61 protein-coding genes, 2 pseudogenes and 1 riboswitch (1 of these 64 cut by a window edge) are annotated in these 56,266 nt (G+C 48.5%); of the genes and pseudogenes, 52 read left to right on the top strand and 11 right to left on the bottom strand.

From position 1 onward, the window contains the following. From spoIIIAA to recN, 21 genes are all read left to right on the top strand, one after another. On the top strand, positions 1-332 hold the final stretch of the coding sequence (spoIIIAA, locus tag SHK35_RS07535) for a stage III sporulation protein AA (protein WP_318709292.1). Its footprint begins 733 nt before the window's first position; the window shows 332 of its 1,065 coding nt (coding positions 734-1,065); its start codon lies beyond the left edge, outside the window; it ends in the stop codon at positions 330-332. Further along, positions 223-717, top strand: coding sequence for a stage III sporulation protein AB (locus SHK35_RS07530; protein WP_318704504.1), 495 nt, complete (start codon positions 223-225; stop codon positions 715-717). Before spoIIIAA ends, SHK35_RS07530 begins: the two co-directional genes overlap by 110 nt. A gap of 33 nt (positions 718-750) precedes the next feature. Beyond that, positions 751-945, top strand: a complete 195-nt coding sequence (gene spoIIIAC, locus SHK35_RS07525) for a stage III sporulation protein AC (RefSeq protein ID WP_318704505.1) — start codon at positions 751-753, stop codon at positions 943-945. Positions 946-962: 17 nt separating this feature from the next. Then, positions 963-1,352, top strand: a complete 390-nt coding sequence (locus SHK35_RS07520) for a SpoIIIAC/SpoIIIAD family protein (protein WP_318704442.1) — start codon at positions 963-965, stop codon at positions 1,350-1,352. Positions 1,353-1,433: 81 nt separating this feature from the next. Continuing rightward, positions 1,434-2,495 (top strand): stage III sporulation protein AE, encoded by a 1,062-nt coding sequence (locus SHK35_RS07515; RefSeq protein WP_318709290.1) that lies wholly within the window; start codon positions 1,434-1,436, stop codon positions 2,493-2,495. A 1-nt stretch (position 2,496) separates the two neighbouring features. Next, positions 2,497-2,979, top strand: coding sequence for a stage III sporulation protein AF (locus tag SHK35_RS07510; protein ID WP_318709289.1), 483 nt, complete (start codon positions 2,497-2,499; stop codon positions 2,977-2,979). A 3-nt stretch (positions 2,980-2,982) separates the two neighbouring features. Then, positions 2,983-3,654 carry a stage III sporulation protein AG gene (locus SHK35_RS07505; protein ID WP_318709287.1) on the top strand — a complete coding sequence of 224 codons (672 nt, stop codon included), beginning with the start codon at positions 2,983-2,985 and terminating at the stop codon, positions 3,652-3,654. 60 nt (positions 3,655-3,714) lie between these two features. After that, the gene (locus tag SHK35_RS07500; protein WP_318704446.1) at positions 3,715-4,467 is read left to right on the top strand and encodes a SpoIIIAH-like family protein; all 753 of its coding nucleotides are present in this window, start codon (positions 3,715-3,717) and stop codon (positions 4,465-4,467) included. Positions 4,468-4,557: 90 nt separating this feature from the next. Next, entirely contained in the window at positions 4,558-5,745 is a 1,188-nt protein-coding gene (locus SHK35_RS07495; protein WP_318709286.1) for a phosphopentomutase, read from the top strand. Then, positions 5,738-7,333: a peptide chain release factor 3 gene (locus tag SHK35_RS07490; protein ID WP_318709284.1), complete on the top strand. Its 1,596-nt coding sequence runs from the start codon at positions 5,738-5,740 to the stop codon at positions 7,331-7,333. The genes SHK35_RS07495 and SHK35_RS07490 overlap by 8 nt, the downstream gene beginning before the upstream one ends. Before the next feature lie 20 nt (positions 7,334-7,353). Continuing rightward, on the top strand, positions 7,354-8,646 hold the full coding sequence (locus SHK35_RS07485) for a transglutaminase domain-containing protein (protein WP_318709282.1): 1,293 nt from the start codon (positions 7,354-7,356) through the stop codon (positions 8,644-8,646). Positions 8,647-8,692: 46 nt separating this feature from the next. Then, a complete protein-coding gene (locus SHK35_RS07480; protein ID WP_318709281.1) occupies positions 8,693-9,070 on the top strand; it encodes an Asp23/Gls24 family envelope stress response protein in 378 nt (125 codons plus the stop codon). A gap of 26 nt (positions 9,071-9,096) precedes the next feature. Further along, positions 9,097-9,516, top strand: coding sequence for a transcription antitermination factor NusB (gene nusB / locus SHK35_RS07475; protein ID WP_318709280.1), 420 nt, complete (start codon positions 9,097-9,099; stop codon positions 9,514-9,516). Beyond that, complete coding sequence (gene xseA, locus SHK35_RS07470; RefSeq protein WP_318709295.1) at positions 9,509-10,711, top strand: exodeoxyribonuclease VII large subunit; 1,203 nt, start codon at positions 9,509-9,511, stop codon at positions 10,709-10,711. Before nusB ends, xseA begins: the two co-directional genes overlap by 8 nt. Beyond that, on the top strand, positions 10,708-10,935 hold the full coding sequence (gene xseB / locus SHK35_RS07465) for an exodeoxyribonuclease VII small subunit (RefSeq protein WP_318709278.1): 228 nt from the start codon (positions 10,708-10,710) through the stop codon (positions 10,933-10,935). The genes xseA and xseB overlap by 4 nt, the downstream gene beginning before the upstream one ends. 4 nt (positions 10,936-10,939) lie before the next feature. Next, positions 10,940-11,878, top strand: a complete 939-nt coding sequence (locus SHK35_RS07460; protein WP_318709276.1) for a polyprenyl synthetase family protein — start codon at positions 10,940-10,942, stop codon at positions 11,876-11,878. A gap of 29 nt (positions 11,879-11,907) precedes the next feature. Continuing rightward, positions 11,908-13,776 carry a 1-deoxy-D-xylulose-5-phosphate synthase gene (gene dxs, locus SHK35_RS07455; protein ID WP_318704454.1) on the top strand — a complete coding sequence of 623 codons (1,869 nt, stop codon included), beginning with the start codon at positions 11,908-11,910 and terminating at the stop codon, positions 13,774-13,776. Beyond that, positions 13,773-14,654, top strand: coding sequence for a TlyA family RNA methyltransferase (locus SHK35_RS07450; protein ID WP_318709274.1), 882 nt, complete (start codon positions 13,773-13,775; stop codon positions 14,652-14,654). Before dxs ends, SHK35_RS07450 begins: the two co-directional genes overlap by 4 nt. A gap of 9 nt (positions 14,655-14,663) precedes the next feature. Continuing rightward, a complete protein-coding gene (locus SHK35_RS07445; RefSeq protein WP_318709273.1) occupies positions 14,664-15,530 on the top strand; it encodes an NAD(+)/NADH kinase in 867 nt (288 codons plus the stop codon). A 19-nt stretch (positions 15,531-15,549) separates the two neighbouring features. Further along, complete coding sequence (argR, locus tag SHK35_RS07440) at positions 15,550-16,002, top strand: arginine repressor (RefSeq protein WP_318709271.1); 453 nt, start codon at positions 15,550-15,552, stop codon at positions 16,000-16,002. A 299-nt stretch (positions 16,003-16,301) separates the two neighbouring features. Then, a complete protein-coding gene (gene recN / locus SHK35_RS07435; RefSeq protein ID WP_318704458.1) occupies positions 16,302-17,981 on the top strand; it encodes a DNA repair protein RecN in 1,680 nt (559 codons plus the stop codon). Here the strand turns inward: recN and SHK35_RS07430 are convergent. Continuing rightward, positions 17,978-19,330, bottom strand: coding sequence for an esterase/lipase family protein (locus SHK35_RS07430; protein WP_318704459.1), 1,353 nt, complete (start codon positions 19,328-19,330; stop codon positions 17,978-17,980). The two genes, recN and SHK35_RS07430, sit on opposite strands and share 4 nt — an antisense overlap. 194 nt (positions 19,331-19,524) lie before the next feature. On the opposite strand from SHK35_RS07430, the gene spoIVB reads away from it, so the two are divergent. Then, a complete protein-coding gene (gene spoIVB, locus SHK35_RS07425) occupies positions 19,525-20,883 on the top strand; it encodes a SpoIVB peptidase (protein WP_318704460.1) in 1,359 nt (452 codons plus the stop codon). Positions 20,884-20,963: 80 nt separating this feature from the next. Here the strand turns inward: spoIVB and SHK35_RS07420 are convergent, their stop codons facing one another. Both SHK35_RS07420 and SHK35_RS07415 read right to left on the bottom strand, forming a co-directional pair. Beyond that, positions 20,964-21,242, bottom strand: a complete 279-nt coding sequence (locus SHK35_RS07420; protein ID WP_318704461.1) for a type II toxin-antitoxin system YafQ family toxin — start codon at positions 21,240-21,242, stop codon at positions 20,964-20,966. Continuing rightward, positions 21,243-21,515 (bottom strand): type II toxin-antitoxin system RelB/DinJ family antitoxin, encoded by a 273-nt coding sequence (locus SHK35_RS07415; protein ID WP_318704462.1) that lies wholly within the window; start codon positions 21,513-21,515, stop codon positions 21,243-21,245. 338 nt (positions 21,516-21,853) lie between these two features. Here SHK35_RS07415 and SHK35_RS07410 point away from each other — a divergent pair, with 338 nt between their 5' ends. Continuing rightward, positions 21,854-22,063 carry an aspartate dehydrogenase gene (locus tag SHK35_RS07410; protein ID WP_318704463.1) on the top strand — a complete coding sequence of 70 codons (210 nt, stop codon included), beginning with the start codon at positions 21,854-21,856 and terminating at the stop codon, positions 22,061-22,063. Positions 22,064-22,179: 116 nt separating this feature from the next. On the opposite strand, the gene SHK35_RS07405 is transcribed toward SHK35_RS07410, so the two are convergent. Both SHK35_RS07405 and typA read right to left on the bottom strand, forming a co-directional pair. Next, entirely contained in the window at positions 22,180-23,457 is a 1,278-nt protein-coding gene (locus SHK35_RS07405; RefSeq protein WP_442867432.1) for a Y-family DNA polymerase, read from the bottom strand. An 88-nt stretch (positions 23,458-23,545) separates the two neighbouring features. Further along, positions 23,546-25,381: a translational GTPase TypA gene (gene typA / locus SHK35_RS07400; RefSeq protein ID WP_318704465.1), complete on the bottom strand. Its 1,836-nt coding sequence runs from the start codon at positions 25,379-25,381 to the stop codon at positions 23,546-23,548. Positions 25,382-25,732: 351 nt separating this feature from the next. On the opposite strand from typA, the gene SHK35_RS07395 reads away from it, so the two are divergent. The 5 genes from SHK35_RS07395 (at position 25,733) to SHK35_RS07375 (ending at position 31,107) form a co-directional block, all read left to right on the top strand. Further along, on the top strand, positions 25,733-26,368 hold the full coding sequence (locus SHK35_RS07395; protein WP_318704466.1) for a single-stranded DNA-binding protein: 636 nt from the start codon (positions 25,733-25,735) through the stop codon (positions 26,366-26,368). A 96-nt stretch (positions 26,369-26,464) separates the two neighbouring features. After that, positions 26,465-26,962, top strand: a complete 498-nt coding sequence (locus SHK35_RS07390; RefSeq protein ID WP_318709267.1) for a cob(I)yrinic acid a,c-diamide adenosyltransferase — start codon at positions 26,465-26,467, stop codon at positions 26,960-26,962. A gap of 75 nt (positions 26,963-27,037) precedes the next feature. Continuing rightward, a riboswitch (Lysine riboswitch) is annotated at positions 27,038-27,221 on the top strand. A 117-nt stretch (positions 27,222-27,338) separates the two neighbouring features. Beyond that, on the top strand, positions 27,339-28,223 hold the full coding sequence (dapA, locus tag SHK35_RS07385) for a 4-hydroxy-tetrahydrodipicolinate synthase (RefSeq protein ID WP_318709265.1): 885 nt from the start codon (positions 27,339-27,341) through the stop codon (positions 28,221-28,223). A gap of 132 nt (positions 28,224-28,355) precedes the next feature. Further along, positions 28,356-29,123, top strand: coding sequence for a 4-hydroxy-tetrahydrodipicolinate reductase (gene dapB, locus SHK35_RS07380; RefSeq protein ID WP_318704469.1), 768 nt, complete (start codon positions 28,356-28,358; stop codon positions 29,121-29,123). Between the two features lie 31 nt (positions 29,124-29,154). Then, entirely contained in the window at positions 29,155-31,107 is a 1,953-nt protein-coding gene (locus SHK35_RS07375) for a fructose-1,6-bisphosphatase (protein WP_318704470.1), read from the top strand. 30 nt (positions 31,108-31,137) lie between these two features. Here the strand turns inward: SHK35_RS07375 and SHK35_RS07370 are convergent, their stop codons facing one another. Next, positions 31,138-31,611 carry a GNAT family N-acetyltransferase gene (locus SHK35_RS07370; RefSeq protein ID WP_318709264.1) on the bottom strand — a complete coding sequence of 158 codons (474 nt, stop codon included), beginning with the start codon at positions 31,609-31,611 and terminating at the stop codon, positions 31,138-31,140. A 155-nt stretch (positions 31,612-31,766) separates the two neighbouring features. After that, positions 31,767-32,174, bottom strand: a complete 408-nt coding sequence (locus SHK35_RS07365; RefSeq protein WP_318709263.1) for a hypothetical protein — start codon at positions 32,172-32,174, stop codon at positions 31,767-31,769. 160 nt (positions 32,175-32,334) lie between these two features. On the opposite strand from SHK35_RS07365, the gene hisA reads away from it, so the two are divergent. The 4 genes from hisA to SHK35_RS07345 all read left to right on the top strand — a co-directional run bounded on the left by hisA (position 32,335) and on the right by SHK35_RS07345 (position 35,789). Further along, a complete protein-coding gene (hisA, locus tag SHK35_RS07360) occupies positions 32,335-33,111 on the top strand; it encodes a phosphoribosylformimino-5-aminoimidazole carboxamide ribotide isomerase (protein WP_318709262.1) in 777 nt (258 codons plus the stop codon). Between the two features lie 160 nt (positions 33,112-33,271). Continuing rightward, positions 33,272-34,321, top strand: coding sequence for a PTS transporter subunit IIC (locus SHK35_RS07355; protein WP_318704507.1), 1,050 nt, complete (start codon positions 33,272-33,274; stop codon positions 34,319-34,321). A gap of 168 nt (positions 34,322-34,489) precedes the next feature. Continuing rightward, positions 34,490-35,215, top strand: coding sequence for a peptidoglycan DD-metalloendopeptidase family protein (locus SHK35_RS07350; protein ID WP_318709261.1), 726 nt, complete (start codon positions 34,490-34,492; stop codon positions 35,213-35,215). A gap of 43 nt (positions 35,216-35,258) precedes the next feature. Next, a complete protein-coding gene (locus tag SHK35_RS07345) occupies positions 35,259-35,789 on the top strand; it encodes a bactofilin family protein (protein ID WP_318704475.1) in 531 nt (176 codons plus the stop codon). A gap of 37 nt (positions 35,790-35,826) precedes the next feature. Here SHK35_RS07345 and SHK35_RS07340 read toward each other — a convergent pair whose 3' ends face one another. Further along, on the bottom strand, positions 35,827-36,114 hold the full coding sequence (locus SHK35_RS07340; RefSeq protein ID WP_318709260.1) for a YerC/YecD family TrpR-related protein: 288 nt from the start codon (positions 36,112-36,114) through the stop codon (positions 35,827-35,829). Between the two features lie 206 nt (positions 36,115-36,320). On the opposite strand from SHK35_RS07340, the gene SHK35_RS07335 reads away from it, so the two are divergent. From SHK35_RS07335 to SHK35_RS07320, 4 genes are all read left to right on the top strand, one after another. Then, entirely contained in the window at positions 36,321-36,956 is a 636-nt protein-coding gene (locus tag SHK35_RS07335) for a DUF1836 domain-containing protein (protein ID WP_318704477.1), read from the top strand. Between the two features lie 20 nt (positions 36,957-36,976). Next, entirely contained in the window at positions 36,977-37,696 is a 720-nt protein-coding gene (locus SHK35_RS07330) for a phosphatase (RefSeq protein ID WP_318704478.1), read from the top strand. Then, positions 37,693-38,112: an HIT family protein gene (locus SHK35_RS07325; RefSeq protein WP_318704479.1), complete on the top strand. Its 420-nt coding sequence runs from the start codon at positions 37,693-37,695 to the stop codon at positions 38,110-38,112. Before SHK35_RS07330 ends, SHK35_RS07325 begins: the two co-directional genes overlap by 4 nt. A 71-nt stretch (positions 38,113-38,183) precedes the next feature. Next, positions 38,184-39,206, top strand: coding sequence for an ABC transporter substrate-binding protein (locus SHK35_RS07320; protein ID WP_318709259.1), 1,023 nt, complete (start codon positions 38,184-38,186; stop codon positions 39,204-39,206). 33 nt (positions 39,207-39,239) lie between these two features. Here the strand turns inward: SHK35_RS07320 and SHK35_RS07315 are convergent, their stop codons facing one another. After that, positions 39,240-39,731: a helix-turn-helix domain-containing protein gene (locus SHK35_RS07315; protein ID WP_318704481.1), complete on the bottom strand. Its 492-nt coding sequence runs from the start codon at positions 39,729-39,731 to the stop codon at positions 39,240-39,242. A gap of 183 nt (positions 39,732-39,914) precedes the next feature. Here SHK35_RS07315 and SHK35_RS07310 point away from each other — a divergent pair, with 183 nt between their 5' ends. The 11 genes and pseudogenes from SHK35_RS07310 to SHK35_RS07260 all read left to right on the top strand — a co-directional run bounded on the left by SHK35_RS07310 (position 39,915) and on the right by SHK35_RS07260 (position 49,463). Further along, positions 39,915-41,321 carry an SPFH domain-containing protein gene (locus SHK35_RS07310; RefSeq protein ID WP_318709258.1) on the top strand — a complete coding sequence of 469 codons (1,407 nt, stop codon included), beginning with the start codon at positions 39,915-39,917 and terminating at the stop codon, positions 41,319-41,321. 77 nt (positions 41,322-41,398) lie between these two features. Continuing rightward, positions 41,399-42,160 carry a hypothetical protein gene (locus tag SHK35_RS07305; RefSeq protein ID WP_318709257.1) on the top strand — a complete coding sequence of 254 codons (762 nt, stop codon included), beginning with the start codon at positions 41,399-41,401 and terminating at the stop codon, positions 42,158-42,160. 13 nt (positions 42,161-42,173) lie between these two features. Beyond that, entirely contained in the window at positions 42,174-44,441 is a 2,268-nt protein-coding gene (gene pcrA, locus SHK35_RS07300) for a DNA helicase PcrA (protein ID WP_318709256.1), read from the top strand. Positions 44,442-44,499: 58 nt separating this feature from the next. Next, positions 44,500-44,757, top strand: a complete 258-nt coding sequence (locus SHK35_RS07295; protein ID WP_318709255.1) for a DUF4366 domain-containing protein — start codon at positions 44,500-44,502, stop codon at positions 44,755-44,757. Between the two features lie 18 nt (positions 44,758-44,775). Further along, positions 44,776-46,263 (top strand): class I SAM-dependent RNA methyltransferase, encoded by a 1,488-nt coding sequence (locus SHK35_RS07290; RefSeq protein WP_318709254.1) that lies wholly within the window; start codon positions 44,776-44,778, stop codon positions 46,261-46,263. A gap of 288 nt (positions 46,264-46,551) precedes the next feature. Continuing rightward, a pseudogene (locus SHK35_RS14200) lies at positions 46,552-47,548 on the top strand (DUF6017 domain-containing protein). A gap of 95 nt (positions 47,549-47,643) precedes the next feature. After that, positions 47,644-47,847, top strand: coding sequence for a helix-turn-helix domain-containing protein (locus SHK35_RS07280; RefSeq protein WP_318709253.1), 204 nt, complete (start codon positions 47,644-47,646; stop codon positions 47,845-47,847). Beyond that, positions 47,819-47,989, top strand: coding sequence for an antitoxin VbhA family protein (locus tag SHK35_RS07275; protein ID WP_318709252.1), 171 nt, complete (start codon positions 47,819-47,821; stop codon positions 47,987-47,989). The genes SHK35_RS07280 and SHK35_RS07275 overlap by 29 nt, the downstream gene beginning before the upstream one ends. A 3-nt stretch (positions 47,990-47,992) precedes the next feature. Next, complete coding sequence (locus SHK35_RS07270; protein ID WP_318709250.1) at positions 47,993-48,877, top strand: Fic/DOC family protein; 885 nt, start codon at positions 47,993-47,995, stop codon at positions 48,875-48,877. Positions 48,878-48,889: 12 nt separating this feature from the next. Then, entirely contained in the window at positions 48,890-49,165 is a 276-nt protein-coding gene (locus SHK35_RS07265; protein WP_318709249.1) for a hypothetical protein, read from the top strand. After that, positions 49,158-49,463 carry a zeta toxin family protein gene (locus SHK35_RS07260; RefSeq protein WP_318709248.1) on the top strand — a complete coding sequence of 102 codons (306 nt, stop codon included), beginning with the start codon at positions 49,158-49,160 and terminating at the stop codon, positions 49,461-49,463. The genes SHK35_RS07265 and SHK35_RS07260 overlap by 8 nt, the downstream gene beginning before the upstream one ends. Positions 49,464-49,525: 62 nt before the next feature. On the opposite strand, the gene SHK35_RS07255 is transcribed toward SHK35_RS07260, so the two are convergent. Then, positions 49,526-49,834, bottom strand: a complete 309-nt coding sequence (locus SHK35_RS07255) for a type II toxin-antitoxin system HicB family antitoxin (protein WP_318709247.1) — start codon at positions 49,832-49,834, stop codon at positions 49,526-49,528. Positions 49,835-50,527: 693 nt separating this feature from the next. Between SHK35_RS07255 and SHK35_RS07250 the strand changes: the two genes are divergently transcribed. From SHK35_RS07250 to SHK35_RS07235, 4 genes and pseudogenes are all read left to right on the top strand, one after another. Next, positions 50,528-50,842 (top strand): multidrug transporter, encoded by a 315-nt coding sequence (locus SHK35_RS07250; RefSeq protein ID WP_318709246.1) that lies wholly within the window; start codon positions 50,528-50,530, stop codon positions 50,840-50,842. 37 nt (positions 50,843-50,879) lie between these two features. Beyond that, positions 50,880-53,849 (top strand): TOTE conflict system archaeo-eukaryotic primase domain-containing protein, encoded by a 2,970-nt coding sequence (locus SHK35_RS07245; protein WP_318709245.1) that lies wholly within the window; start codon positions 50,880-50,882, stop codon positions 53,847-53,849. Between the two features lie 7 nt (positions 53,850-53,856). Continuing rightward, positions 53,857-54,055: pseudogene (locus SHK35_RS14195) on the top strand (recombinase family protein); the annotation flags it as partial. A 204-nt stretch (positions 54,056-54,259) separates the two neighbouring features. Beyond that, entirely contained in the window at positions 54,260-55,084 is an 825-nt protein-coding gene (locus SHK35_RS07235; protein WP_318709244.1) for a Fic family protein, read from the top strand. Here the strand turns inward: SHK35_RS07235 and SHK35_RS07230 are convergent. Then, entirely contained in the window at positions 55,061-55,777 is a 717-nt protein-coding gene (locus SHK35_RS07230; protein ID WP_318709243.1) for a tyrosine-type recombinase/integrase, read from the bottom strand. The genes SHK35_RS07235 and SHK35_RS07230 overlap by 24 nt on opposite strands. A gap of 103 nt (positions 55,778-55,880) precedes the next feature. On the opposite strand from SHK35_RS07230, the gene SHK35_RS07225 reads away from it, so the two are divergent. Further along, positions 55,881-56,266 (top strand): N-acetylmuramoyl-L-alanine amidase (locus SHK35_RS07225; RefSeq protein WP_318709242.1); only part of this gene is annotated, 386 nt, incomplete at its 3' end.

The raw sequence follows: 56,266 nt of genomic DNA, 5'->3' as shown, positions 1-56,266 counted from the left end.
ATATGGAGGCATTGCACCTGGCAGCCTCCTGCGGCAGCAGGATACTGGCCACAGTACACGGGGAGGACCTGTGGGATATTCAAAAAAAACAAGGCTTGCAAAGAATATTTGAGGATCGGCTTTTCGACTGCTTTCCCGTTTTGGGAAAGGAAAAGGGGCGTTGTGTGATTAAACGAGTTTACGGAAGGGAGGAAGCCTATGCTTCGGATTTTTGGGGCGGTTATGATTATTTCCGGCAGCCTGGGCTTGGGACTTTGGTACCGCCAGCAGTTTATCAGCCGTCTGCAGACACTGCGGGAACTGGAAGGAATTCTGGAGCTTTTTATGAGTGAAATCCGATATGGAAAGTCAACCCTTCCGGAGTGCTGTCTGCATTTGGCCGCCCGGCTTGGGGAGCCCTATGCCCAGGCTTTCCGGGATGTTTTTGAGGAAATGCAGGAAAACACTGGAGCGGGATTTTCGGAGGTGTTTTGTAGACATATGGAAGAATGTCTTGCGGCTTTGCCCGTAAAAAAGGAGGATGGGGAGAATTTTCTGCGATTTATCTCTAAAAGCAGCTATGCCGACGAAGGCATGCAGCTTAGGACTATGGAAATGAGCAGAGAGCTGCTTGCGGGGGCCATAGAGCGGGTGGAGAGGGAAAATGAGGAGAAATGCAGGCTGGCGGTGGGACTTGGGGCCATGAGCGGCCTGCTTTTGGTAATCGTCTTGTTATAGAAAAAGCTGTGCATGGGCGGAATGCGAGGAATTATGGGAGTAAGTCTGATTTTTAAAATTGCGGCGGTAGGCATACTGGTCACTATATTGAGTCAGGTATTAAAGCACAGCGGGAGGGAGGAGCATGCCTTTTTGGTCAGCCTGGCCGGTTTGATTCTGGTGCTGACATGGATTGTGCCATATATCTATGATCTGTTTCAGACGATACAGTCGCTGTTTTCCCTATAGGCAGAAAGGGGAATGGGATGGAGGAAATTATCAAGGTTGGATTTTTGGGAGTGGCAGGAGTCCTTTTGGCAGTGCAGTTTAAAGGGCAGAAGCCGGAATACGGCATTTACATCGGATTTGCCATAGGGATTTTAATCTTTTCTTATGTGCTGCGCCAGGTGGAGGCTGTGGTGAACCAGCTTGGGCTGATTCAGAAATATCTGGGCGGGGCCCAGAGCTATCTGGCTATCCTGCTTAAGGTGGTGGGCATTACCTATATCTGTGAATTCAGCTCCGGCATCTGCAAGGACGCAGGCTATGGGGCCATTGCAGATCAAATAGAGATTTTGGGGAAGCTGTCCGTTATGTTCGCAGGACTTCCCATTCTTTTTGCAGTGATTGAACAGATTCAGAGCTTTGCAGGATAGCTGACCTGCGGGCAGGTTTGTGGCTGCGCTGACGCCACAAAATCAGGATGGGCAGAAGGCAGCGCAGAAATGAGGAGAAGCATGATTGAGCTGGAAAGCATATGGGAGGATTACGGCCTGGACAAACTGCAGGAGGGAATGCGTACGCTTTTTCCCGAAAGCTCCATTTCCCTCTCGGATTTGATGAGTGAGATTATGACGGGGGATATTCTGGGAGCACTTTCTAAGCTGCTGCAAGGAAGCATTGCCGGTATCGCAGGACAGCTTACAGGCATGAAGAATATTTTTGTCTGGCTTTTGGTGCTGGGGATTGTGTCGGCCCTGATGGCTCATTTTGTGGAGGTGTTTGACAGGCATCAGATTGCGGATATGGCTTTCTATTTTATGTATCTGCTTTTTTCTGCCATTCTTTTGAAATGCTTTTCCCAGGCAGCACAGACTGCGGTGGAAACCATTGAAAATATCGTATTGTTTATCAAGCTTTTGGTGCCCACCTATCTGATCGCCGTGGGAGTGTCTACGGGAAGTACCACAGTGGGGGCGTATTATCAGCTGCTTTTGCTGATCATATACGGAGTGGAAAATATTCTGACGGGGGCTGTAATCCCCTTTGTGTACAGTCATGCCATGCTGTCTGTGATCAATGGAATCTGGATGGAGGAAAAGCTGAACCTTCTCATTGAGCTTTTGGAAAAGGGAATCGGCTGGGTGCTAAAGGCAGCCCTGGGAGTGGTGACAGGCGTCAGTGTCTTTCAGGCGGTGATCACGCCAGTGATTGATTCGGTGAAGGCCTCCACACTGCAAAAGGTGATCTCTGCCATTCCCGGTATAGGAAACGCGGCGGATGGAGTAGTGGAGCTTGTGGCGGGCTCGGCGGTGGTCATCAAAAACACCATTGGTATTGCGCTGCTTATTCTGCTGCTTCTTTTGTGCGCGGCTCCCCTTTTAAAAATCTTCTGCATAGCCTGTCTGCTGAAAGGTGCGGCGGCCTTTATGGGGCTTGTGAGCGATAAACGGATCACGGCCTGCGCCAATAGAACGGGGGATGCAGGTATGCTGCTGTTCCGGACTACGGGCACAGCCCTTTTGCTGTTTCTGGTTACCTTATCCATTGTGGCAACGGCCACCAACAGGGGATTTTAATATGCAGTCGGAGTTTTTTAAGGCAATCTGCCAGATGGGCATTTTTATGATTTGCGCCCAGAGTATTGTACATTTCAGGCCCAATGCCTCTTATGAAAAGTATTTGAAGCTTTTGGTGGGCGTGCTGCTTTTGATCCAGATTTTCCTGCCGGTGAGCAGACTTTTGTTTGGGGACGGTTCGGAGGCGTTTCTGATGAGTGTGCAGGAGTTTGAAACAGATCTGCAAAAGAGCATGGATGAGGCTTTAGACCAGGCTGATCAGTCCCAAAGGCTTTTGGAGCAGATGACCCTGGAGGAGGTGAGAAAAAGCATAGAGGAGCAGCAGGCAAATGATCAGGCGGGAGAGATGCAAAAAGAACCGGAAGGGGGACAGGAGCATTCGAGGGAATCCGCAGAATCCACAGAGGCTGTGGAACCCCCGGCCTCCATTTATGTGGAGCCGGTGGAGGAGATACGCATACAGTCGGGCGGGGAGGATGAATGAAGGATGCGCAAGGACAGGAAAGAGACATGGAAACAATGGATGGAGAAAAAGGGAATCCATAAGTGGTTTCAGAGAGATAATCTTATCATATTGATTCTTTCGGGGGTTTTGCTGTTTATCATTGCCCTGCCCACCAAAGACGGGGAGGAGAGCGGGCTTTCTAACAGTCAGACCCAAAGTGGTGGAGAGAATCCCCTGACCCAGGAGGAAAGGGCAGAGAATGAGGCTTCATTGGGGCAGGAATCTCTGGAGGAAGCCCAAAACACCAGAGAGGACTATTGCGCATATCTGGAAAAAAGGCTTGAAGAGACTCTTTCCGGCGTTTCCGGTGTGGGAAAGGTGAAGGTGATGATCACATTAAAATCCTCCGAGGAGCTGGTAGTGGAAAAGGATACTCCTGTGAGCCGCTCCAGCACCAATGAGGAGGACTCCCAGGGGGGGAGCCGTATTTTAAACCAGATGGAAAGCTCAGAGAGCACTGTGTACAAAACCCAGGACGGTGACAGCGAGCCTTATGTGGTGAAAACCCTTCTGCCCGAGGTGGAAGGAGTGGTTGTGGTGGCCCAGGGGGCCGGGACCGGAACCATAGACAAAAGCGTTACGGAGATCGTACAGGCATTATTTGACATTGAGGCCCATAAGGTGAAGGTGGTGAAAATGGAAAGCGACAGGTAGCATATATCCTTATGACAGGTCATACAATAAAGTAGTAAAGTTGAGAAAAGGGAGAGTACCGTGAAAAACTTAATTAAGAAGAATCAGCTTATGATCACCGCACTTGCCATCATGATAGCGATTGCAGGGTATTTACAGTTTGCGGGAACCAATCTTGAAGAGGAATATCTGACCGTGGAGGATCAGGCTGCGGATGCCGGCGACGCAAGCGCCGTAGATTCCACGGGAGTGATCACCGAAAACTACACGGCGGAGGGAGTGGAGGAGGCAGCCTTGACAGATGGACTGCTTGACTTGTCAGAGGAGGATATTCTGTCCTCAGAGGTAACGGAAATAGAAAGTCTGGATTCCGAGTCGGATGTGATCGCCGAGGACTACCTGGATACGGATATGGAGGTGGCCGAGGCTGCTCCTGAGGAGGGGGAGGTACCGGGGGAGGCAGTGTTTACCTCAGGAGCCGGAGTTACCGTCCTTTCGGAGGCGAAGCTTTTAAAGGAACAGACCAGAGCAAAAAACAAGGAGACGTTATTGGAGATTATCAACAGCACTGCCTTAAGCGATGAGCAGAAGCAGGATGCTGTAAATAGTATGGTGGAGATGACAGAGGTGGCCGAGAAAGAGGCGGCGGCAGAGATTCTGCTGGAGGCCAAGGGCTTTACCGACGTGGTGGTGAGTATCAATGGCGACGCCGTAGATGTGGTGGTAAACGCCGCAGAGCTCACTGACGCCCAGAGAGCGCAGATTGAGGATATCGTAAAGAGAAAAACAGATATTGCCGCGGAAAATATTGTGATCAGCACGGTTGTCCAGTAAAAAGCGTGTAAAATACATAAAGTTGTGTTATACTGAGCGAAAAGGGCCCTGTCAGGGCCCGGGGGAAGAGAGACGAAAGGACAAAATTACATGAAGAGAGTTTTTTTGATTGTATTGGACAGCTTTGGGATCGGGGCCATGGAGGATGCGCCTTCTTATGGGGACGTGGATGTGAATACCCTAAGAAGCGTATCCAAAAGCCCGTATTTTCATATGCCTAACATGGGAGAACTGGGACTTTTTCATATTGACGGTGTGACAGTGGGAGAAAGAGGCGGCGTTTCTAAGGGGGCCTATGCGCGGATGACGGAGGCCTCCAAGGGAAAGGATACCACCATAGGACACTGGGAGATTGCGGGAATCTATTCTCCTAAGCCGCTGCCTGTGTATCCGAAGGGCTTTCCTGAGGAGGTGCTTGCCCCCTTTAAAAAGGAAACGGGCAGAGGGGTGCTGTGTAACCTGCCCTATTCCGGCACGGAGGTCATACAGAGGTACGGGGACGAGCATATGAGGACGGGAGATTTGATCGTTTATACCTCTGCGGACAGTGTGTTCCAGATTGCGGCCCACGAGCAGGTTGTCCCTGTAGAACAGCTGTATGAGTACTGCCGCATTGCAAGAAGGATTCTTACGGGAGAGCATGGCGTGGGAAGAGTGATTGCCCGTCCCTTTACAGGGCCGGAGGGCGGTCCTTTTACGAGAACAGGGGGGCGGCATGATTTTTCTATCCTGCCGCCCTCGGTTACCATGCTGGATCAGCTCAAGGACAGCAATAAAGAGGTGATTGCTGTGGGAAAGATACAGGATATTTTTGCGGGAAAGGGCATTACCAGATCCATCTTCACAGGGGGAAATGAGGAGGGAATTACCCGTACGCTGGAATGCCTGGAGGAGGATTTTGAGGGCTTATGCTTTGTGAATCTGGTGGATTATGATATGCTGTACGGACACAGAAGAGATGTGGACGGCTATGCAAAAGCTCTTTCCTATTTTGACCAAAGGCTGCCTGAAATTTTGGGAAAAATGAGGGAAGAGGATATTCTGATGCTGACGGCAGATCATGGCTGCGATCCTGCTTATACAAAGACTACAGACCATACCAGGGAGTACACGCCTTTTCTGATGTATGGAAAGGGAGTGAAGCCGGGGAATCTGGGGACACGGAAAACCTTTGCAGATATAGGGGCAACTGTGTTACAATATTTTTCGATTGCGCCGCAGTTTGCCGGAACGGGCATGCTGCAGAATGAGTTACATGGAGGACACGAAAGTGAGTGATTATACAGAAGAAATTAACCGCCGCCGCACCTTTGCCATTATTTCCCATCCGGATGCGGGCAAAACTACTCTTACGGAGAAATTTCTCCTTTACGGCGGAGCCATCAACCTGGCTGGAAGCGTGAAGGGAAAGGCCACTGCAAGACATGCGGTGTCGGACTGGATGCAGATTGAAAAGGAGAGGGGAATTTCTGTCACCTCTTCGGTGCTGCAGTTTGAATACGACGGCTACTGCATTAATATTCTGGATACGCCGGGACACCAGGATTTCTCGGAGGATACCTACCGGACTTTGATGGCGGCGGACTCTGCGGTTATGGTGATCGATGCCTCCAAGGGCGTGGAGGCTCAGACAAGAAAGCTGTTTAAGGTCTGTGTCATGAGAAAGATACCCATTTTTACCTTTATCAATAAGATGGACAGAGATGCAAATGATACCTTCGAGCTCTTGGACGACATTGAAAAGGAGCTGGGCATTGCCACCTGCCCGGTAAACTGGCCTATCGGTTCCGGGAAGGCATTCAAGGGCGTGTACGACAGGGAGAAAAAGTGTGTGATTTCCTATTCGGATACGGAAAAGGGGACGAAGGAAGGCACGGCCACGGAGATTCCCGTGGAAAATGAGGAAAAGCTGCGACAGATGATCGGAGATGAGGCGGCGGACAAGCTTTTGGAGGAGATTGAGCTTTTGGACGGCGCCAGCGCTCCCTTTGATTTGGAGCAGGTCAGAAGCGGGGACCTGACCCCGGTGTGCTTTGGCTCGGCCTTAACCAATTTTGGTGTGGAAATCTTTTTGCAGCATTTTCTGAAAATGACCACTACTCCCTTGCCCAGAAAGGCGGATATTGGGCTGATCGACCCGGCGGAGCATGATTTCAGCGCCTTTGTATTTAAGATTCAGGCCAATATGAACAAGGCCCACCGGGACAGGATCGCCTTTTTGCGCATCTGCTCCGGCAAATTTGACGCCCAGATGGAGGTGCGCCATGTGCAGGGCGGGAAAATTATGCGGCTTTCCCAGCCCCAGCAGATCATGGCTGACGAACGAAAAATTCTGTCCGAGGCTTACGCCGGAGATATCATCGGCGTGTTTGATCCGGGAGTATTCTCCATAGGGGATACCATATGTATGCCCAAGGAGAATTTCCGGTATGAGGGAATCCCTACCTTTGCGCCGGAGCATTTCGCCAGAGTGCGGCAGCTGGATACCATGAAGCGCAAGCAGTTTGTAAAGGGAATAGAGCAGATTGCCCAGGAGGGCGCCATCCAGATTTTCCAGGAGTTTAATACGGGATTTGAGGAGATCATTGTGGGAGTGGTAGGCGTTTTGCAGTTTGACGTGCTGCAGTATCGGCTGAAAAACGAATACAATGTGGAGATTCGTCTGGAAAACCTGCCCTATGAGCATATCCGCTGGATTGAAAACAAGGACGAGATAGATATCTCCAAGCTGACGGGAACCTCCGACATGAAGAAGGTGAAGGATATGAAGGGAAATCCGCTTCTTTTGTTTGTCAATTCCTGGAGTGTGGGCATGACCCTGGACCGCAATAAGGGATTAATTCTGTCGGAATTCAGCCGAAACTAAGATTGACATGGAGTTTTTGCATGAAAAAGGGAGCATTGACGGGCCGATTTGTACTTTTGCTTTTCCTGCTTGTCCTTTTGTGGACAGGCTGCGCAGCGAGTGAGCTTTTTTGGGAAGGGGGAGCCGGGGAAACGGCATCCCTGGAAGCTGCTTTGGAAAATCCACAGACAGCCGTTCCAAAGCAGGAGGAGACGGATGCACAGCCGCCAGGAGAGACACAGGCGTCTGGCGAGAGCGGGGAGGAGACTGTCTCCTTTTTGTGGGAGGGAGCTTCTTTCGTGTCTCATTTTGCCTTTGACAGTCTGACGGATGCTCAGAAACAGTGGTATCGGGACATAGAAAAAAGTCTGGGAGCCATGGAAGAAACCGCGCGTCTGTCCCAGGAGGGGATTGAGGCCGGACTGGACGAGACCTGCATCGACCAGATTTTTCAGTGTGTGCTTATAGATCATCCGGAGCTTTTTTATGTGGAAGGCTATACCTATACGAAGTATGAAAGGGGCGGCAGTCTGTTAGCTATTGATTTTTCCGGCACTTATAGCATGGACAGCCAGTCTGCCCTGACAAGGAAGGAAGCAATCGAGGCGGGGGCGGCGGTTTACCTTTCGGGAATCGCGGCGGAGTCCTCTGAATATGAAAAGGTGAAATATGTTTATGAGACCTTGATCAGGAATACGGACTATGACCTGAATTCCGTGGACAATCAGAATATTTATTCGGTATTTGTAAACCATTTGTCTGTGTGCCAGGGCTACGCAAAGGCCGCGCAGTATCTGCTCAACAGGCTGGGCGTGGAGTGCACGCTGGTGATGGGAACGGTGGATACGGGCGAAGGACATGCCTGGAATCTGGTGAAGGTGGATGGGAGCTATTATTATGTGGACGCTACCTGGGGAGACGCTTCCTACCGGCTGGAGAGCCCGGAGGGCGTGGAGGATGCGCATATGCCGGATATCAATTACGACTATCTGTGTGTTACCACCAGGGAGCTTCTGCGTACCCACACCCTGGGAGGTGTGGTGCCCATGCCGGAGTGCACAGCTGTGGAGGCCAACTATTATGTCAGGGAGGGGGCGCTGTTTACCTCCTATGACAGAGAGCAGATGAAAGCCTTGTTTGACCGGGCGGCCAGCCAGGGAAAGAGTGATGTGACGGTGAAGTGCTCGGACAGTGCATGCTTTCAGGAGATTTTGTCTGCGCTGATAGAAGGGCAGGAGATATTTGATTATCTGTCCAGCGAAAGCGGCACCATTGCCTATGCCCACAATGAGAAGCAGCTGTCCCTGACATTTTGGGTGACAAATGAGCAGTGAGTGTGGTATACTTATACATTATAGAATGATACAGGAGGAAGCTTGTATGGAAAGAGAAATAGATAAAAATGCCGTTTTGCTGAAGTCTGATGAAAATATAGGACAGGTTCAGATTGCCGATGACGTGGTAGCTATGATTGCCTCCCTGGCAGCCACTGAGGTGGAGGGCGTGAACGCCATGGCCGGCAATATCACCAACGAGCTTATGAGCAAGGTGGGGGTAAAGAACCTTACAAAGGGTGTAAAGGTGGACGTGTTAGAGGGGAATGTGACGGTGGATCTGGCAGTCACCATGGAATATGGCTACAACATTCCCGCCACCTGCCAGCAGGTGCAGCAGAAGGTGAAGGCTGCTATTGAAAACATGACGGGGCTTACCTGCAGTGATGTGAATATCCGCATTGTCGGTGTGAAAGTAAAATAGAAGCAGGATGGGGACAGGATAAGCAGATGGGACGACACGAACAGAGGGAACAGGTTTTTCTGCTGTTATTCCGCGAAGAGTTTCATGCGCGGGAGGAAATGCCGGAGCAGGTGAAGCTGTTTCTGGAGGATAACGAGGCGATAGTCCTTGATAAGGACGCTTCTTATGTTACTGAAAAGTATGAAAGGATTCAGGAAAAGCTGCCTGAGCTGGACCGGATCATAGGAGAAAAGACAGAGGGCTGGGATACGAAGCGTATAGGTAAGGTGGAGCTTACGGTGCTGCGTATTGCAGCCTATGAGATTCTTTTTGACGAGGATATTCCAAATGGCGTGGCCATCAATGAGGCGGTGGAAATTGCCAAGAAATATGGTCAGGAAACATCCGGAAGATTTGTAAACGCCATACTGGCGAAGCTGGTAAAGACAGGTGAGGAAAATTCGTAGCGTTTATACCGTCGGACAACTGAATGCCTACATCAAAAATATGTTCACGCAGGATTATCTTCTGCAGTCACTCTTTGTGAAGGGAGAGGTCAGCAACTGCAAGTATCATTCCTCTGGACATATTTATTTTACATTAAAGGACCCTAAGGGTACCATAAACTGTGTTATGTTTGCCGGGAACCGTTCGGGCCTTTCTTTTCGTCTGGAACAGGGACAGCAGGTGGTTGTGGGGGGGACAGTTGACGTCTATGAGCGGGATGGTAAATACCAGCTTTACGCAAAGGAGATCATACTGGATGGCTCCGGCCTTTTGTATGAGAAGTTTGAGCGCCTGAAGCGGGAGCTTATGGAGCTTGGGATGTTTGCCCCGGAGTATAAAAGACCCATTCCCAAATACATTAAAACTCTGGGCGTGGTCACTGCAGATACGGGAGCTGCAGTGCGGGATATCATCCAGATTGCCTCCAGACGAAACCCTTATGTGCAGATCATTCTCTACCCGGCCATTGTCCAGGGAGAGGCTGCGCCGGAGAGTATTGTCCGGGGGATCCAGGCCCTGGAGCGTCAGGGAGTGGATGTGATGATTGTGGGCAGAGGAGGAGGCTCCATAGAGGATCTGTGGGCCTTCAACGAGCGCCAGGTGGCCCAGGCTGTCTTTGACTGCTCCATCCCCATTATTTCCGCAGTGGGGCATGAGACGGACACCACCATCATTGATTACGTGGCGGACTTAAGAGCGCCCACCCCCTCCGCCGCCGCAGAGCTTGCGGTTGCGGATATCCGGGAGATTCTTCAGACCATTTCTGGTTTTGCGGACAGGCTCAATGGATTGATGGACCAGAGACTGCGGGCACAAAGACAGCGGGTGCAGCATTTGGAAAAGCTTTTGAAAATGGGAAGTCCCTTTGGCCGCATTCGGGAAAAAAGAACCCTTTGCATGAATCTTGAGGAGCGTCTGCAGGAGAGAATCCAGGGGATACTTAAGAATAAAAGGAATGAGCTGGCTTTATATACTGAGAGAATGAAGGGGCTGTCTCCTCTGGAAAAGCTAAACAGCGGATTTTCTTTTGTGGCGGATTTAAGGGGAAACAATATCCGTTCTGTCTCACAGGTGGAGCCGGGGGAGGCTTTGCGGATTCATGTAAGGGACGGCGTAATCTGCGCCCAGGTCACCGGAAAGGAAGAAAACAGATGAACAGGGAAGAGGAAAAGCAGCAGGAAAGACCGGGACTGGAGGAAAACTTTGAAATGCTTCAGGAAACCATTGCACAGCTGGAGCGGGAGGATATTTCTTTGGAGGAAGCCTTCGAGGCTTACAGCAGGGGAATGGCCCTCTTAAAGGAATGCAATGATCAGATTGACGGAGTGGAAAAAAAGGTTTTGAAGCTGAGCGGACAGGGACAGCTGGAGGAGCTATAGGGACATGGAAGAACAAAAATTTGAAGCGCTTTTACAGGAAAAGACAGCGGAAATTGAGAAAATCCTTACAAGGTATCTTCCCAGAGAGGAAGGGTATGCAAAAACGGCAGCCCAGGCCATGAATTACAGCCTGATGGCAGGGGGAAAGCGTTTGAGACCCCTTTTGATGCAGGAGACTTATGGGCTTTTTGGGGGGAAAGAGGACAGCCTGATTGAGCCCTTTATGGCTGCCATTGAGATGATACATACCTATTCCCTGGTGCATGACGATCTTCCTGCCATGGACAATGACAAGTACCGCAGAGGGCGCAAAACCACATGGGCTGTCTACGGGGAAGGCATGGGAATTTTAGCGGGAGACGGGCTGCTCAATTATGCCTTTGAGACGGCGCTTAAGTCCATTGGGGATGACTGGGAGACAGAGAAGAAAGAAGCGCTGGATACTGACAGGCTGCTGGCAGTGCTGAGAGCCCTTAAGGTGATAGGGAAAAAGGCGGGCATATATGGCATGATCGGCGGCCAGACGGCGGATATTGATGCGGAAGAGATAAAGGAACCTTTAAGCAGGGAACATCTTATGTTTATACATGAGAACAAGACGGCGGCGCTGATTCAGGCGTCTATGATGACAGGAGCCATTCTGGCGGGAGCATCAAGAAAGCAGGTGCAGGCTGTGGAGCAATGTGCCTGGAACATTGGTATTGCCTTTCAGATACAGGATGATATTCTGGACGTCACCGGGGACAGCAGAGAGCTTGGCAAGATGGCTGGAAGCGATGCACAAAACAACAAGCAGACCTATGTGACGGTATGGGGGCTTGAGAGAGCCGGCGCGGACGTGGAAAAGCTTTCCGGGGAGGCGGCAGACATTCTGGAAAAGCTGCCGGGAGATCATGAATTCCTGGAACAGCTGATCCGGTATTTGATCCACCGCCGCAAATAAAGGTACGGTAACGACAGAGGTTGAACGCTATGCTGCTTGAAAAGATAGAGAATGTAAACGATATCAAAAAGATAAACAAGGAGGACTACAGCGCCCTGGCCCAGGAGATCAGAAACTTTTTGATCGAAAAAATCAGTGTCACAGGCGGACATCTGGGCTCCAATCTCGGGGCGGTGGAGCTTACCATGGCCCTGCACCTGGCGCTGAATCTTCCCGAGGATAAAATTATCTGGGATGTGGGGCATCAGTCCTACACCCACAAAATTCTCACCGGACGTAAGGACGGCTTTGACGGCTTGCGCCAGTTTCATGGCATAAGCGGTTTTCCCAAAAGAAAAGAAAGCATATGCGATGCCTTTGATACGGGGCACAGCTCCACCTCCATCTCGGCTGGTCTGGGCCTTGTGAAGGCCAGGGACATCAAGGGAGAAAAAAGCACCATTGTGTCTGTGATCGGCGACGGCTCCCTGACGGGAGGAATGGCCTATGAGGCCTTGAACAATGCGGCCAAGCTGGAGACGAATTTTATCATTATTTTGAATGACAATAATATGTCTATTTCTGAAAATGTGGGCGGTGTGTCAAAATACTTGAACAACATCCGCACGGCGTCCAGCTATCTGGACTTAAAGGAGGGAATCTACAACGCCTTAAAGGGCACCCGTACGGGGGACAACATGGTGAACAGGCTGCGACGGGCTAAGAGCAGCTTTAAGCAGCTGGTAATTCCCGGTATGCTTTTTGAGGATATGGGTGTCACTTATCTGGGCCCGGTGGACGGGCACGACATCGACGGACTGGTGCGGGTGATACAGGAGGCAAAAAGGGTGAAGGGGGCCGTAATGATTCACGCTATCACCCAGAAGGGGAAGGGATACGCGCCGGCGGAGAGGCATCCCGCCAGATTTCACGGGGCGGAGCCCTTTGACATCGAGACAGGCATTCCCTCCCACCCCAGAAACGAAGCCAATTACACGGATGTGTTTTCCACTGTTATGTGTAAGCTGGGACAGCGGGATCAGAGAATTGTGGCCATCACCGCGGCCATGCCCGACGGGACGGGACTGAAGCGGTTCCGGAATATGTATCCACAGCGTTTTTTTGACGTGGGAATTGCCGAGGAGCATGCGGTGACCTTTGCAGCGGGACTTGCGGCGGGAGGCTTAAGGCCCATTGTGGCGGTTTATTCATCCTTTCTGCAAAGGGCTTATGACCAGATTCTTCATGACGTTTGTATTCAGAATCTGCCGGTGATTTTTGCCATTGACAGAGCGGGGCTGGTAGGCAGCGATGGGGAGACCCATCAGGGTATTTTTGATTATACCTATCTGTCTGGAATCCCCAATATGCACATCTGCGCGCCAAAAAATAAGTGGGAGCTGTCCGACATGCTGAAATTTGCCCTGCAGCTTGAGCTTCCCATAGCCATACGCTATCCCAGGGGCACAGCTTATGCGGGTCTGAAAGAATTCCGCGCGCCCATAGAATACGGAAGGGCGGAATGGATTTACAAAGAGAGCGGGATTGCGCTGTTTGCAGTGGGCAGTATGGTAAAGACGGGAGAGCGGGTGAGAGAGCTGTTAAAGGCAAAGGGCTATCAGGCCAGCCTGATCAACGGCCGTTTTATAAAGCCCATAGATGAGCCTGCAGTGATGGAGGCCTGCAGGGATCATAAACTCATTGTTTCCCTGGAGGAGAATGTGGCCTGTGGAGGATATGGAGAGAAGATACTGGATTGCATGAACCGAAATGGGAAAAACAATTTGTATCTGAATATCAGTATCCCGGACGCTTATGTGGAGCATGGGAATGTGGAGGTGCTTAAGCAGGCAGTAGGCATAGATCCACAGACCATTGTAGAGCGAATTGAGAGAAAGCTTGCAGGAGAAAACCCATGAAGGAACGTTTGGATGTGATTCTGGTCAATCAGGGATATGCACCTTCAAGAGAAAAGGCGAAGGCTGTCATTATGTCCGGAAATGTGTATGTGGACGGACAGAGGGAGGACAAGGCGGGAAGCGCCTTCGACGAGAGTAAAATACGGCTGGAGGTGCGGGGAAAGGCCCAGAAATATGTGAGCAGGGGAGGCCTTAAGCTGGAAAAGGCCATGGAAAAATGGCAGCTTTCCCTGACAGGAATGGTGTGTATGGATATCGGCGCCTCCACGGGAGGATTCACAGACTGTATGCTGCAGAACGAAGCGGCAAAGGTGTATGCAGTGGATGTGGGACATGGACAGCTTGACTGGAAGCTGCGCAATGACGAAAGGGTGGTCTGCATGGAGCAGACCAATTTCCGTTATGTTCTGCCAAAGGATATCATGGATGAGCTGGACTTTGCCAGTGTGGATGTGTCCTTTATTTCCCTGACCAAAATTTTGATTCCTGCCAGAAATCTGCTGAAGGCGGGAGGGCAGATGGTGTGTCTGATCAAGCCTCAGTTTGAGGCAGGCAGGGAGAAGGTAGGCAAAAACGGCGTGGTCAGGGAGCCGAAGGTCCACAGGGAGGTTATTGAGAAAATCGTGGATTTTGCGGACAGTATTGGCTTTGCTGTAAGGGGGCTTGATTATTCCCCTATCAAGGGACCGGAGGGAAACATCGAATATCTGCTGCTTTTGTGCAAGGAAAAGGAGCCCCCGGAGGAGATAAGAGAGCTTGGCGAGAAAGAGGCGCAGATGTGCCTGGAGCAGATTCAGGCATCAAAGACCGGATTGTCCCAGAGGGAGGAATGGCAGAAAATCATTCAGGAAACGGTTAAAAATTCACATCAGCTGTAGGGGGTCCATATGAAGCATTTTCTGATTTACACCAATAGACACAAGGACAAAAATCTGGCGGCCACGGAGCGCATCCGGTCCTATCTTCAGCAGAAGGGCCAGAGGGTTACTGCGCTGATACGGGAGCCGGAATATAAAAACCGTTATGAAAAGGATTGTGAGGAAGCGCCGGACATTCCGCCGGGAGTGGACTGCATGATCGTGCTGGGAGGAGACGGCACCGTGCTGCAGGCGGCCCGAGAGACCAAAAAGCTGCTCATCCCTATTATCGGCGTAAATCTGGGGACTCTGGGCTACATGACGGAAATTGAGCCTGGAAATCTGGAGGAGGCCTTAGAGAGGCTTATCCGGGGGGATTATGAGCAGGAAAGCCGTATGATGTTAAACGGCAAGGTCTGCTTTCAGGACAAAAGAGAGGACGAGGGCTGGGCGTTAAATGACATTGTCATATCCAGAAGCGGCTCCCTGCAGATCATAAAATTCAACATTTATGTAAACGGCCAGTTTTTGAACAATTATAACGCGGACGGCATGATTGTGACCACGCCCACAGGCTCCACGGGCTATAATCTCTCTGCCGGGGGGCCCTTAGTAGAGCCCAGGGCAAAGCTGATTATGCTGACGCCTATCTGTCCCCATACTTTGAACCAGAGAAGTATTATCCTGTCCCCGGATGATGTGATTGAGATTGAGATACCAAAGGGAAGAGACGGGCGTATGCAGACAGTGGAGGCAAACTTTGACGGAAGCCATGTGATACCGCTGTGCACGGGGGATCATATCCGCATTGTAAAATCCGAGAAGATAACAGAGTTTATTCAGTTAAATCAGGTGAGCTTTCTTGAGGTGTTACATAAAAAAATGAGCGAAAACTAGGATAGGAGGGGCCGGACAAATGAAGAAAATTCGTCACCGAAAAATTATAGAGCTGATTGAAAAACACGATATTGAGACTCAGGAGGAGCTTGCGGGCTATTTAAAGGAGGCGGGCTTTTCCGTGACACAGGCCACTGTTTCCAGGGATATCAGAGAATTGAAGCTGTCTAAGGTTCCCTCCGGGAACGGGAAGCAGAAATATGTGGTTTTAAAGCAGGAGGACAGTCATCTTGGAGATAAGTATATCAGAGTGCTCAAGGACGGCTTTGTGTCCATGGACATGGCCCAGAATATTCTTGTGGTAAAGACCGTATCAGGCATGGCAATGGCGGTGGCTGCAGCGGTTGACGCCATGAAATTCCCTGAGATTGTGGGGTGCATCGCGGGGGACGACACCATAATGGTGGCTGTGCGCACGGTGGAGGAGACCAGAGCACTGATGGACAAAATACATGCTATGATAGATAGGTAAAATGATGCTGGGGGGTAAAAGGGGGTTCGACCATAAGTGGTTGGAAGCGTTTGCTCTTTGCAGGAGTCTTAGCTGTTCTTGGTGTTGGCAAATTTGCGTTGTGAGAAAAAAATCCGCATGTTTGAGCGAAGCGAGTTCGGATTTTTTTGAACGAAATTAGCAAATTTGCCAATTCCTAGTGCAGCTTGACTCCAAAGTCGCAAACGATTCCAGCTATTTATGGTCGAAATCCTCTTTGCCCCAGCATCATAAACAGGGTGTTATGTATCATCGGAGAAGGTACATAAGGAGAGATTAGTATGCTGCAGAGTTTACACGTGAAAAATCTTGCGCTGATGGAGGAAACGGAAGTGGAATTCGGCCGGGGCCTGAATATCCTGACGGGAGAGACCGGCGCGGGAAAATCCCTTTTGATGGGTTCTGTAAATTTGGCCCTGGGAGGCAAGTTTGAGAAGGAAATGCTCAGGAAGGGTGCCCAGAGCGCTCTGGTGGAGCTTATTTTTTCCGGGGATGAAAGGGTGCAGGAGAAACTGCGGGAAATGGATTTGGAGCCTTCGGAGGATGGGAGCGTGGTGATCAGCCGCAGGATGCAGGTGGGAAAAAGCGTCTGCAGGATCAACGGGGAAACGGTGACGGCCAGGCAGGTCAAGGAGCTTGCAGAGCTTTTGATCGACATTCACGGACAGCATGAGCATCAGTCACTGCTGAACAAAAAAAAGCATATGGAAATTCTGGATGCCTTCTGCGGAGCGGAATTTGATGCTCTGGCAAAAGAGACGAAAGAAGCCTACAGCCTGTGTCATACGCTGCAAAAAAGGCTGGATGAGGAATCCATGGACGAGGAGACCAGAAGGAGGGAGCAGACCCTTGCGGAATTTGAGCTTAAGGAGATAGAGGAGGCAAGGCTGGTTCCCGGCGAGGACGAAGCTTTGGAGCAGGAGTACCGCCGCATGATAAACAGTAAAAAGATTGCGGAAAATCTTGCGGAAAGCTATCAGTATACCTGCAATGAGTCCGAGAGCGGGGCGGGCAGCAGCTTAAGCCGGGCTCTCCGGGCTTTAAGGAGCGTATCCTCCTATGATCCCAGGCTGGAGGAGCTGGAGCGGCAGCTGGAGGAGATTGACAGTCTTTTGGCGGATTATAACCGGGATGTATCGGAGTATATAGATGACAGTGAATTTGATCAGGAGGATTTCCAGAGGACGGAGGAGAGGTTAAATACTTTAAACCGTTTAAAGGGAAAATATGGCGCTTCCATAGAGGAGGTGCTTTCCTATGGGGACTCCAGAAAAGAGCTTTTGGAAAAGCTCTCTGATTATGACGCATATAAGGCGCAGCTTGAAAAAGAGCTTGCACAGGCCCGGGAAGTTTTGCAAAAGGCCTGCGGGCGGCTGACAAAGCTTCGCAAAAAAAATGCCCTTCTTCTGCAGGAGCAGTTAAGGGAGGCTTTGGTAAACCTGAATTTTTTGACGGTTCAGTTTGAGATATTGGTGGAGTCTGCAAAGCAGCTTACTCCACAGGGAGGGGACGAGGTGTCCTTTTTGATCTCCACAAACCCGGGAGAGAGCCTGAAGCCCTTAAATCAGGTGGCAAGCGGGGGTGAGCTGTCCCGGATTATGCTGGCCATAAAAACGGTGCTGGCGGGAAAGGATGACATTGATACCCTGATCTTTGACGAGATTGACGCGGGCATCAGCGGAAAGACCGCATGGAGGGTTTCGGAGCAGTTAGACACTGTAGCCCACGGACATCAGGTGATCTGCATCACCCACCTTCCCCAGATTGCGGCCATGGCGGATACTCATTTTGTGATTGAGAAAAGCAGCGTGGAGGACAATACCATTACGGACATCCGCAAATTGGACGAGGAGGAAGGGCTTTCAGAGCTTGCCAGGCTTTTAGGGGGAGATACGCTGACCGAAGCGGCGCTCTCCAATGCAAGGGAAATGCGGGCCCAGGCCCTTGCCCACAAAAATTAAAAGCCTTTCTGCTTTAGTGCGCTTACAAGCTGCACATAAAATTCCCGTACGTCGAATTCCGGGAGATTTTCCCGGTTGAGGTCAATCATGTCTCCGTGGGAAATGCCGCGGGTTCCCTTTACGGTCAGACATTGGTAGGACTGGCCCCATACGAAGGATTTTTCGCTGACAAGTCCATCGTTGCTTCCCTCGAAATAGCGGCAGAGGTGATAGGTGAAGTTTAGAGGGAACCGCCCGCCTCGGGCCACATTCAGCTTAGAGCCCACACTTTGGTAGAAAACGCCTGGAGCATCAGGCGTTTTTTGATTGAAATCGGCACAAAAGGCGCTGGTGAGATTATTTACAGCGGCCAGAAAATCCGGTCTGGGATCACCCAGCTTTTTTAAAGCTGCATTGTAGGCTGCCGCCACCATGTTTTTTTGCTTTTCCGGAATCTTTCCAAGGAGATAATCTGCGAATTCACAGCCTCTGTGAGGGGTGTTTATGGTGGTCAGAGAGGCCACCAGGGAGGCGATGCCGGGCAGCGTAAGGGCCTGCCTGCAGTCTAAGCCGCCCTTGGAATGGGCGATGAGATTCACCTTTTCACAGCCAGTCTGCGATACGATCTCCAAAATCCTGTCCGCAATTTCTCTGCCGCTGTCTGCTACGGAGGCTGCAGACTGATGCTGTCCATAGAAAATCACTGCGCCGTTTTCCTGAAGTTCCTTCGGAATACGTCCCCAATAGTTTAAGTAGCGGAAATCCCGGAAAAACACTCCATGCACCATCAAAATAGGATATTTGGTGGCACAGACGGCCTTTTCTTTCCGCCCTCTGTTGCACAGTATTTTTTTGTTTTCAAAATCAGCCTCTCTGGAGGCTGCGTCGATGATAAAGCCCAGTACGACAAGATTGACAATGGGAATCAGTCCGCAGATAAGGCCGATGACCCGGAGGCGGATGCCGAGCTGTGTGGAGGACAGATATACCTCGATCATGCCAACCCAGAAAATCAGCGCCTCGGCCAAAACAGCCACAAGAGAGTTGATAAGCCACGACCTTGGAGCCTCCCAGATGGGGGGAAGGGGGAGCCTTCCCAGTGCGCCTGTCACAAAAAACACAATAGAAAGCACTGTGGAGGTGAGAAAGAGAATCAAAAGCTCGCTTCCCTTTGCGCAGAACCGCAGCCTGCGGGTCTTTGGCAGATTCTGATAAAAAACAGGGAATACAAGGATAAAAACAAATAAAAAGGGCACAGCCTTCATAAAGGGAGAAGAAATAAGCTCTGAAAGAAGATACAGATTGGCTCCGGCAAAGAGAACCAATGTGTACAAAAAGCGGATGCTGTTTGTATATAAAAATTTTTTCATAGGTACCTCATTTCTGCGCTTTTTTTCAATCAATGCACCTTTACTTTGCCTTCACAGACTGATTTATTATAACATGTCTTTTTGCCACATCCAATATTTTCAAAAAAATACCCCTTTCTTTTGTAAGTAAAATTTTAAAACAATCACATAATATGTTTGAATACGTGCAAACAGCAGATGGGAGTATACGATAAATGAAATTTTGGGTCAGTGAAAGCGAAAGAGTCAAAAAAGGGGCGGGAGAGGATATGGTTGTGCTGCTGCAGGACTGGAAACGCAAGATAAGGCGTTACCGCATCTACAGGCGATGCCTGTGCGCGGCATTGACACTTAGCTGTATGGCTCTTTTCGGGCTTTGCTATTATTACGTGGACAGCAGTATTCCCTCTGTTCTGCATATCAGGGCCGGACAGGAGGAAACCTTAGACCTTGGCATTCCGGCCAAGGGGGATATCGTAAGCGTCAGCGGCCAGGGGGAGAGCAATATTCCCCAGGGTGCGGTGACCATAGACCTGAATCAATCCGTCACTGTAAAGACGGGAGGCATACAAGAATATTTGATGCAGGTGAAGCTCTTTGGCTTTCTGCCCTTTAAGCAGGTGGGCATACAGGTCATAGAGGCACAGGAGCTGATTCCGGTGGGGGTTCCCATCGGGATTTACGTAAAGACAGACGGGATTTTGGTGGTGGGCGCCGGAGAATTTGTGGGCGAGGACGGTGTAAATTATTCCCCATGCAAATATATTTTGAAATCCGGTGATTATATTCAAAAGGTAAATGGGGAGACGGTGACGGAAAAGGATGATTTTATCAAGCGTATTGAGGACAGTGGGGGAAAAGAGGTGATTCTTGCCGTGGAGAGAGACGGGGAGGTCATGGAGGTAAAGGTAAAGCCGGTGCGCAGCCAGAGCGGAGATTATAAGATTGGGGTCTGGGTGCGGGACAATGCCCAGGGAGTGGGCACCATGACTTACATTGACAGTCAGGGAAATTTCGGCGCGCTGGGACATGGCATCAATGACGTTGACACCAGCACGCTGATGGACATGGACGACGGCACTCTCTACCAGACGGAAATTGTGTCCATACGAAAGGGGACCAATGGAAATCCGGGGGAAATGACCGGAATGATCGTCTATGCCGATGACAGAGTGCTGGGGGACATCACTTCAAACAGCAAGCAGGGAATTTTCGGGAACTGCAATGAACGGGCCCTTGCACTTGCGTCCCAGGAGCCCCTGCCCATTGGATTAAAGCAGGAAATTGAAGAGGGCTATGCCCAGATTCTCTGTACGGTGGACGGCACCACCAGATATTATGACATTGAAATTACGGCGGTTCATTTAGACCACGACAACATCAATCGGGGAATTGAGCTAAAGGTCACTGATCCTGAATTGATCCAGATCACCGGAGGCATTGTACAGGGCATGAGCGGTGCGCCTATTATCCAGAATGGGAAGTTTATCGGAGCAGTGACCCATGTGCTGGTACAGGACAGCACCAGAGGCTATGGTATTTTTATAGAGAATATGTTGGAAGCAGCAGAATAATCAAAGATTCATATACAGCGTGGCGATAGATGGCGTACAAACAAGACGGAACATCCTTAGTTGGATATCCCGCCTTATTGTTAAAGCTTAAAAATATCAGAATGTGTTCCGGTATCCACAAGCGTAAGCGTCAGGATGTCATTTTCAATCAGATAGACCAAAAGCCAATCCGGTTTGATATGACATTCCCGGAAACCTTTAAATTTGCCGCTTAATTCGTGATCTCGGTATTTGGCATCGAGTTGTTTGCCCTGACGAAGCGTGTCAACAACATCATCCAAAAGCGAAAGATCCAGGCCGCGTTTCTTCATGAGCTTGTAGCTCTTTTTATAAGCGGTGGTAAATTTTACTGTATACACTTATTCTTCAAGCGCCTTCCGAAGTTCATCCATACTGGTATATCCCTTGACGTCAGGATCACGGGAAATGCGTCTGGCCTCATCCATCGCATCAAGTGTGCGCTGATTGTAGCGTGGTATTTCAACACTGAAAGGGAGACCGCCTCTTAAGACACACTGATGGAGGAACAGATTCACTGCGCCGGACATGTCAAGGCCAAGTTCATTAAATAAATCTGTAGCCTGTTTTTTGATATCTGCATCAATTCTGATTTGTGTAGGTGCTGTAGCCATATAATCACCGCCTTTCAATTATATTATATATATTTTGATTTACAATGTCAATCAAAACGCAAATCAAAAGCAGAAAAGTATGAATTTATGGTAAATAGTAAAAGGAGAATCCCGTTTGTAATCCAAAAGTCCCGTTTTGTAAGCGAGATTCCCGGATTTTCATTCGCAGATTGCTATGTTATAATACATTCAGCGATAAATTTGCATGCAGAACAAGCCACAGTCTAAGATTGCAGAAGAAATCGGGACTTCTGCTCCGTATGTGACCTGAATTGTAAACAGCGGTGACAAAGTGCTGAATAATTTAGATAAGTATCATAGCAAAGGAGGATAAGTTTATGTTTGGTAAAAAGAAAAGCCTGCCATCCTATGACGCCCAGACACAGAAGCCTGTGATCAAATGCAGTATCTGTACGGGAGAACAGGTTGCAGGCTTTCGGGATATCCGCACCGGAAAATTCCAGGAGGTCATGCTGATCAAAGACCAGAAGGATTTAAAGGAGTTTCAGGAGCGGTACGGTCTAAAGGAGGTCTCCAGGGAATATTGATGTTTTCCTCTTGTGCCTGCCGCTCCTTTTCCGCAAGGGCTTCCGGCAGACCCTTTAGCGCGGCAAAAGGAAGGAATTGCTTGGCTCTTTCTGAAAGAGGCATTTTGCTTTTGGGTTTATTGGCCACTTTTGTGTCCTCCGATCTGCAGATTGCGTTCTCTTGTGGTGGCTGCCTCCATAAGATCCATTCCCCGCAGCAGGGCGTTTGGACCAAAGCGCCGTCTGATGTCCCAAACAGCCTGCTGCAGTCTGCGGTCTCTGTCCTGCTCCCTGGGAGAGGTAAACAGCTCATACTGCCGGAAGGTCTCCCGGGAAACACTGCCGAAGGAGAGGCTGAGCTTTCGGATGGGGGCGTTTTTATCTGTAATCCGCTCATAACAGCGTAGCGCGTGGGGCAGTATGCAGCGGTAGGAATTGGCGGAAACGGGGAGAGGGACGGCAGCTGTGGAGGGCTTTGGTCCCCAGTGCCAGGAATAGTCCACCGTAAGGGACAAAGACCCGGCGCAGAGCCCCTGTGCTGCCAGCTCAAGACACAGGCTGTCCACCATTTCCTTTAAAATCAGCATCCCCTCCTCATAGGTGTAGTTTCGGGGAAGCATTTGGCTGCTGCTTAGAGAGCGGCTTTTGGGAAGATAGTTTTTTATGTGGGTAATGGTCACGGGCTCCCGTCCGAAGGCGTGGTCGATCAAAAGCTCCGCATCCCGTCCGAAGGCGTGGTATAGAGGGGCCTCCTGGGACTTTGCGATATCCTCCATGGTGAAAAGCCCTATTTGGTTCAGCCTTGCCTCCATACCCTTTCCAATCCGCCAGAAGTCTGAAAGGGGCCGGTGGCGCCAGAGGCTTTTTTGGTAGCTCTCCTCATCCAGGCTGGCCAGGTTCTCTGGGGAATGCTTGGCCAGAAGGTCCAGTGCGGTTTTGGCCAGATAGAGGTTTGTGCCGATGCCTGCGGCGGAGGGAATGCCGGTGTGCCTAAGGATATCCTGCATGATTTGGCGTGCCAGGTCCTCGGGAGAGGCTTGATAGAGGGAAAGATAATCTGTAATGTCCAAAAAGGCCTCGTCCACGGAGTATACATGAATGTCCTCTTTGGCGATATATTTTAGATAGAGACCGTAAATTTCTGCGGAATAATCAATGTAGCGCTTCATTCTGGGGACTGCTGTAACATACGGGATGTGGGAGGGAATCTGAAATACCCGGCAGCGGTTTTTGACTCCCAGCCCTTTTAAGGCACAGGACACTGCAAGACAAATGGTTCCCCGGCCACGCTCTGGGTCCGCCACCACAAGAAGCGCGGAGAGAGGGTCCAGCCCCCGTTCCACACATTCTACGGAAGCATAAAAGGATTTGAAATCGATACATAAATAGACGCGTTTTTTTACCAAAAAAATCACCTGCCATTCCAGTCAAACATACGTTCCTTTTATAGTATAGCATTAAAACGTATGTTCTGGACTGGAAATTACAGGGATCTTTAAGTGTTTATTTTTTGCTCATGGCCGCCCGTTTTCTAAGGGTGGGATCCAGGATTTTTTTGCGGATGCGCAGGCTTTCGGGGGTTACCTCCAAAAGCTCATCCGTATCGATAAAATCAAGGGCCTGCTCCAGGGACAAAATTTTAGGGGGCGTCAGGCGCAAGGCTTCGTCTGCACTGGAGGAGCGGGTATTGGTCAGCTGCTTTTTCTTACATACATTCAGCTCGATGTCCTCACTGCGGCCGGTCTGTCCCACTACCATGCCTGCGTAAACCTTTTCGCCCGGTCCGATAAAGAGGGTACCCCGCTCCTGGGCGTTGTAAAGACCGTAGGTGATGGCCTCCCCGGCCTCGAAAGCGATCAGAGACCCTAACTTGCGGTACTGGATATCTCCTTTGTAGGGGCCGTAGCCGTCAAAAACAGTGTTTAAAATACCATTTCCCTTGGTATCGGTCATAAACTCGCCCCGATAGCCGATGAGTCCTCTGGCGGGAATGGAAAACTCCAGGCGGGTATAGGAACTTCCGGAGAGCGTACCCATATTGCGGAGCTCACCCTTTCGCTGTCCCAGCTTTTCAATGACGGCGCCGGAGTATTCATTGGGTACGTCAATGTAGGCAAGCTCCATAGGCTCCAAAAGCTTTCCGTTTTCGTCCTTGTGGTAGAGAACCTCCGCCTTGCTGACGGCAAATTCAAAGCCCTCCCGCCGCATATTTTCGATGAGGACGGAGAGATGAAGCTCGCCCCTGCCGGATACCTTAAAGCAGTCGGGAGAGTCCGTCTCCTCCACACGCAGAGATACGTCCGTATTCAGCTCCCGGAACAGCCTGTCCCGCAGATGGCGGCTGGTAACATACTTTCCTTCCTTGCCGGCCAGTGGAGAATCGTTTACCATAAACTGCATGGCGATGGTGGGCTCGCTGATTTTCTGGAAGGGAATGGGCGCGATATTTTCCGGAGAGCAGAGGGTATCTCCGATGTGGATGTCGGCGATGCCGGAGATTGCCACAATGGAACCGATGGAAGCCTCCTTTACCTCAGCCTTGTTAAGTCCGTCAAATTCATAGAGCTTGCTGACCTTTACCTTGATCTGCTTGTCAGGCTCATGATGGTTGCAGATCACCACATCCTGATTGACCCGTATGGTGCCGTTGTCCACCTTGCCCACGCCGATGCGGCCTACATATTCATTATAGTCGATGGTGCTGATGAGCACCTGGGTGCCGGCGTCGGGATCCCCTTCGGGGGCAGGAATATAGTTTAAAATGGTTTCAAACAGCGGCTCCATGCTGGTGCCGGGCTTTTCCGGCTCCATGGAGGCCACTCCGGCCTTGGCCGAGGCATAGACAAAGGGGCAGTCCAGCTGGGAATCGTCGGCATCGAGCTCCAAAAACAGCTCCAGCACCTCGTCCACCACCTCCTCCGGCCTTGCCTCCGGGCGGTCAATCTTGTTGATGCACACAATCACAGGAAGCTTCAGCTCCAAAGCCTTTCTCAATACAAATTTTGTCTGAGGCATGGCTCCCTCAAAGGCGTCTACTACCAGAATAACGCCGTTTACCATCTTCAGAACCCGTTCCACCTCGCCGCCGAAATCGGCATGGCCGGGAGTGTCAATGATATTGATTTTGGTGCCCTTGTACATAACGGCTGTATTTTTGGAAAGAATAGTGATGCCCCGTTCCCGCTCCAGGTCATTGGAATCCATCACGCGCTCGGCGATCTCCTGACCGGCCCTGAATACGCCGCTTTGCTTTAAAAGCTCGTCCACCAGGGTGGTTTTTCCGTGGTCTACATGGGCTATGATGGCAACGTTTCTAACATCTTCTCTTTTTTGTCTCATCTCAAACTCCGTTCCGGAACGCTTTCTGCGGATTCTTGTCGATATCTGTCGAACCTTACAGAAATGCCACAGTGTTTGTTCCCTATTGTCAACCAATTATTCTGTCGAATTTTCAAACTGTTACAGTATAGCACCAATTTTTGCCGGATGCAAGGAGAATAAGGGTTCATTTCGGGTTTTATTGGTTTTTCATATTTATTTTAATGAAAAATAAATCGGTTTTTCGCGTAGATTGGCGGATTGCGCGATATTTTAGGGTACTATTTTGAAATGAAATAGAGTATAAATAGTATTGCATTACAGGTTTTGTTACCGGAAAAATTCTTAAAGTGTAAGAAGGGAGAACTGAAAATGACAGATAAGGTAATGGAAAACAATCAGGTAACGGTTATGGGGGAAATTATCAGCCAGTTTACCTATAGCCATGAGATTTTCGGAGAAGGATTTTATATGGTGGATGTAAAATGCAAGCGTCTCAGTGAGAGCTATGATATCATACCGGTAATGGTTTCCGAACGGCTGCTGGACGTGACTGCTGACTATATAGGAATGCTGATCTGTGTCAACGGGCAATTTCGTTCCTACAACCGGCACGAGGAGAGAAAGAACAGACTGGTGCTTTCTGTGTTTGCGAGAGAGGTTTCTTTTGTGGATGAGCTGGAGGAGAGCTCTAAGAGCAATCAGATTTATCTGGACGGGTATATCTGTAAGGAGCCTGTTTATCGGAAAACACCTTTGGGACGGGAGATTGCGGATCTTTTGCTGGCAGTGAACCGCCCTTATGGAAAGTCGGACTACATACCCTGTATCTGCTGGGGAAGAAATGCCCGTTATGCCAACCACTTTAAGGTGGGAGAGCGGTGCGCCATCTGGGGCAGGATTCAGAGCCGTGAATATATGAAAAAGCTGGATGAGGAAAATGTGGAGAGAAGAGTTGCCTTTGAAGTGTCTGTGAGCAAGCTGGAGCTTTTGACGGAGGAAGCATAGGGATACTTTGGGAAGGAATGCGGCAGAAGTTGCCAACCCTGGAAAAATATGATATGATAAATATCATGTTTTCTGAAAAATACTGTGAGGTGCAAGATGGGTAAAGGATTGGTTCATATTTATGCCGGAGACGGACGGGGAAAATCACCTGCAGCAATCGGGAGAGCCGTTATGGCGGCGGTGGAGGGCAAAAGTGTTGTCATGATTCAATTCCTGAAGGGAAGGGGACTTGGCGATTCTGACTTTCTGCGCAGAATGGAGCCTGAGATCAAATTATTTCGGTTTGAGAAATCCGACGAAAACTTCGCAGAGCTTTCCGATGAAAAAAAGCGGGAAGAGATTATGAATATCAGAAACGGCATTAACTTTGCCAAGAAGGTATTGTCTACGGGAGAGTGTGAACTTTTGATATTGGACGAGGTATTGGGCCTTGTAGAGAAGGGGATCATCACGGTGGAGGACTTAAAGAACCTGCTGGAATGCAGGGGGGAGACCAGCGTAATCCTTACGGGTATTTCCTTAAACGACCAAATCTGTATGCTGGCCGATCAGGTTTCCAAGATAGAGACATTGAAATTTAAGGTGTGGGAATAGATGACGGCAGACTGCAGTCCTGCCGTCAGAAAACCGTTGACAGCAGATAGGGAAAATGATATGATACAAGAAAATAAGGAAGATAGAGGTTGCGTGTTTCAAGAGTATTTTTTCTGATGTGGCAGGCACAGCTGAAGAAGGAAGAAAGGGAAATGCGCCGAAAGAGGAGATTGCCTGCAAATCAAATCTTGGGCATACGGTTAAGAGCCGTATGACTGTCATCTGCTGTAAGGGCGGCAGATGGGGCGCTATCAAGTGGATATTCCATTGGTATATCATCCGCCAGCGCTTAACACGCTGGCGTTTCTGTTCACAGGGGTATCATTTTTGAATCATGGACCGATGCCGCAGAACGGCATAAGAATGGAGGATGTGTATGGCGGTTTTTAAAGGAGCAGGCGTGGCCATTGCGACGCCTATGAAGGAAAACGGGGAAGTGGATTACGGGCAGTTTGACAGGCTGCTGGAATTTCAGATTGAAAATGGAACGGATGCCATTATCGTGTGCGGCACCACAGGGGAGGCCTCTACGCTGACCCACGAGGAGCATCTGGATGTGATCGGACATTGTGTAAAGACAGTTGCAGGCAGGCTTCCTGTGATTGCAGGCACTGGCTCCAACTGTACGGAGACGGCGGTTTATCTCTCCACCGAGGCACAGAAGCTTGGTGCGGACGGCGTTCTGCTGGTGAGCCCTTATTATAACAAGGCCACACAGAACGGTCTGTATGCGCATTTTAAGACGGTGGCCCAGGCGGTGGATGTGCCGGTGATCCTTTACAATGTGCCCAGCCGTACGGGATGCAACATTCTGCCGGAGACGATTGTCAGGCTCTGCAGGGATGTGGAAAATATCGCAGGAGTCAAGGAAGCCAGCGGAAATATCAGCCAGATAGCACATCTTGCGGCCATTGCAGACGGCTGTGTGGACATTTATTCAGGAAATGACGACCAGATCGTACCCATTCTGGCTCTGGGAGGAATCGGCGTGATTTCTGTTTTGTCCAACATTGCGCCCAGGCAGACCCATGACATCTGCCAGAAATTTTTTGACGGGGACGTGGAGGGAAGCAGGAAAATGCAGCTGGAGGCCATGGAGCTGTGCAGCGCGCTGTTTTGTGAGGTAAATCCCATCCCGGTGAAGAAGGCGTTAAGCCTGATGGGTATGTGCTCCGGTGCCCTCCGGATGCCTTTGACACAGATGGAGGAGCCTAATGCACAGAGGCTTGAAAGGGCCATGAAGGCATACGGCATTTTATAAGTAAATGACAGCTGGGCTTTTGGCCTGGCTGTGTGGTCCCGCCTGTGAAATTTACGGGCGGGATTCTTCATAATAGCGGAAAGTCTGCTGTTTAAGGGCAGAAATAAGAAACAGGAAGGCATGGTAAGAAAAATGATAAGAATTATTATGAATGGATGCAACGGAAAAATGGGACAGGTAATCAGCGCTCTGGTGGAGGAGGATAAGGAGACCTGCATGGCGGCGGGAATCGATATCAGAGACAGCGGACGCAATCCCTATCCCGTGTATTCCGATCTGTGGGACTGCAATGTGGAGGCGGACTGCCTGATCGACTTTTCCACGGCTTCGGCGGTGGACAGTGTTTTAAAATACTGTGTGGAAAAAAAGCTTCCCTGTGTGCTGTGTACCACGGGACTGAGTGAAGAGCAGATTAAGGGGGTGGAGGAAGCATCTGCAAGAACCGCGATTTTGCGCTCCGCCAATATGTCTTTGGGAATCAATCTGCTGTTTAAGCTGTTAAAGACGGCCGCAAGGACACTGGCTGAGGCGGGCTTTGACATGGAGATCGTGGAAAAGCACCACAGGCTGAAGCTGGACGCTCCCAGCGGTACTGCCCTTGCCCTGGCGGACGCCATCAACGAAGAATTTGGCAACGAGTACGAATATGTATATGACAGAAGTCCAAGGCGCCAGAAGCGGCCTGACAAGGAGATCGGCATCAGCGCGGTCAGAGGGGGCACCATTGTGGGAGAGCACGATGTGATTTTTGCGGGAGAGGACGAGGTGATCACCTTTTCCCATCAGGCATTTTCCAAGGCTGTGTTTGGAAAGGGCGCGGTGGAGGCTGCAAAGTTTCTGGCAGGGAAAAGCGCCGGTCTCTATCAGATGAGCGATGTGATCGACGCCAGGGTGAAATAGGAGGATCAGGGAAAGGAATGGATTGGGGCAGATGGACGAAAAGGAATTGAAGGTGCTCAGGCTTTTATCGCACCAGTATAAAAATACGGCGGCGGCCGCCACGGAGATTATCAATCTGCAGTCGATTATGAATCTGCCGAAGGGGACGGAGCATTTCCTGACGGATATTCACGGGGAATATGAGCAGTTTAACCATGTGCTGAAAAACGGCTCCGGTTCCGTGCGCAGAAAAATTGACGAGGAGTTTGGAAACACCATCAGCAGCCGGGACAAAAAAAGCCTTGCCACCCTGATTTATTATCCGGAGGAGAAGCTTGAGATTGTACAGAAGGAGGAGGAAAATTTAGAGGATTGGTATAAAATTTCCCTTCATCGTCTGGTTCAGGTCATTAAGCGGGTTTCCTCCAAATACACCCGCTCCAAGGTCAGAAAGGCGCTGCCGAAGGATTTTGCCTATGTGATCGAGGAATTGATTACAGAAAAGGAGGAGGTTCAGGACAAGGAGGCCTACTACAACGAAATTCTTCACACGATTATACGCATTGGCCGGGCGCCCCAGTTTATCACAGCCTTAAGTCATCTGATCCAGCGTCTTGTCATCGATCATCTTCATATTGTAGGGGACATTTATGACAGGGGGCCCGGCCCCCACATTATCATGGATACCCTCTGTGAGTATCACTCCGTGGATGTGCAGTGGGGGAATCATGACATTGTGTGGATGGGAGCAGCCAGCGGTCATATGGCCTGCATTGCCAATGTGGTGAGGATGGCGGCCCGCTATGGAAATCTGGCAACCTTAGAGGACGGCTACGGCATCAATCTTCTGCCGCTTGCTGCCTTTTCGCTGGAGACCTATGGGGATACGGACTGCAGTATTTTTGCCATAAAATATAATACGGACTACAACACAAAGGATTTGAGCCTGGACACCAAAATGCACAAGGCCATAGCCTTGATACAGTTTAAGCTGGAGGGACAGCTGATCATGCGCCATCCGGAATTTCATATGGAGGAGCGGATGCTTCTGCACCGAATCGACTATGAGAAAAAAACAGTTACGGTAAACGGCAGAGAGTATGCTATGCTGGATACGGATCTGCCAACGGTGGACCCGGCCCATCCCTATGACCTGACCGAAGAGGAGGCAAAGGTCATGGTACGCTTACAGCAGGCCTTCATGAAGTGCGAAAAGCTGCAGAGACATGTGCGCTTTTTGTTTGCCAAGGGGGGCATGTACAAGATTTACAACGGAAATCTTCTCTATCACGGCTGCGTGCCCTTAAACCCGGACGGAAGTTTTATGAAGGTGGAAATCGGCGGAAAGGAGTACAGCGGAAAGGCGCTGTACGACATTTTGGAGTACTACGCAAGAAGGGGATATTACGCAAAGGAAGGAAACGAGAGAATCTCAAGCCAGGATATGTTCTGGTATATCTGGGCGGGGCCGGGCTCTCCTGTATTTGGAAAGGAGAAGATGGCTACCTTTGAACGTTATTTTGTGGCGGACAAGGAAGCCCATGAGGAGAAGAAGAACAGTTACTACAGCCTTTTAGAGCAGGAGGAGGTAATAAACCGCATTCTTGCAGAGTTTGGGCTTAAGACACAGGACGCCCATATCGTAAACGGCCATGTGCCGGTGGAGCAGATACACGGCGAGTCACCCATCAAATGCGGGGGCAAGCTTTTGATCATCGACGGGGGATTTTCCAAGGCATACCAGAAGAAAACAGGCATAGCCGGGTATACGCTGGTATGTAATTCCAGAGGAATGCGGCTTGTGGCCCACGAGCCCTTTGAGTCGGCGGAGGCTGCCATAAAGAAGGAGTCGGATATTTTTTCGGATTCTATTGTGGTGGAAAGCTTTCACACCCGGAAAATGGTGGCGGATACGGATACGGGAAGGGAGATAAAGGAGAGTATCTTTTATCTGGAGGAGCTTCTGGAAGCCTACAGAGAGGGCACGATCATAGAAGAGGCGTAAAGCAGGACTGTCTGGCTGCAGGCATGGAGGTCAGTTTAAAATGACCTCCATGCCTGTTTTTTGGGGCTTCAGCCCGCAGGATTCATAGAATTTCATGGCTCCCTGATTGCAGCTCCAGACGTTTAGGGTCACATTATAGCAGCCGCTTTCTTTGGCGTAATTCAGCACATAATCGTAAAGACTGCGTCCGATGTGGCGCCCGCGGAGGGTTTCATCCACACATAAATCGTCGATGTAGAGCGTTTTGATATCCGTGAGAATGTTGTTGTCCGGATATTGCTGAAAGACGCAGAAGGCGTAGCCAAGTACACGTCCGTTTTCGTCTGTGGCTACGAAAATGGGACGGCCATCGTCCGCAATCAGATCCTTTAACTGCTGATCCGTGTATTTTTTTGCACCGTATTTAAAAAGGTCCGGACGGCCCTTGTGATGTACCAGGCACACCTGCAGCAGCAGACGGTTGATATCTTCCATGTCTTTTTCCTGTGCTCTTCTGATTTCCATGTTGCTGTCCTCCTGTTATGCTCTTTCCTTATCATAGCATAAATTTCTGTTTCATAACACAAATTTTTAATTTCAGGAAAAACAGTCAAAAACAGCAGAAAAACAGGGAGAAGGCTGTCAAAGGGCCTTTTCCCTGTTCTGCGGGATTCCGTGGATTAAGGAGCGGCTGTGGTGGTGGAATTGGTATTGTTGTTGTCTCCATTGCCCACCAGATCGTTGGTGATATCGGAAACGCCGTCTGCCGCATCTTCAACCATATCGCCTACGGCATTTCCGGCATCGTCCAGCACAGAGCCGTTTCCGTTACCGGCGTTTGTCTCATTACCATCGTTTACCGCGTTATCCGTCCCGTTGGCAGTGCCTGCAGTATTGTTGTTCATGGTATTGTCGTCTGCGTCATTTGTATTTGTATCGGCAGCAGAACTGCCTGTTTCATTCTGAGTGCCGCTTCCGGCCAGGCTGCCGGAATTGTCACTGTTTTTGTTATTGTTGGTGCAGGCTGTGGCCATACACATGTAGGCAAGCACCAAGCCCAGTACAAGAAGCTTTTTTCCTTTTTTCATATTGTCCTCCATTTCAGTTTCTAACCAGTTGAATATGAGTCTGTGCAAAATGCGCTTTGGCTGGCTTGTGAATAGTATGTGTATCATACGAAAATATATACAAACAGTAGTCAACAAATTTTTTTTCGTGTAAAATGGAAACAAAAGGAGTGAAGGAAAAATGGAATTCAGACCCTGTATTGACATACATAACGGGCAGGTAAAGCAGATCGTTGGGGGAAGCTTAAGAGACGAGGGCGATCAGGCCCGGGAAAATTTTGTGTCCTCCCGGGATGCAGGCTATTTTGCACAGCTGTATCAAAAAGCCGGTATAAAGGGTGGACATGTGATTTTGCTAAACAGTGCGGACAGCCAATACTATGAGCAGACAAAAAAACAGGCGCTGCTGGCCCTTGGAGTATACCCCGGGGGGCTGCAGGCAGGCGGCGGCATTACCCCGCAAAATGCGGAGGAATTTTTAAAGGCGGGCGCCTCTGCTGTGATTGTAACCTCCTACGTTTTTCAAAACGGCGAAATCCGCTATGACAGACTAAAGGAGATGTGCTCAGCGGTGGGAAGGGAGCACCTTGTGCTGGACGTGAGCTGCCGTAAGACAAGAGAGGGGTATCTGGTGGTGACGGACCGCTGGCAGAAGCTTACTAAGGAAAAGCTGGAAACGGCCCTTCTTGAGCGGCTGGAAGAATACTGCAGTGAATTTTTGGTACATGCCGTGGACGTGGAGGGAAAATCAAAGGGCATTGAAAAAGAAGTGGTAACGCTTTTGGGAAAATATGAGGGGAGGCCTGTTACCTATGCGGGCGGCGTACACAGCTATGAGGATATTGGGCTGATCAAAAAGCTGGGGCAAAACCGGGTGAATGTGACGGCGGGCAGCGCCCTTGACCTTTTTGGGGGAGAGCTTTCGTGGAAGCAGGTGCTTGCCATGTGCAAGGAGTAAACAGCTGCTTCTGGCTCTTGATTTCTGTGTGGATGTGTGATAGGATGTCACTTGACTGACAAGACAGATAACTTTACAGAAAGCTATACAGAAAAAAGGAGCAAATATTATGGAAAAAGAAGTTTTGGAAGAAAGGCAGGCCTTTGACAAAAAGGAGGTCTTGCAAAAAGTGCAGAAATGTCTGAATGAAATCTTCATTGACGGCTTAAGCGGCATGGCCCTGGGATTATTTTCCACGCTGATCATCGGCACAATCCTTGCACAGGCAGGCAGTCTCATGGGAGGCGGGCTGGGAGAGCGGCTTATTGTCATCAGCAATGTGGCAAAAACTCTGACAGGTGCCGGAATCGGCGTGGGCGTGGCCTGTAAGTTTAAGGAGGGGCCTCTGGTTACGGTGTCCGCCGCTGCGGCGGGAATGATTGGCGCATTCCCCGGCGTAACCTCCATGGAGGCCTTTGCTTTAGGCGCTCCGGGAGAACCCCTTGGAGCGTTTATCGCTGCCCTTGCGGCCATCAAAGCAGGACATCTCATAGCGGGAAAAACGAAAGTGGATATTCTTGTGACGCCCCTTTGCGCCATATTGGCAGGCGCAGTGCTGGGCTTTGTGGCGGGCCCTCCGATAACGGCTTTTATGGGCTGGCTGGGAGCCCTGGTGAACTTCAATGTAGAAAGACATCCGGTGATCGGCGGAATGATCGTATCCGTGTTGATGGGCATGATACTGACCCTTCCCATCAGCTCTGCGGCCATCGGTGTTTCCATGAATATAAGCGGTCTTGCCGCGGGAGCGGCTACCGTTGGCTGCTGTTGTAACATGGTGGGCTTTGCGGTGGCCAGCTTTCGGGAAAATAAAACGGGAGGACTCATCGCTCAGGGGGTGGGGACCTCCATGCTGCAGGTGCCCAATATTGTAAAAAAGCCGGCAATCTGGCTTCCTGCCATTGTCTCCAGTGCGATTTTGGGCCCCATAGCGTCGGCGGTTCTTGGAATGACCAGCACACCAGTGGGCTCGGGGATGGGCTCTGCCGGCTTTGTGGGACAGTTTGCAGCTTATGAGTCTATGACGGCCGGGGGAATGAGCGGCCCCTGGGCGCTTTTTCTGATCGCGGTCATGCACTTTATTCTTCCGGCTCTGATTGCTTTTGCTGTGTCGGAATGGATGAGAAGGAAAGGGGTTATTGCACAAGGAGACATGGCTTTGCAGCTTTAAAGCAAATTTGAAATTGTGCAATACATACAAAAAAAGGACCCTTTTTTAAGGAGAAATAATGTAAAACGGGAAATTTCTTTGGAAAAATGTTACAAAAATGTTAACTAAACGTTGATGTAAAGAGTCACCTGTGGTAAAATGAGGTAGTTTACCGGAGGTGACTTTTATATGGAATCCAAAAAGCATAAACGAAAGACAAACCATGTGGTAATTGTTACATCCGATGCAGTTGACGCAAATGTAAGGCAGTTTCGGATTAAACCATGGCTGCTGCAGACCATTATCGTAATTCTCTGCGTTGTCCTGGGAGCCTTCATCGGTTATTTTATTTATGAGGAGAGGATTTGGGTAGACACCTGGAAAACAGTAAATCAGAAAAATACGGAGCTGACGGATCAGATTACTCTGCTGGAGGAAGAAAAGCAGGAGCTGCAGGCACAGGTGGAAAGTCAGAATGAAAAAATTCAAATTCTGAGTGAAACGGTGAATCAAAAAACCCAGAGCGAGAGTGAGCTGGCCAGGCAGCTGGAAGAGCAGAGCCTTCCCACGGAGTTTCCGCTGACAGGTTCAGCATCCATGGAGGAGGCCCAGGAGGGCGATCCCATCTGTGTTTTCACAGCCTCGGCAGGCACTATGGTGGTAGCAGCCGCCAGCGGCACGGTGACGGCTGTCAACGACGATGGGGAATACGGGCATAATGTCTGGATCGACCATGGAAACGGATATGTGACCATTTACAGAAACCAGGGGGACGTGATGGTAAACCAGGGGGATTCTGTGGTACAGGGGACAACGCTGTTTCTGATCGGAGAGGAAAATACAACGCTTGGCTATCAGATGATGAAGGATGGCGCGTATATTAATCCAATGGATATGCTTGCCATCAGCGGTTAAGGAACGGTTTCAGGAAAAGCAAGGCTGCATAAGGAGGAAGATTATGTTGGGACAAAAGGATACGGAAGTAAAAATCAGCACCATACTTGGAAGCGACGCGGAGTGTACCGGCAATTTCAGTGCGAAGGGGTCAGTGAGGCTGGACGGGAAGGTGAGCGGAGACGTGACCGTGACAGGAAAGCTGATTATTGGTGCCACAGGTTCTGTATATGGCAATATTACGGCTGCCTCTGTTATGATTGGCGGGGAGGTTCAGGGTGATGTGAACGCCCCTGAAAAAACAGAGCTGACCTCCACAGCCAGAGTATTCGGAGACATCTCCACCAAGGTTATTGTGATCGATGAAAATGCGGTATTCCAGGGTGGGGTGAATATGAATCAGGAGGCTTCCGAAAAAAGGCAAAAGCCCAGTTCGAAGGCTGTGCGCGCGGGGAAAAAATCCGCCAAGGCTGCCATAGAGGAGGCATTAAAAGAGGTAGAGGAGGAAGCTAAGAGAGAAGAAACGGCAGCTGCATCCTTACAGGAGAATGCAGACGAGCCGGGGAATGAGGCTTCTTTGAACGATGAAGAGTAAAAAACAGACGCCATGCTGTAATGCGGGCGTCTGTTTTTTACTTTCCGATTCTGTCAAATACAAGCTCGTAGCCGTCATTTCCATAATTTAAGGATCGGTTGACACGGCTGATGGTGGCCGTGGAGGCTCCTGTTTTTTCGGCTATCTCCAGATAGGTTCTGCCACACTTAAGCATGGCGGCAACCTCGAACCGCTGGGAAAGGGAAAGCAGCTCATTGACTGTACACAGATCCTCAAAAAAAATGTAGCATTCCTCGCGGCTCTCAAGGCTCAGGATGGCATCAAACAAGGAATCTACCGCTTCTGTCTTGATTTTTTTGTTCATAAATAAAGCACCTCACCGTTTGCCTTTTTCATGGTCATTTTATCATATTAAAGTTGTAAAGTAAAGTGAGGCCGGGAAAGAATTCCTTAAATTATCGAGAAAAGATTGTAAAATAAAGTGTTGTCATGTAGTATTGAATACTATATAATATAACTGATGCGGTGCGAAAGAGGACAGCCGCAAAGAAGGAAGGGGCTTAGGGTTACATGACGATTGATTCTGACGATTTATTAAACAGCATAATGTCAAGCCTGGACAGAATTGAAGTGATCAAGCCGGAGGACATTCCCAATATTGACCTTTATATGGATCAGGTCACTACCTTTATGGATGGGAAGCTGCGTTCCTCTGCAAGATATCCGGAGGAGGATAAGATTCTTACAAAGACAATGATCAATAACTATGCCAAAAACGATCTGCTTCCGCCTCCTGTAAAAAAGAAATATTCCAGAGAGCATGTTCTTCTGCTCATCTTTATTTATTACTACAAAAACATTTTGTCCATCAACGACATACAGGCACTGCTGTCTCCCATATCCCGGCAGTTTTTCCAGAACGGAAAGGAATTCAATCTGGAAAGCGTCTACAGGGAGGTATTTGCCCTGGAAAAGGCTCAGGTGGAGGCGCTGAAGGCGGATGTGCTTGAAAAATATAAGCAGTCCGAGGAAACCTTTCAGAATGCGCCTGAGGAAAGCGGGGATTTTCTGCGGAAATTTGCCTTTATCTGTATGCTTGCATTTGATGTCTATGTAAAAAAGCTGATCATCGAAAAGATGGTGGATGGCCTGAGTGCATCTCAGGCTGGAACCGGTGGGGACAAGCACGAGACGAAAAAGAAATAAGGAAACAGGATGGAACAAAAATGAAAATGGTGATGGACCTGCATACGCATACTATGGCAAGCGGCCATGGGTACAGTACTTTAAGGGAAAACATAGAGGCTGCAAAGGAAGCGGGACTTTTGTTTCTGGGGTTGAGCGAGCACGGACCGGCAATGCCCGGCGGACCCCACGTTTTTTTCTTTTCCAACTATAAAGTGATTCCCAGACAGTATGGAGACCTGCGGCTTTTATGCGGCATTGAGGCCAATATTATGGATTATGAGGGACATTTGGACATCGACGACGCTCTCCAGGAGAAAATGGATTATATCATTGCCAGCCTCCATTTGCCCTGTGTGAAGCCCGGAAGCGTAGAGGAGAATACAAAAGCCTGCATCATGGCCTTAAAAAATCCTTTTGTAAAAATCCTGGGACACCCGGATGATTCCAGATATCCATTGGATTATGAAATGCTGGCCCAGGCGGCGGCAAAGGAGAAAAAGGCCCTGGAGGTGAATAATTCCTCTCTGCACCCCCTGTCTGCGAGAAAGGGCGGAAGGGAGAACATTACGGAGCTTTTGAAGGCCTGCAAAAAGCATGGGGTTTCTATTCTTCTGGGCTCGGACAGCCATATTTGCTGTGACGTGGGACGTTTTGACGCGGCGCTTGCGCTGATTGATCAGGTGGATTTTCCGCCAGAGCTGATCTTAAACAGGAACCCTGAGAATATCGCCAGGGTGATAAGGGAGGACAGGATATGAAAGATGTAAATTGCGGTTACTGCATGAGAGGAGAGCTGCTGGAAAAGTTTGGGATTTTTATCTGCGAGCTTAAGGTAAGCAGCCTGATTTTGTTTAAGGAGCAGAGCAAACCTGGTCGGTGCATTGTTGCCTATAAAGACCATGTTAGTGAGATCGTGGATATTTCCGAGCAGGAGAGAAATGCGTTTATGGAGGACGTAGCCCATGCGGCAAGAGCCATCCACGCGGCATTTCATCCAGACAAGCTTAATTACGGCGCTTACGGAGATACAGGCTGCCATCTGCATATGCACCTGGTGCCCAAGTATAAGGACGGGGATGAGTGGGGAGGAACCTTCCAGATGAATCCTGGAAAAACCTTTCTTTCCGATGAAGAATACCAGCAGATGATAGAGAAGATAAAGGCGAATCTATAAAACAGAAGCTGTGCCAGGCACTTTTTTGGAGGATTTTCATAGGATAAAGCAACACCATAAAGGGAGTTCCTATGAAAAAGAAATGTTTAAAAAGGGCCGGTGCGGCGGCGCTGGCCGTACTTATTGCCGCGGCAGGATTTACCGCCTGCAGCGGGAAGGAAGAAAAGCAGACGGACGGCGGGACGGAGGTTGTTTTAAACGAGGTGGCGCATTCTATCTTTTATGCGCCCATGTATGTTGCCATCGAAGAAGGATATTTTGCGGAGGAAGGGATTGAGCTGACTCTGGTCACCGGGTTTGGCGCCGACAAAACCATGACGGCGGTGCTCACAGATCAGGCGGATATCGGGTTCATGGGCAGCGAGAGCACCATTTATACTTACGTGGGAGGCACTCAGGACTATGTGGTGAATTTTGCCCAGCTGACACAGCGGGCCGGTAATTTCCTGGTATCCAGGGAACCGGTGGAAAATTTCACCTGGGATATGCTGAAAGGCAAAACGGTGCTGGGCGGCAGGGCAGGCGGCATGCCGGAAATGGTATTTGAGTACATTTTAAACAAAAACGGTATTGATCCAAAAGCGGATCTGACCATCGACCAAAGCATCGATTTTGGGTCCACGGCAGCGGCCTTTTCCGGCGGCCAGGGGGACTACACGGTGGAGTTTGAGCCTCATGCCACGGCGCTGGAGGAAAAGGGGGACGGCTATGTGGCAGCCTCTCTGGGGGAGGATTCGGGTTATGTGCCCTATACCTCCTTTTCTGCGAAGAAAAGTTATCTGGAGGATCATCCGGAGATTGTGCAGGCATTTACAAACGCACTGCAGAAGGGAATGGACTATGTGGCTTCCCACACCCCGGCAGAGATTGCGGAGGTGATCGCGCCTCAGTTTCCTGAGACAGAGCTTGCAACCATCACCACCATTGTGGAACGGTATCACAATCAGGATACCTGGAAGACAGACCTTATTTTTGAGGAGGAGTCCTTTATGCTTCTGCAGAATATTCTGAAGGATTCCAAGGTGTTAGAGGAGACGGTTCCTTACGAGGACCTTGTGACTACGGAATTTGCCAAAAAAGCAGCCAGTCAGTAAGAGATTTTCATAAAAAAACATCCGGCGGACGTTTCAGGTATCGTTCAGCCGGATGTTTTTTATAGCCCAAAGCCGCAGGGCCTTGGCGTTGGTGCTGATTTTTTCAAGGGAATCTAGGATGGCCTGAAAGGCCTTCTGCTCACTGGCCTCAATCACGCCGTCCTCGGAGATGGCAATCAGGGAGGCCCTGAGACTGTCGATGTCCTTAAGGGAACCAAGCACCTTAAGCGCCAGTCTGTCAAAGTCATCGATGGCCACTTCCTTTACGCTGTTGCGTCCCAGGGGACATTCCCTTGCACAGTAAGAGTTGGACAGCTCCGGTGTATTGTACACCTTAGACATGGCCTTGACCTCTTCAGGGTAAGGGGCGATGGTGTCCAGCTCAATCCGGGCAAGACGTGTTCTGTCGATGCCTAAAAGCTCAGCGGCCTTTTCCCGGCTGGTAAGAGCCTCATTTTCCTTTGCGGCCTCGGAACGTGCAAGATAATACATATTATCTGCAGCCTTTGTAGCTTTTTTTCCCATAGTGATATCATTCCTTCGTGGTAAAATTAATGAGTCGGATGTAAAAATCGTACTCTATCAGTTTAGTTGAAAAAGATGCGTTTGTAAAGAATATTTATGAAAATGGTTGAGCGGCGCATTGAAATTTGCTAAAATGATGAGGAGGGGTATTTACTCCAGAATAAAAAAGCGGAGGATGTGCAAATGGGATTAATTAAAGCGGCAAAGGATGCCATCGGCTCAATGATGGCGGATCAGTGGCGGGAGTATTTTTACTGTGACTCTCTGAATAATGACACACTGGTTGTAAAAGGACAAAAGAGGGTTACAGCTGGAAGAAACAGCAACACAAAGGGAGTTGACAATATCATTACCAATGGTTCCATCATCGCGGTAAACGAGGGGCAGTGCATGCTTCTTGTAGATCAGGGTGAAATCACGGATTTCTGCGCGGATGCAGGTGAATTTGTCTATGATTCCTCAGCGGAGCCCAGCCTTTTTTACGGAGGGCTTGGGGAAGGGCTGAAGAATACCTTCAGCAGTATCGGCAAGCGTTTTACCTTCGGCGGAAACGCGCCCAGGGACCAGAGGGTTTATTTTATCAATACCAAGGAAATTATGAATAATCTCTTTGGAACGGCAAGTCCTATTCCGTTCCGGGTGGTGGACGAAAATATTATGCTGGATATGGATGCTTCCATCCGCTGTAATGGACAGTATTCCTTTAAGATTGCGGATCCGCTGGTATTTTATAAGAAAATATGCAGCAATGTGTCTGAAAGCTATACCAGAACAGAGCTGATGACGCAGATGAAGTCGGAATTTTTAAACGCTTTGCAGCCGGCCTTTGCAAAGATTTCGGCTATGGGTATCCGTTATAGTATGCTGCCCGCCCACAGCATGGAAATTTCCAATGCGCTGCGGGAGACGCTTTCCGTACAGTGGAGGGATCTGCGGGGCATTGAGATTGTCACGGTAAGCATCAATTCGGCCACCTTGTCTGAGGAGGATCAGGAGTACATCAAGGAGCTTCAGAGAGAGGCTACGGGAGCCAGCGACAGAATTGCCAGGGCGAAGATGAACACGGCCAGAGCGGAATCCCTGGTGGGCGCTTCCCAGAATGCAGGCGGCGCTCTCGTAGGATTCATGGGATTGAACATGGCGGATGCCATGGGAAGCACCATGATGAACCGGATGGGAATGCAGGACCCGGGCGCTCCGGCCATGGCTGGAGGAGCCGGAGGCATGATGGGTGCCATGAATGCAGTGGGAGCCGGACTGGGTATGCAGGCGGCAGGCGCAGGCACTCAGATGGCGCAGAACCAGGGTGCTGCTGCTGCGGTGCCGGGATGGACCTGTTCCTGCGGCACTGTAAACCAGGGGAAATTCTGTACCAACTGCGGACAGCCAAAGCCCTCCCAGGCGGGATGGACCTGTTCCTGCGGCACCGTAAACCAGGGAAAATTCTGTATGAACTGCGGTGCAAAGAGGCCGGAAGGCGCTCCGATTTTTAAGTGTGACAAATGCGGCTGGGAGCCGGAGGATCCGGCGCATCCCCCTAAATTTTGCCCGGAATGCGGCGATATCTTTGACGACAGCGACAAGCGTTGATGTAAGTATATCGCAGCAGTATGCCCTGTGGGATTTCTGCGGGGCGTCTGCTGCGACTTTTTTTGGGAGACGGACAAGTGGACGGTAAGCAGATTGGTGTAATAGTGATTCTTCTCTTGATTTTAGCTGTCATAGTGATTTTGTTTTATGTTTTTATCAGGATACGCAGAAAGGTGCGATACTACTCCCGGATGCTGTTTGGAACAGAGTCCCTGGTGGACGGCGTAAAGAGCATGGAACGGGAGGAGGAGCTTACGCCCAAGTCTGTGTCCTCAGCCACGGGCTTGTATCTGCCCTCTATTCTGCAGGATTTTCCAGGGTTTCATTATGAGGAGATGAAGAGCAGGGCCGAGAATGTGCTGCTTTCCTATTTGAGAAGCATAGACGCCATGAATGAAGGACTTCTCACAGAGGGAACCAGCCAGTTTCGAGAAAATCTCAGGCTGCGGATTGGCGCGCTGCAAAAAGCAGGGCTTCGAGAGCATTTTGAGGAGATGCAGCTGCACCGGATGGAAATTTACCAGTACCGCAGGCAGCGGGAACGCTGCAGTATTGTTTTTCAAGCGGCAATAGGGTATATTCACTATGTGGAGAAAGACGGCAGTATCACGGAAGGCCAGAGGGACAGATTGAAACAGAGCAGATACAATATAGAAATGATCTATATCCAGGACAGAAGTGTGATAGATGATCTGGGCGGGGACGGAATCGGCTTAAACTGTCCAAACTGCGGATCCCCTATTTCGGGAGTAGGAGCCAAAAGATGCGCCTACTGTGACAGCCTTATTGTGGAATTTAATATCAAAACCTGGAATTTTTCCTCGGTAAAGGAAGTGTGATGAAGGAGAGATTATGAGCATATATGATACATTAAACCGGGAGCAGAAGGAGGCTGTGCTAAAGACGGACGGCCCCCTTCTTCTGCTGGCGGGAGCGGGAAGCGGAAAGACCAGAGTGCTGACCCACCGGATCGCATATCTGATTGACGAAATGGGAGTGAACCCGTGGAATATTCTGGCCATTACCTTTACCAATAAGGCGGCTAAGGAGATGCGGGAGCGGGTGGACGCTCTGGTGGGCTTTGGCGCAGACCAGATATGGGTCAGCACCTTTCATGCAGCCTGTATGCGGATACTGCGCAGGCACATCGACAGGCTGGGCTATGACAATCACTTTGCCATTTACGATACGGACGACCAAAAGGCGGTGATGAAGGAAATCTGCAAGCGGCTCAATATAGATACCAAAACCTATAAGGAGAGGACCCTTCTCGGGGCTATCTCCTCCGCCAAGGATGAGCTGGTGGATGTGAGGGAATACGAGATAAAGGCCTTCGGCGATTATGTTATGACTGTGACTGCAAGGGTTTACAGAGAGTATCAGGAAACCTTAAAAAAGAATAACGCCCTGGATTTTGACGATATTATTGGAAAGACGGTGGAGCTGTTCAAAAGCTGTCCCGAGGTGCTTAACTCCTATCAGGAGAGATTCCGCTATATTATGGTGGACGAGTATCAGGATACCAATACGGCACAGTTTGAGCTGGTACGGCTTCTGGCGGACAAGTACCGGAATCTCTGTGTGGTGGGAGATGATGACCAGTCCATCTATAAATTCAGAGGAGCAAACATCCGCAATATTCTGGATTATGAAAAGGTTTATCCGGAGGCCTGTGTGATCAAGCTGGAGCAGAATTACCGTTCCACCCAGAGCATTCTGGATGCGGCTAACGCAGTGATCAGCAATAATACGGGCCGGAAGGAGAAGGCGCTTTGGACGGATAAGGGAGCCGGGAGCCTTGTTCATTTCCGCCAGTTTGACAACGCCTTTGAGGAGGCGGAGTTTATTGCGGAGGATGTGGCCCGCAGAGTAAAAAAGGGAAATGCCGGATACAAGGACTGCGCGGTGCTCTATCGAACCAATGCCCAGTCCCGCCTTTTAGAGGAGCGGATGATTCTGGAGGGAATTCCCTACAATGTGGTGGGTGGCGTAAACTTTTATTCCAGGAGAGAGGTTAAGGATATTCTGTCCTATTTAAAGACTATCGACAACGGTCAGGACGATCTGGCTCTCAGACGTATCATCAATGTGCCCAAGCGCAGCATTGGAGCCACCACGGTAGAAAGGGTGGCGGATTATGCGCAGATGCGGGGAATCAGCCTCTTTGATGCCATGACCCAGGCGGATCAGATCATGAGTCTGGGAAGAGGGGCGGGCAAGCTTGCGCCTTTTGTAAGGATGATCCGGGACTTCCGGGAAAAGTCCAAGGACTGCACCATTGCGGAGCTGATCGGAGAAATTGTGGAGCAGACGCAGTATCCGGAATATTTAAGGAGCGAGGATGATGAATCCGCTGAGGACCGCCTTTCCAACATAGATGAATTGATCACCAAGGCGGTGGCCTATGAGGAAAGCCATGAGACGCCCAGCCTGTCAGAATTTTTGGAGGAGATTGCCCTGGTGGCGGATATCGACAATGTGGACGGAAGCGACGAGCGGGTGCTGCTGATGACCCTTCACAGCGCCAAGGGCCTGGAGTTTCCCTTTGTGTACATTGCGGGGATGGAGGACGGCTTGTTCCCCAGCTATATGACTATTATGTCCGAGGATCCTTCCGATCTTGAGGAGGAGAGGAGACTGGCCTATGTGGGAATCACCAGAGCCAAGGAGGAGCTGACGCTGACCTGTGCCAAAATGCGCATGATAAGAGGGGAAACCCAGTATAATCCCATCAGCCGTTTTGTGAGAGAAATTCCCACGAAGCTTTTGGACAATTCAGTGCCTGCTTCCAAAACATTCCGTGAGACCATTCCGGAGGTGTTTGACTTCAGGCCCAAGGCAACGCTGCGGCCAAAGGTGACGGCCAAGGCGGACAAGCCCTACATAGCCAGGGGAATCGGCAGCTTGAACCAGCTGGCAGGTATTTCCAAGGGCGCGCCGGCTCAGTCTTTGGAGGAGTTGGAGTATGGCGTGGGAGACAGTGTGAGACATGTAAAATACGGACAGGGCACTGTGCTTAAGATCGAAAAAGAGCCCAGGGACTATAAGGTGACGGTAAATTTTGAAAAAGCCGGGCAGAAAATTATGTATGCTTCTTTTGCAAAATTGAAAAGATTGTAGTAATTTTTGATGGAATGTGGTATCCTATAATTAATTTCTGAGAAAGGCAGGTAGGGTTATGAGCAAGCTGGAAAATATGATGGATATGGTTAAACTCAATGATCTTTTGGGAAAAAAGGAGGAGAAGAAAAGCTGCAACGTTTTGCTGTGGGTGCTGGCTATCGTAGGAGCGGTAGCAGCTGTTGCGGCCATCGCGTACGCGGTGTATCGTTATTTTACGCCGGATTATCTGGAAGATTTTGAGGAAGATTTTGAGGACGACTTCGAGGATGAAGAGGACGATGATGATTTCTTCGAGGACGAGAGCGAAAAATAACGGATTGAAGGAAGCGGCATGAAAAAAGGACAGGTATACGAAGGGATTGTAGAGAGGGTGGATTTCCCCAACAAAGGAATCGTGAAGGTGGGGGAGGAAACCGTCGTCGTAAAGATGAGCCTGCCCGGACAAAAAGTGAAGCTTGGCGTAAATAAGGTAAGAAAAGGGAAGGCGGAAGGCCGTCTGCTGGAGGTGATGGAAAAATCACCTCTTGAGACAGGCCATCCGTGTTCCCATTTTGGCGTGTGCGGAGGGTGTACATACCTTTCCCTCCCCTATGAAGAGCAGCTTCGGGTGAAGGAAGGCCAGGTGAAAAGGCTTTTGGATAGTGTGCTTTCCAGACAGGATGGGTCTTGGAAATGGGAGGGCATTAAGGGCAGTCCGAAGGTGTATGAGTACCGCAATAAGATGGAATTTTCCTTTGGGGATGAGTATAAGGAGGGGCCTCTTTCTCTTGGCATGCACAAGCGAAACAGCTTTTACGATGTGGTTACCGTGGAGGACTGCAAGCTTGTGGATGCGGATTACAGGCTGATACTGCAGGAGACGAGGGACTTTTTTGCAAAAAGGGGTGTTACCTTTTTCCACAGATTGACCCACAAGGGATACCTGCGGCATCTATTGGTGCGCAAGGCTTCAAAGACGGGGGAAATTTTGGCGGCGCTGGTGACTACCTCTCAGGAGCCATGGGGTGAAAGCGGAGAGGCATTCACAAAGGAAGCCGCTGATGTGAATCTTCAGGAGACATTCCAAAAGGGGAGCACTGATGTGAATCTGCCGGAGGAATTTGCCCAGATGCTTCTGGGACTTGAAAAGGAGGGCAGACTGCAAGGCTCTCTTGCGGGTATTTTGCACATTACCAATGACTCCCAGGCTGACGTGGTAAAGAGCGACAGGACGGACATTCTTTACGGCAGAGATTATTTTTATGAGGAGCTTTTGGGGCTTCGTTTTAAGATTTCCGTATTTTCTTTCTTCCAGACCAATTCTTATGGAGCGGAGGTTCTTTATGAGACGGTCCGGGAGTATATCGGTGATCTGGGACGCGGCTTGAGCGGAAAAGCTGCTCAGACGGTGTTTGATCTGTACAGTGGGACGGGAACCATTGCACAGCTGATGGCGCCTGCGGCAAAGCAGGTGATCGGCGTTGAGATCGTGGAGGAGGCCGTGGAGGCCGCCAGACGAAACGCTTTGGAAAATGGTTTGGACAACTGCCGGTTCATAGCGGGGGATGTGCTGAAGGTTTTGGATCAGGTGGAGGAAAAGCCGGATTTGATCATTCTTGATCCTCCCAGGGACGGCATCCATCCCAAGGCGCTGCCTAAGATCATTGCCTATGGAGTGGAGCATATCGTCTATATATCCTGCAAGCCCACCAGCCTGATAAGGGACCTGGCTGTGTTTTTGGACAATGGCTACCGGGTGGAGCGGGCTGTGGCAGTGGACCAGTTTCCGTGGACTGGGAATGTCGAGACGGTGGTGGGACTACAAAGGATAGATACTTAGAAATCCTTGAATTTACGCACTTTGTTGAGTTTTTCAGTTGCAATGATGTGGATGAAAACCGCAAGGAAAAAATGCTTGTGACGAAGATAACTGTAGTCGCAGCAATAGACCTGGACACGGGGAATACAAAAAATCCTGAAAATGAAAGTAAATAGAGGCCTGCCGGAGGAAACGGCAGTTTACAGGGATGCTTTGAGGGAAAGTGTCCCTGTTTTTTTGCCGGGGCACTGCGCCGCAGGGATATTTTTAGATTGAAAACAGGAAGCAGCGGAAAGGAGTCTGGCCAGGATGGGAGAGGGTTTCAAATTTGATTATTATTATGGCATGGAGGCGGAGCAGTTTTCCTTTTACAGGGTGCCCCGGCTTCTGATAAAGGATAAGAGGTTCAAAGGGTTATCCAGCGACGCAAAGCTTCTTTACGGGCTGATGCTGGACAGGATGGCCCTGTCCATGAAAAACGGCTGGCTTGACCATCAGAACCGGGTGTATATCCATTATACCGTTGAGGATATTATGGAAGATCTGGGATGTGCAAAAGCGACCTGCGTAAAAGTGCTTGCAGAGCTTGACAGCAGGAAGGGAATCGGCCTGATTGAAAAAAAGAGACAGGGACTTGGCAGGCCTGATATCATTTATGTCAAAAATTTTGTTGCGCCGCAGCCTCCTGCAGATCATGAGGAGCCTGCAGACAACAGCCCGGCATCGGAGCAGGAGACTGAACCGGAGAGCATGCCGGAAAACCCCGCAGATGCTGATGTTTCCACAGAAGTTCAAAATTTGAACCTCTGGAAGTTCAGAAATTGAACCTGTGGAGGTTCAGAAATTGAACCCTAATTATACTGATTATAGCTATACTGATTTAAGTCATATCAATCAATCTGCCAGTCAGGATGTGATGGAGGATATCAATGCCTGTATGGAGCTGATCAGGAAGAATATCGAGTATGAGCATTACATGAACCATGCTGACCGGAAGGACAGGGAGCTGTATAATGAGCTGTATGAGCTGATCTGCGAGATTGTGTGTGTGCCCCGCAGAACGGTAAAGGTTAATGGGGAGGAATATCCCTATGCGCTGGTGAAGGCAAAATTCCTGAAGCTGGACAGTTCCCACCTGGAGTATGTGATCAGCAGGATGCGCAGCACAGCAGCCAGGATAACCAATATCAGGGCATATATGGTGACAGCCCTTTACAATGCGCCAAGCACCATGAATCATTACATCCAGCAGGAGGTGCTGCATGACATGTACGGGGGAGGATGGAAAGAAAAGGGGATTGTGTAATCCATGCAGTCCGCAGGATATGCACCTTGAAATATCACTCAATGAGTGGTATAATAAGTACAGGAAATAAATTCAGAATTGAGGAAGTGAAAAAAATGACGGTGCGGGAAGCAAGGCGTCTGTGCGGCCTGACACAGCAGGAAGTAAGCAGCCTGCTGGGCATCCCAAAAAGGACGCTGGAAAACTGGGAGACAGGGCTGAGGGAGCCGCCGGAATATGTTGAGAAACTGGTTGTAGAAAAGTTATTGTCTTTAAGCGGGGAGAAGAGCAATGAAGAAAGAAGAGGAAAGAAAGATTAAAAACGTGGCAGCAAGCATGGCCATGGAAGGAATGGAGCTCAATGAAGAGGAAACAGACCGCATGCGGAGATATCTGCGCGGCCAGATTACAATGGAAGAAGCAATGGCCGAAATAGACGGCATCTGCTTTTCTGGGAGATAAGATATGCAGATTGAATCGGAAGGGCATGACAGGATTTATTGTTATGAAAGGTCAAATGTATTAATAAATAAACCGGGTATCCGGGACAGCCAGAGGCTCGCGGATTATGAGAGGAAAAAGAGCAGCATGAGGCTGCTTGAATTAGCAGGAAGCCCTGCCAGGGGAAACCTTGACTATAAACATCTTAAGAAAATCCATAAGGCCATATTTCAGGATATTTATGAATGGGCAGGGAAGGAAAGGACTGTTGACATAGCAAAGTCAAATTTGTTCTGCAGGGCCATGTTCCTGAATGATATGGCTTCGGATATTTTTCGGAAATACGCAGAAGAAAATTATCTTCTGGGATGCACGAAAAAGGAAATATGTGAGCGCCTGGCATTTTACCTTGGAGAAATTAATGCCCTTCATCCCTTCCGGGAAGGGAACGGCCGCAGCCAGAGGGAATTTATCAGGTGTGCAGCGGCAGCTGCCGGATATGAGCTGAACTGGAGCTGTGTAGAGCCGGAGGCGATGATGGAGGCAAGCATAGAATCCTTCAGCTGCAGGTACTCCGGCATGATACAGCTGCTGCAGCAGAGCACCAGGCAGATGTCATACAGGGAGCAGCTGCAGGCTGTGGAGCAGATTGCAGATAAAAAGGGGCCGTTAGGCAGAGCCTGCAGAGAATACTTCAAGAAGATACAGCGGATCAGCAGCGAGCTGAAAAAAGAGGGTTATCCTGTGGATGACAAAATTATCCGGGGAATAGAAAGGCTGGAAAAGCTGTCTGGAAGGGAGATAAAAGGAAGGGAATTTCATCATTTCAGACCAGAATCGGATGAAGCTGGGAAGATATGGGGACAGCTGAAAAAATTTATGGTAAAAGTAGAGGTTTTGGAAAGGTAAAAGGAGACAGGGATGCAGAGCGTTAAAGACTGGCCGGATGGCCGTGTGGTTGAAATGATTTCCATACTAAAGGAGTTTGTTATGGGGGTCAGTGCGAAACTGTACAGGCATATGGACGAAAACGGGATTGATGAACATGGAGATTCCTTTGAAGCGGTTACCGCAAGGCATATGAGCAGCCTGTACAATAAGGTGCTTGAACTGGATACCATGAAAGAGGCGCATATCATGCTGGGGAAGGTTCAGATAATCAATGAAATCATAAAGGACATAACCCAGGATGAATGACAGGACAAGCTATACACCGGAGGAATTCCAGGCAGCCTTTGCCAGAATTTATGAAAGCGCAGCTGCGGGCAGGACACCGCAGGAGAGGCCGAAAGCATTCCTGCTGGGAGGCCAGCCTGGAGCAGGAAAGTCTGCCTTGTTAAAACTTTTTTCTGGTTTTTTACAGTATGATGCTGTCACAGTGAGCGGAGACGACTACCGGCAGAGCCATCCCCGTTTCATTGATACAAGAACAATAGAAGCTCTTTGTAACTATTTAGACTGTCAGCCAGAAGATTTAATGGAATCAATCTTTTGAATCAAAGCTTCCTGCAGAACCTGTGAAAAATTCACTCCCAGAGAGACGGCTTCTTCATTCAGCTACTCAGGAATAGTAAGGGTTTTCTTCACAGCCCTGGAACTGTTCCTTTTTTTATAAGAGAGTAAATCGAATTCAACTAATACGCAGAAAGAATCTGCATCAGCATTATAAGGCTCACTTGGAGGAGGAAGCTCTTGTTTTTCTGTCGCCATGGTGGTGATAGCCAGCCCAAGGGCTTCCACAGCCATTTCATAGGTCTGCTGCATATCGTCTCCCTGGGTCACACATTCTGGAAAATCAGGGAAAGTAATCCAAAATCCCCCTTCTTCTGCTTTATGAAAAATTGCCGGATAAAATAATTTATTCATACCTGCCTCTACTGGTAGACGGCTGGGTTGTCTTAACCCAGCCTGTTTTAGTATTGCTTGCTAATATAATAACACGTATTGGCACGTGTGCCAACAAAATTTGTAGTAATACATGCTTCTATTTCTTATGTGCCTGCCCCCCATTTTTAAATGCGTCAGCCCAGCAGCTGGAAAAACTATGCAGTGGAAGCTGGCGTTAGAGAGGTGACATCATGTCACCTCTTCTGTTATGGGTCGGATAGACCCAGTTGAGTACGTTGGAGTTTCTCAACAGAGAAACGGAAACGTGCGAAATATAAACCACCCGCTATGCGGGTGCGCGGCGATTGTTAGAAGAAAAAAGGAGCCATTGCTCCATAGATGAATACGGTATTTCCGGATAAATCTGCAATAGTATTATATGCAGTTGGTGAGTTTTTACGTTAAGTGTTAGCTTGAAAGATATGGTTTACACTGATTTGATTCCTGAAAGAAAGTCTTCGACTCTCCTCACCGTGCTTTGCAGTGCAGTTCCCTGTAACAATTATAAACAAAGTGGTGGGAGGCGCACACCATTTTTCATGACTATTTGTGCCGCCAGCTTCAGCGGCGGAATGGATGATTAGATTGAGAAATAGTTGGAATTGACATATAATTGCGTTGGGACAATGGCAAGACGTATGAAATTAACTTATAAGATTGGAGGCTGTTTACATGGAAATTCCCAAAAGCGATTGGAAATTATTCAGAATGTGTATTGTTGATTGGCAGGAAGCGTATATGGAACGCTTGGTTAAGGAATATATGGATTTATTAGAAGGCGAAGAGAATGCTTCAGATAAGTTCTGGAAGCTGGAAGAACGAATAAAAAAGGATAAAAAGCATCCGGGAGTAATACTCGAATTAAGCAAAGGGAATATGATTTTCGATATTGTGACATTGATTAATAGTGGTGTGATTACAACTGCTGATTTGGCAGATTTCAGTGATGAATTAAAAGAAAGTGTGGATTTTATTTTATGTAGGTAACAGGGGATTATATACATAGGAATTGCAGGTGATATTTGTGAATATAGAAGCATATGATGCGGAGTCTTTAAGAAAGCTCGTCAGACTTCTTGAATATGAAAATCGGATATTAAAAGAAAAACTGAAAAAAGAGAATATTCCGTATGACGAGGTCAATCCTTTTGAAGAGACGATAGGAAATGCGGAAGAGTACGATCCAGACCAAGGAGAGCGTATTGTTAATCCGCCCTATATTACAGAAGAAATGGCACAGAAGTTTTTTGCCATGTTTTGGGGACGGGAGGATGTTTACGCAAAGCGTGGTAAAAATGGTGGTTATTTCCCACAATGTGATAATAGATGGGATGCAAGACTTTGTCCAAAACAACGGGGTGAAAAGGCTTTCTGTGACGAATGTGAAAATACCAAGTGGACACGCTTGGATGTAAAGAAAATTATTGCACATTTGTTAGGGTACAAAGAGGATGGCTCAGATGTAATAGGTGTATATCCGCTGTTGCCCAATGGGATGTGCAGATTTATTGTATTTGATTTTGATAATCATGAAAAAGGCGCAGAGGCAACAGATTTTGCCAATACGGATAATGAATGGCATAAGGAAGTAGATGCTCTTAGGAAGATGTGTGAGATAAATGGTATTAAGCCATTGGTTGAGCGTTCTCGCTCCGGTAAAGGTGCTCATGTATGGATTTTCTTTAAGAAAGCAATACCGGCTTCTGTAGCCAGAAATTTTGGATTTCTGTTACTAGATAAAGGTTCTGCATCTATTAACTTAAAATCTTTTCATTACTATGACAGAATGTATCCGTCTCAGGATGTGGCAAGCAGCATCGGTAATCTGATTGCATTGCCCTTACAGGGACAGGCACTAAAAAATGGTAACAGTGCATTTGTGGATGAAAACTGGAATGCCTATCCGAATCAGTGGGATGTTTTGCTGAATAAAACAGAAAAATTAGGTATAGAGGATATTGAAAAATATATGGTGAAATGGCAGGCAGAGTTGGCAGAAAGCCGGGGAACGCTTGCTGGTACCGATATAAATAACAGACCAAAGCCATGGAAGAAGAAATGTGAGTTTGTCAAGGCGGATGTTGTTGGCAAGCTACATATGGTGCTTAGTAATGGTGTTTATATTGACACGCTAAATCTTATGCCGAGAATACAAAATCAGATTCGTAGTCTGGCTGCTTTTGATAATCCGGAATTTTATAAAAATAAGAGACTGGGATATTCCAATTACTATAATTTTAGTGCTGTTTATTTGGGTAAAGACGTTGATGGGTACATACAGGTTCCAAGAGGTTTAAAAGAACGTATTATTGAGGAATGTAATAAAGTCGAAATTACTGTTGATATCTCTGACCAAAAAGAAAAAGGACGCCCGATCAGAGTTTCTTTTAAAGGAGATTTGAGAACGCAACAGGAGTTGGCGGCAGAGAAATTATTGACATATTCAGATGGTGTATTAAGTGCTGCAACCGCATTTGGTAAAACGGTTGTGTGTAGTTATCTGATTGCGGAACGCAAAGTAAACACACTTATTTTGCTACAGAGTAAGGATTTGCTGAATCAGTGGGTGGATGAGCTGAACAAATTCTTGGAGATTAAGGAAGAACCTCCGGAGTATGAAACCAAAACAGGCAGGAAGAAAAAGAGAGACAGTGTTATAGGTATTTTGCATGGCAGTAAAAATACTTTGACTGGTATTGTAGATGTTGCCATGGTTGGTTCTATGTATAGTAAGGGTAAATTTAATGACCTGATTAATTCTTATGGAATGGTAATTATGGATGAGTGTCATCATGCGGCATCCAATACATCTATGGAATTATTGCAGAAAATCAATGCAAAATATGTATATGGAGTTTCTGCGACGCCGAAGCGTGGAGACAGCTTAGATAAAATTATCTATATGCTACTTGGACCGCTTCGCCATAGATTTACGGCATTGGAGAGAGCACAGGAGCAAGGAATAGGTCATTATTTTGTTCCGAGGTATACAAGAGTTGTGGACAATGCAGACAGTAAAGATGACATTAACAAGGCTTATAGTCTAATTAGTACAAGTAAGGTACGTAATGATATGATTATAAGTGATGTGAAGAAAAGTATTGTGTTGAATCAGACTCCGGTTATATTAACCAGATTTAAGGAGCATGCAAAACTTTTGTATGATGCGTTGAAAAATGAAGCTGACCATGTATTTCTTTTATATGGTGATAATTCTGACAAGGAAAATGCAGAGATACGAGTAAAGTTAAAGCAGGTTCCTAGAACAGAAAGTCTTATTTTGGTTGCAACCGGACAGAAGATAGGAGAAGGATTTGATTTCCCAAGGCTTGATGTATTGATGCTTGCTGCACCGGTATCTTTTGAAGGGCGTCTGGAACAGTATGTAGGAAGATTAAATCGTGACTATGAGGGTAAAGAGGCTGTTTATGTATATGATTACATTGATGCCCATGTGAGATTTTTTAATAAAATGTACGGCAAAAGGTTGAAAACATATAAGCGTACCGGATTTTCCATATGGACGGGTGATGAACATACTAAGCAGATAATTAATGCTATATATGACTCTGGTAATTACACGGAAAAATTTGAGCAGGATATTGTAGAAGCGGAGAAATCAATTGTGATTTCCAGTCCGGATATACGACAGGACAAGATTGACAGATTGTTATTATTAGTAAAAGAGCGTCAAGAAAAAGGTGTATATGTAACAGTCATCACGACAGAACCGGAAGAAGTGGTTTATGGCAGTGCGGATGTATGTTATGGGTTGATAAACGAAATGAAACAAGTGGGCATAAATGTAGTAACAAAGGCAGAGGTTGAAGAAAGATTTGCTGTTATAGATGATGAATTGGTATGGCATGGCGGTATGAATCTGCTTGGTAAGGTGGATATATGGGATAATTTAATGCGTATCAAAAATCATCGGGTGGCGGCAGAATTATTAGAGATTTCACTTGGTACTACAACAGAATCTGAAGGAGACTGATAACCATATGAAAAAACAACAGAGATGCTACATCTACACCTGTGTATCCACCTCCATGCAGGTAGATGGTTACAGCTTAGATGTGCAAAAGGATAAATTGCATAAATACGCTGATTACCAAGACATGATTATCGTAAGGGAATACTCTGACGAAGGTAAATCTGGTAAAAGTGTGGAAGGTCGTCCACAGTTCCAACAGATTCTTAAAGCAATCAGTCTTTATTTAAAGGCTGTAGAAAAGGGAAACATCTATGCCCTGTTAAGACAATTATTAAATAGTTTGTCTCAGGCAAAGGACAGGCAGACAAAATAAATGAACATGAATTCAGGACAAAAAGCAGGCAGGTGCAGAAAGAGGAATATCTGCACCGTAATTAGTGGTTTCAGCCCGTGTTGGGAAAGGAAAGAATATGAGTGGTTACTTTAAGCAGGAACATGAAAAAGACCGGAGAAAGAGGAAGGAAAACTGGGAGCTGGCAATCGGCCTTCAGCAGGTTGACAACCTGGTTCCTTCAGAGTACTTAATCGAAGCAGCAAAGCAGAATATACAAGGAGAGATTTCTTACGAGAAGGTGCACCAGCTTTTGTACAGCCGATATGGCCATGGAGCAAAGGAAGATAAAGCAGACGAAAGGCAGATGGAATGTGATATTGTTTCTGCCAGAATATCTGACTACTTGAGTAATTCTTCTTTTACGCTTTCACCGGAAACTTTTAGAAGCATACATGAATTTTTGTTTAAGGATATCTACGATTCTGCGGGGAAATACCGAAAATACAATCTGAAAAAGAAAGAGCCGGTTCTGGGTGGGAGAAGTGTTGTATATGCAGATTTTAGAAGTATAATAACACTTTTGGACTACGATTTTAAGGAGGAAAAGGAATTCAGCTACAGGCAGGTGAAAGATAAAAAAGGCATACTGAAAAGAATTGCGGTTTTTTCTTCCAACATATGGCAGGTGCACCCTTTCATGGAGGGAAACACAAGGACGACAGCCCTCTTCATGGAATGCTATTTAAACGCTATGGGATTTCATCTGGACAATCAGTTTTTTGCTGAGAATGTGAAATATTTTCGTAATGCTCTTGTAAGGGCAAACTACGCTGATTTCAGCCAGGGGATTTATGCAGAACCAAGTTATCTGCAGGCTTTTTACGAAAATCTGCTTTTTCAGGGCACACATAAATTGAAAAACAGAGACCTGATTATATCAGAATGTCTGGAGAGGGAATAAATACGTTTTAGATATGCAGAGAGCTCTGGAGCAGCAGCTTCCAGGGCTCTCTGCATATCTGCAGTTTCGGGCCATATGAGAATCATCCAAAGGATATCTATCTCCACAGGACTTTTCTGAACCTTCTAAAGCAGCCAGCTTTTTAAAAAGAGTTTGTTTTAAGGCGGGAGTAAACTCCAGATATTTAAACGTGTTTTCCGAATTTTTATGACCAAGCCAATATTGGACATCATTCACATCGAATCCTGATTCAATCAGCTCGATTGCCCGGCTGTGCCTGAGTACGTGCATATGCCATTTATATTGAGGGATGGCATTGGTCTGGCTGCAGTAGTACTTCATCAAGGCATCCATTCTTTGCCTGGAAAAGGGGAACCCTTTTTGGGATACAAAGAGATTTTGGGAGACGATAGATAAATTTTCCCTTTCATCAAGATAATCATTCAGCGCTTTGCGGACATAAGGATCTACAATCATTAAAGTATTTGAGTTAGACCCTTTTAACCGCTGGCAGTACAGGGTGGAGGAGCTGCGGTCATAAAAACCAAGCTTTAAATTGCTGATCTCGGATGCACGCAGGGCGCAGTATTTGGCTACTTCAAAAATGGCTATGTTGCGTTTCCTGTGTCGGCCCTCCTCACGATAAATTTGTTTGAACAATAGTTCTTTTTCTTCTGCATTAAAGTATTTCATGGCACTCTCCTTTTATAAAATTCCCATGATTTTATTAAAAAATAAAAACGGGTCAAAGTAACTATTTTGTATTGTTTTTTATTCTATTTTGAGTAAGAAGGAGTTGGAGTCATTTGGTATCGTTGTGGTAACCACAAGGACAAATCAGAATACGGACAGAGCATTGTATGAAAGAGGTGCGGCTTCCAAGGGCTGTAACCTCTTTATTTCTGTCCATTCCAACGCTGTGGGCAATGGTGTAAACGAAAATGTGGATTATCCGGTGGCATATGTCCTTTTAAATGGAAGCAGCACGGATATTGGTCTGAAGCTGGCAAAGGTTGTGGAAGCAGTGATGGGAACTGCCCAGAGTGGAAGAACCGCAACACGTCAGGGGACAAACGGAGAATACTATGGTGTGCTTCGTGGCGCGAATGCAGTAGGAACACCGGGTATTATTCTGGAGCATTCATTCCATACAAACACCAGAGCAACAAAATGGCTTTCCAG

Source organism: Candidatus Acetatifactor stercoripullorum (genome assembly GCF_944382095.1).
GTDB lineage: Bacteria > Bacillota > Clostridia > Lachnospirales > Lachnospiraceae > Acetatifactor > Acetatifactor stercoripullorum.
This window is presented reverse-complemented; position numbering and strand designations above follow the sequence as displayed.

Excerpts from the sequence above, each read along its gene's own strand:
- SHK35_RS07530 (WP_318704504.1), top strand. The coding sequence starts at position 223 with ATGATTATTTCCGGCAGCCTGGGCTTGGGACTTTGGTACCGCCAGCAG.
- spoIIIAC (WP_318704505.1), top strand. The coding sequence starts at position 751 with ATGGGAGTAAGTCTGATTTTTAAAATTGCGGCGGTAGGCATACTGGTC.
- SHK35_RS07520 (WP_318704442.1), top strand. The coding sequence starts at position 963 with ATGGAGGAAATTATCAAGGTTGGATTTTTGGGAGTGGCAGGAGTCCTT.
- SHK35_RS07515 (WP_318709290.1), top strand. The coding sequence starts at position 1,434 with ATGATTGAGCTGGAAAGCATATGGGAGGATTACGGCCTGGACAAACTG.
- SHK35_RS07510 (WP_318709289.1), top strand. The coding sequence starts at position 2,497 with ATGCAGTCGGAGTTTTTTAAGGCAATCTGCCAGATGGGCATTTTTATG.
- SHK35_RS07505 (WP_318709287.1), top strand. The coding sequence starts at position 2,983 with ATGCGCAAGGACAGGAAAGAGACATGGAAACAATGGATGGAGAAAAAG.
- SHK35_RS07495 (WP_318709286.1), top strand. The coding sequence starts at position 4,558 with ATGAAGAGAGTTTTTTTGATTGTATTGGACAGCTTTGGGATCGGGGCC.
- SHK35_RS07485 (WP_318709282.1), top strand. The coding sequence starts at position 7,354 with ATGAAAAAGGGAGCATTGACGGGCCGATTTGTACTTTTGCTTTTCCTG.
- SHK35_RS07480 (WP_318709281.1), top strand. The coding sequence starts at position 8,693 with ATGGAAAGAGAAATAGATAAAAATGCCGTTTTGCTGAAGTCTGATGAA.
- nusB (WP_318709280.1), top strand. The coding sequence starts at position 9,097 with ATGGGACGACACGAACAGAGGGAACAGGTTTTTCTGCTGTTATTCCGC.
- xseB (WP_318709278.1), top strand. The coding sequence starts at position 10,708 with ATGAACAGGGAAGAGGAAAAGCAGCAGGAAAGACCGGGACTGGAGGAA.
- SHK35_RS07460 (WP_318709276.1), top strand. The coding sequence starts at position 10,940 with ATGGAAGAACAAAAATTTGAAGCGCTTTTACAGGAAAAGACAGCGGAA.
- dxs (WP_318704454.1), top strand. The coding sequence starts at position 11,908 with ATGCTGCTTGAAAAGATAGAGAATGTAAACGATATCAAAAAGATAAAC.
- SHK35_RS07450 (WP_318709274.1), top strand. The coding sequence starts at position 13,773 with ATGAAGGAACGTTTGGATGTGATTCTGGTCAATCAGGGATATGCACCT.
- SHK35_RS07445 (WP_318709273.1), top strand. The coding sequence starts at position 14,664 with ATGAAGCATTTTCTGATTTACACCAATAGACACAAGGACAAAAATCTG.
- argR (WP_318709271.1), top strand. The coding sequence starts at position 15,550 with ATGAAGAAAATTCGTCACCGAAAAATTATAGAGCTGATTGAAAAACAC.
- recN (WP_318704458.1), top strand. The coding sequence starts at position 16,302 with ATGCTGCAGAGTTTACACGTGAAAAATCTTGCGCTGATGGAGGAAACG.
- SHK35_RS07430 (WP_318704459.1), bottom strand. The coding sequence starts at position 19,330 with ATGAAAAAATTTTTATATACAAACAGCATCCGCTTTTTGTACACATTG.
- spoIVB (WP_318704460.1), top strand. The coding sequence starts at position 19,525 with ATGAAATTTTGGGTCAGTGAAAGCGAAAGAGTCAAAAAAGGGGCGGGA.
- SHK35_RS07415 (WP_318704462.1), bottom strand. The coding sequence starts at position 21,515 with ATGGCTACAGCACCTACACAAATCAGAATTGATGCAGATATCAAAAAA.
- SHK35_RS07410 (WP_318704463.1), top strand. The coding sequence starts at position 21,854 with ATGTTTGGTAAAAAGAAAAGCCTGCCATCCTATGACGCCCAGACACAG.
- typA (WP_318704465.1), bottom strand. The coding sequence starts at position 25,381 with ATGAGACAAAAAAGAGAAGATGTTAGAAACGTTGCCATCATAGCCCAT.
- SHK35_RS07395 (WP_318704466.1), top strand. The coding sequence starts at position 25,733 with ATGACAGATAAGGTAATGGAAAACAATCAGGTAACGGTTATGGGGGAA.
- SHK35_RS07390 (WP_318709267.1), top strand. The coding sequence starts at position 26,465 with ATGGGTAAAGGATTGGTTCATATTTATGCCGGAGACGGACGGGGAAAA.
- dapA (WP_318709265.1), top strand. The coding sequence starts at position 27,339 with ATGGCGGTTTTTAAAGGAGCAGGCGTGGCCATTGCGACGCCTATGAAG.
- dapB (WP_318704469.1), top strand. The coding sequence starts at position 28,356 with ATGATAAGAATTATTATGAATGGATGCAACGGAAAAATGGGACAGGTA.
- SHK35_RS07375 (WP_318704470.1), top strand. The coding sequence starts at position 29,155 with ATGGACGAAAAGGAATTGAAGGTGCTCAGGCTTTTATCGCACCAGTAT.
- SHK35_RS07370 (WP_318709264.1), bottom strand. The coding sequence starts at position 31,611 with ATGGAAATCAGAAGAGCACAGGAAAAAGACATGGAAGATATCAACCGT.
- SHK35_RS07365 (WP_318709263.1), bottom strand. The coding sequence starts at position 32,174 with ATGAAAAAAGGAAAAAAGCTTCTTGTACTGGGCTTGGTGCTTGCCTAC.
- hisA (WP_318709262.1), top strand. The coding sequence starts at position 32,335 with ATGGAATTCAGACCCTGTATTGACATACATAACGGGCAGGTAAAGCAG.
- SHK35_RS07350 (WP_318709261.1), top strand. The coding sequence starts at position 34,490 with ATGGAATCCAAAAAGCATAAACGAAAGACAAACCATGTGGTAATTGTT.
- SHK35_RS07345 (WP_318704475.1), top strand. The coding sequence starts at position 35,259 with ATGTTGGGACAAAAGGATACGGAAGTAAAAATCAGCACCATACTTGGA.
- SHK35_RS07340 (WP_318709260.1), bottom strand. The coding sequence starts at position 36,114 with ATGAACAAAAAAATCAAGACAGAAGCGGTAGATTCCTTGTTTGATGCC.
- SHK35_RS07335 (WP_318704477.1), top strand. The coding sequence starts at position 36,321 with ATGACGATTGATTCTGACGATTTATTAAACAGCATAATGTCAAGCCTG.
- SHK35_RS07330 (WP_318704478.1), top strand. The coding sequence starts at position 36,977 with ATGAAAATGGTGATGGACCTGCATACGCATACTATGGCAAGCGGCCAT.
- SHK35_RS07325 (WP_318704479.1), top strand. The coding sequence starts at position 37,693 with ATGAAAGATGTAAATTGCGGTTACTGCATGAGAGGAGAGCTGCTGGAA.
- SHK35_RS07320 (WP_318709259.1), top strand. The coding sequence starts at position 38,184 with ATGAAAAAGAAATGTTTAAAAAGGGCCGGTGCGGCGGCGCTGGCCGTA.
- SHK35_RS07315 (WP_318704481.1), bottom strand. The coding sequence starts at position 39,731 with ATGGGAAAAAAAGCTACAAAGGCTGCAGATAATATGTATTATCTTGCA.
- SHK35_RS07310 (WP_318709258.1), top strand. The coding sequence starts at position 39,915 with ATGGGATTAATTAAAGCGGCAAAGGATGCCATCGGCTCAATGATGGCG.
- pcrA (WP_318709256.1), top strand. The coding sequence starts at position 42,174 with ATGAGCATATATGATACATTAAACCGGGAGCAGAAGGAGGCTGTGCTA.
- SHK35_RS07295 (WP_318709255.1), top strand. The coding sequence starts at position 44,500 with ATGAGCAAGCTGGAAAATATGATGGATATGGTTAAACTCAATGATCTT.
- SHK35_RS07290 (WP_318709254.1), top strand. The coding sequence starts at position 44,776 with ATGAAAAAAGGACAGGTATACGAAGGGATTGTAGAGAGGGTGGATTTC.
- SHK35_RS07280 (WP_318709253.1), top strand. The coding sequence starts at position 47,644 with ATGACGGTGCGGGAAGCAAGGCGTCTGTGCGGCCTGACACAGCAGGAA.
- SHK35_RS07275 (WP_318709252.1), top strand. The coding sequence starts at position 47,819 with ATGAAGAAAGAAGAGGAAAGAAAGATTAAAAACGTGGCAGCAAGCATG.
- SHK35_RS07270 (WP_318709250.1), top strand. The coding sequence starts at position 47,993 with ATGCAGATTGAATCGGAAGGGCATGACAGGATTTATTGTTATGAAAGG.
- SHK35_RS07265 (WP_318709249.1), top strand. The coding sequence starts at position 48,890 with ATGCAGAGCGTTAAAGACTGGCCGGATGGCCGTGTGGTTGAAATGATT.
- SHK35_RS07260 (WP_318709248.1), top strand. The coding sequence starts at position 49,158 with ATGAATGACAGGACAAGCTATACACCGGAGGAATTCCAGGCAGCCTTT.
- SHK35_RS07255 (WP_318709247.1), bottom strand. The coding sequence starts at position 49,834 with ATGAATAAATTATTTTATCCGGCAATTTTTCATAAAGCAGAAGAAGGG.
- SHK35_RS07250 (WP_318709246.1), top strand. The coding sequence starts at position 50,528 with ATGGAAATTCCCAAAAGCGATTGGAAATTATTCAGAATGTGTATTGTT.
- SHK35_RS07235 (WP_318709244.1), top strand. The coding sequence starts at position 54,260 with ATGAGTGGTTACTTTAAGCAGGAACATGAAAAAGACCGGAGAAAGAGG.
- SHK35_RS07230 (WP_318709243.1), bottom strand. The coding sequence starts at position 55,777 with ATGAAATACTTTAATGCAGAAGAAAAAGAACTATTGTTCAAACAAATT.